General features: G+C 71.7%; 53 protein-coding genes and 1 riboswitch (1 of these 54 only partly in view). Of the genes, 31 read left to right on the top strand and 22 right to left on the bottom strand.

The annotated features are described in order from the left end of the window. From ACTOQ3_RS18920 to ACTOQ3_RS18910, 3 genes are all read right to left on the bottom strand, one after another. A protein-coding gene (locus tag ACTOQ3_RS18920; protein ID WP_440084692.1) for a DUF418 domain-containing protein crosses the window boundary here: on the bottom strand, nt 1–568 show its 5' portion. Its footprint begins 503 nt before the window's first position; the window shows 568 of its 1,071 coding nt (coding positions 1–568); the start codon lies at nt 566–568; its stop codon lies off the left edge, out of view. 125 nt (nt 569–693) lie between these two features. Next, nucleotides 694–2,106, bottom strand: a complete 1,413-nt coding sequence (locus ACTOQ3_RS18915) for an extracellular solute-binding protein (RefSeq protein ID WP_440084691.1) — start codon at nt 2,104–2,106, stop codon at nt 694–696. 48 nt (nt 2,107–2,154) lie between these two features. Then, nucleotides 2,155–4,149 (bottom strand): substrate-binding domain-containing protein, encoded by a 1,995-nt coding sequence (locus ACTOQ3_RS18910; RefSeq protein ID WP_440084690.1) that lies wholly within the window; start codon nt 4,147–4,149, stop codon nt 2,155–2,157. Nucleotides 4,150–4,361: 212 nt separating this feature from the next. Here ACTOQ3_RS18910 and ACTOQ3_RS18905 point away from each other — a divergent pair, with 212 nt between their 5' ends. From ACTOQ3_RS18905 to ACTOQ3_RS18895, 3 genes are all read left to right on the top strand, one after another. Then, nucleotides 4,362–5,558, top strand: coding sequence for a pyridoxal phosphate-dependent aminotransferase (locus ACTOQ3_RS18905; protein ID WP_440084689.1), 1,197 nt, complete (start codon nt 4,362–4,364; stop codon nt 5,556–5,558). A gap of 10 nt (nt 5,559–5,568) precedes the next feature. Continuing rightward, a riboswitch (ZMP/ZTP riboswitch) is annotated at nt 5,569–5,651 on the top strand. Between the two features lie 14 nt (nt 5,652–5,665). Further along, a complete protein-coding gene (locus ACTOQ3_RS18900; RefSeq protein WP_440084688.1) occupies nt 5,666–6,589 on the top strand; it encodes a bifunctional 5,10-methylenetetrahydrofolate dehydrogenase/5,10-methenyltetrahydrofolate cyclohydrolase in 924 nt (307 codons plus the stop codon). 220 nt (nt 6,590–6,809) lie between these two features. Further along, nucleotides 6,810–7,313, top strand: a complete 504-nt coding sequence (locus ACTOQ3_RS18895; protein ID WP_344749122.1) for an RICIN domain-containing protein — start codon at nt 6,810–6,812, stop codon at nt 7,311–7,313. Nucleotides 7,314–7,518: 205 nt separating this feature from the next. On the opposite strand, the gene ACTOQ3_RS18890 is transcribed toward ACTOQ3_RS18895, so the two are convergent. After that, the gene (locus tag ACTOQ3_RS18890) at nt 7,519–9,138 is read right to left on the bottom strand and encodes an MDR family MFS transporter (RefSeq protein WP_440084687.1); all 1,620 of its coding nucleotides are present in this window, start codon (nt 9,136–9,138) and stop codon (nt 7,519–7,521) included. 81 nt (nt 9,139–9,219) lie between these two features. Here ACTOQ3_RS18890 and ACTOQ3_RS18885 point away from each other — a divergent pair, with 81 nt between their 5' ends. The 5 genes from ACTOQ3_RS18885 to ACTOQ3_RS18865 all read left to right on the top strand — a co-directional run bounded on the left by ACTOQ3_RS18885 (nt 9,220) and on the right by ACTOQ3_RS18865 (nt 13,554). Next, nucleotides 9,220–9,780 (top strand): TetR/AcrR family transcriptional regulator, encoded by a 561-nt coding sequence (locus ACTOQ3_RS18885; protein ID WP_440084686.1) that lies wholly within the window; start codon nt 9,220–9,222, stop codon nt 9,778–9,780. A gap of 130 nt (nt 9,781–9,910) precedes the next feature. Next, nucleotides 9,911–10,639 carry a thioesterase II family protein gene (locus ACTOQ3_RS18880; RefSeq protein WP_440084685.1) on the top strand — a complete coding sequence of 243 codons (729 nt, stop codon included), beginning with the start codon at nt 9,911–9,913 and terminating at the stop codon, nt 10,637–10,639. Nucleotides 10,640–10,835: 196 nt separating this feature from the next. Next, on the top strand, nt 10,836–11,744 hold the full coding sequence (locus tag ACTOQ3_RS18875) for a carbamate kinase (RefSeq protein ID WP_440084684.1): 909 nt from the start codon (nt 10,836–10,838) through the stop codon (nt 11,742–11,744). Nucleotides 11,745–11,771: 27 nt separating this feature from the next. Then, on the top strand, nt 11,772–12,863 hold the full coding sequence (locus ACTOQ3_RS18870) for a ring-opening amidohydrolase (RefSeq protein WP_435290259.1): 1,092 nt from the start codon (nt 11,772–11,774) through the stop codon (nt 12,861–12,863). A gap of 127 nt (nt 12,864–12,990) precedes the next feature. Beyond that, nucleotides 12,991–13,554, top strand: a complete 564-nt coding sequence (locus ACTOQ3_RS18865) for an SseB family protein (protein WP_440084683.1) — start codon at nt 12,991–12,993, stop codon at nt 13,552–13,554. On the opposite strand, the gene ACTOQ3_RS18860 is transcribed toward ACTOQ3_RS18865, so the two are convergent. Continuing rightward, nucleotides 13,475–14,494 (bottom strand): hypothetical protein, encoded by a 1,020-nt coding sequence (locus ACTOQ3_RS18860; protein WP_440084682.1) that lies wholly within the window; start codon nt 14,492–14,494, stop codon nt 13,475–13,477. The two genes, ACTOQ3_RS18865 and ACTOQ3_RS18860, sit on opposite strands and share 80 nt — an antisense overlap. Further along, nucleotides 14,473–15,465 carry a hypothetical protein gene (locus tag ACTOQ3_RS18855; protein WP_440084681.1) on the bottom strand — a complete coding sequence of 331 codons (993 nt, stop codon included), beginning with the start codon at nt 15,463–15,465 and terminating at the stop codon, nt 14,473–14,475. The genes ACTOQ3_RS18860 and ACTOQ3_RS18855 overlap by 22 nt, the downstream gene beginning before the upstream one ends. Before the next feature lie 146 nt (nt 15,466–15,611). On the opposite strand from ACTOQ3_RS18855, the gene ACTOQ3_RS18850 reads away from it, so the two are divergent. From ACTOQ3_RS18850 to aroQ, 5 genes are all read left to right on the top strand, one after another. After that, nucleotides 15,612–16,364 (top strand): prepilin peptidase, encoded by a 753-nt coding sequence (locus ACTOQ3_RS18850; RefSeq protein WP_440084680.1) that lies wholly within the window; start codon nt 15,612–15,614, stop codon nt 16,362–16,364. A 136-nt stretch (nt 16,365–16,500) separates the two neighbouring features. Beyond that, nucleotides 16,501–17,679: a chorismate synthase gene (aroC, locus tag ACTOQ3_RS18845; RefSeq protein ID WP_440084679.1), complete on the top strand. Its 1,179-nt coding sequence runs from the start codon at nt 16,501–16,503 to the stop codon at nt 17,677–17,679. Nucleotides 17,680–17,743: 64 nt separating this feature from the next. Next, nucleotides 17,744–18,247, top strand: coding sequence for a shikimate kinase (locus ACTOQ3_RS18840; protein ID WP_440084678.1), 504 nt, complete (start codon nt 17,744–17,746; stop codon nt 18,245–18,247). Beyond that, nucleotides 18,244–19,320: a 3-dehydroquinate synthase gene (gene aroB / locus ACTOQ3_RS18835; RefSeq protein WP_440084677.1), complete on the top strand. Its 1,077-nt coding sequence runs from the start codon at nt 18,244–18,246 to the stop codon at nt 19,318–19,320. Before ACTOQ3_RS18840 ends, aroB begins: the two co-directional genes overlap by 4 nt. Before the next feature lie 189 nt (nt 19,321–19,509). Further along, entirely contained in the window at nt 19,510–19,944 is a 435-nt protein-coding gene (gene aroQ, locus ACTOQ3_RS18830; protein ID WP_440084860.1) for a type II 3-dehydroquinate dehydratase, read from the top strand. 114 nt (nt 19,945–20,058) lie between these two features. Here aroQ and ACTOQ3_RS18825 read toward each other — a convergent pair whose 3' ends face one another. Continuing rightward, on the bottom strand, nt 20,059–22,179 hold the full coding sequence (locus ACTOQ3_RS18825) for an ATP-dependent DNA helicase (protein WP_440084676.1): 2,121 nt from the start codon (nt 22,177–22,179) through the stop codon (nt 20,059–20,061). Between the two features lie 265 nt (nt 22,180–22,444). Between ACTOQ3_RS18825 and ACTOQ3_RS18820 the strand changes: the two genes are divergently transcribed. From ACTOQ3_RS18820 to ACTOQ3_RS18800, 5 genes are all read left to right on the top strand, one after another. Continuing rightward, entirely contained in the window at nt 22,445–23,905 is a 1,461-nt protein-coding gene (locus tag ACTOQ3_RS18820) for a hypothetical protein (protein WP_440084675.1), read from the top strand. A 178-nt stretch (nt 23,906–24,083) separates the two neighbouring features. Then, a complete protein-coding gene (locus tag ACTOQ3_RS18815) occupies nt 24,084–25,667 on the top strand; it encodes a Na+/H+ antiporter (protein ID WP_440084674.1) in 1,584 nt (527 codons plus the stop codon). A 97-nt stretch (nt 25,668–25,764) separates the two neighbouring features. Then, entirely contained in the window at nt 25,765–26,514 is a 750-nt protein-coding gene (locus ACTOQ3_RS18810; protein ID WP_440084673.1) for a hypothetical protein, read from the top strand. A 56-nt stretch (nt 26,515–26,570) separates the two neighbouring features. Further along, entirely contained in the window at nt 26,571–27,227 is a 657-nt protein-coding gene (locus ACTOQ3_RS18805) for a dihydrofolate reductase family protein (protein ID WP_440084672.1), read from the top strand. A gap of 55 nt (nt 27,228–27,282) precedes the next feature. Further along, nucleotides 27,283–28,005 carry a hypothetical protein gene (locus tag ACTOQ3_RS18800; protein WP_440084671.1) on the top strand — a complete coding sequence of 241 codons (723 nt, stop codon included), beginning with the start codon at nt 27,283–27,285 and terminating at the stop codon, nt 28,003–28,005. Between the two features lie 26 nt (nt 28,006–28,031). Here ACTOQ3_RS18800 and ACTOQ3_RS18795 read toward each other — a convergent pair whose 3' ends face one another. After that, a complete protein-coding gene (locus ACTOQ3_RS18795) occupies nt 28,032–28,289 on the bottom strand; it encodes a ubiquitin carboxyl-terminal hydrolase 14 (RefSeq protein ID WP_362680756.1) in 258 nt (85 codons plus the stop codon). Between the two features lie 200 nt (nt 28,290–28,489). On the opposite strand from ACTOQ3_RS18795, the gene ACTOQ3_RS18790 reads away from it, so the two are divergent. From ACTOQ3_RS18790 to ACTOQ3_RS18775, 4 genes are all read left to right on the top strand, one after another. Further along, the gene (locus ACTOQ3_RS18790; RefSeq protein ID WP_440084670.1) at nt 28,490–28,891 is read left to right on the top strand and encodes a hypothetical protein; all 402 of its coding nucleotides are present in this window, start codon (nt 28,490–28,492) and stop codon (nt 28,889–28,891) included. Between the two features lie 159 nt (nt 28,892–29,050). After that, nucleotides 29,051–29,392, top strand: a complete 342-nt coding sequence (locus tag ACTOQ3_RS18785) for a YidH family protein (RefSeq protein WP_440084669.1) — start codon at nt 29,051–29,053, stop codon at nt 29,390–29,392. Nucleotides 29,393–29,399: 7 nt separating this feature from the next. After that, on the top strand, nt 29,400–29,732 hold the full coding sequence (locus ACTOQ3_RS18780) for a DUF202 domain-containing protein (protein WP_440084668.1): 333 nt from the start codon (nt 29,400–29,402) through the stop codon (nt 29,730–29,732). A 23-nt stretch (nt 29,733–29,755) separates the two neighbouring features. Then, the gene (locus tag ACTOQ3_RS18775; protein WP_440084667.1) at nt 29,756–30,487 is read left to right on the top strand and encodes a hypothetical protein; all 732 of its coding nucleotides are present in this window, start codon (nt 29,756–29,758) and stop codon (nt 30,485–30,487) included. A gap of 69 nt (nt 30,488–30,556) precedes the next feature. Here the strand turns inward: ACTOQ3_RS18775 and ACTOQ3_RS18770 are convergent, their stop codons facing one another. Continuing rightward, nucleotides 30,557–31,678, bottom strand: coding sequence for a ferritin-like domain-containing protein (locus ACTOQ3_RS18770; RefSeq protein ID WP_440084666.1), 1,122 nt, complete (start codon nt 31,676–31,678; stop codon nt 30,557–30,559). 93 nt (nt 31,679–31,771) lie between these two features. Here ACTOQ3_RS18770 and ACTOQ3_RS18765 point away from each other — a divergent pair, with 93 nt between their 5' ends. After that, the gene (locus ACTOQ3_RS18765) at nt 31,772–32,404 is read left to right on the top strand and encodes a TetR/AcrR family transcriptional regulator C-terminal domain-containing protein (RefSeq protein WP_440084665.1); all 633 of its coding nucleotides are present in this window, start codon (nt 31,772–31,774) and stop codon (nt 32,402–32,404) included. A 110-nt stretch (nt 32,405–32,514) separates the two neighbouring features. On the opposite strand, the gene ACTOQ3_RS18760 is transcribed toward ACTOQ3_RS18765, so the two are convergent. Continuing rightward, a complete protein-coding gene (locus ACTOQ3_RS18760; protein ID WP_440084664.1) occupies nt 32,515–33,009 on the bottom strand; it encodes a transglycosylase SLT domain-containing protein in 495 nt (164 codons plus the stop codon). 339 nt (nt 33,010–33,348) lie between these two features. Next, on the bottom strand, nt 33,349–33,738 hold the full coding sequence (locus ACTOQ3_RS18755; RefSeq protein WP_440084663.1) for a transglycosylase SLT domain-containing protein: 390 nt from the start codon (nt 33,736–33,738) through the stop codon (nt 33,349–33,351). Between the two features lie 220 nt (nt 33,739–33,958). Between ACTOQ3_RS18755 and ACTOQ3_RS18750 the strand changes: the two genes are divergently transcribed. Next, nucleotides 33,959–34,444 (top strand): glutathione peroxidase, encoded by a 486-nt coding sequence (locus ACTOQ3_RS18750; RefSeq protein ID WP_440084662.1) that lies wholly within the window; start codon nt 33,959–33,961, stop codon nt 34,442–34,444. Here the strand turns inward: ACTOQ3_RS18750 and ACTOQ3_RS18745 are convergent. Beyond that, a complete protein-coding gene (locus ACTOQ3_RS18745) occupies nt 34,416–35,414 on the bottom strand; it encodes a LacI family DNA-binding transcriptional regulator (protein ID WP_362680727.1) in 999 nt (332 codons plus the stop codon). The genes ACTOQ3_RS18750 and ACTOQ3_RS18745 overlap by 29 nt on opposite strands. A 177-nt stretch (nt 35,415–35,591) precedes the next feature. Here ACTOQ3_RS18745 and ACTOQ3_RS18740 point away from each other — a divergent pair, with 177 nt between their 5' ends. Continuing rightward, a complete protein-coding gene (locus tag ACTOQ3_RS18740) occupies nt 35,592–36,812 on the top strand; it encodes an ABC transporter ATP-binding protein (RefSeq protein ID WP_362680724.1) in 1,221 nt (406 codons plus the stop codon). Nucleotides 36,813–36,932: 120 nt separating this feature from the next. Here ACTOQ3_RS18740 and ACTOQ3_RS18735 read toward each other — a convergent pair whose 3' ends face one another. Then, complete coding sequence (locus tag ACTOQ3_RS18735; RefSeq protein ID WP_440084661.1) at nt 36,933–37,685, bottom strand: SDR family NAD(P)-dependent oxidoreductase; 753 nt, start codon at nt 37,683–37,685, stop codon at nt 36,933–36,935. 180 nt (nt 37,686–37,865) lie between these two features. Here ACTOQ3_RS18735 and ACTOQ3_RS18730 point away from each other — a divergent pair, with 180 nt between their 5' ends. The 5 genes from ACTOQ3_RS18730 to ACTOQ3_RS18710 all read left to right on the top strand — a co-directional run bounded on the left by ACTOQ3_RS18730 (nt 37,866) and on the right by ACTOQ3_RS18710 (nt 43,603). Beyond that, nucleotides 37,866–38,267 carry a DUF6223 family protein gene (locus ACTOQ3_RS18730; RefSeq protein ID WP_440084660.1) on the top strand — a complete coding sequence of 134 codons (402 nt, stop codon included), beginning with the start codon at nt 37,866–37,868 and terminating at the stop codon, nt 38,265–38,267. A 338-nt stretch (nt 38,268–38,605) separates the two neighbouring features. Then, nucleotides 38,606–39,814 (top strand): PQQ-dependent sugar dehydrogenase, encoded by a 1,209-nt coding sequence (locus ACTOQ3_RS18725; RefSeq protein ID WP_440084659.1) that lies wholly within the window; start codon nt 38,606–38,608, stop codon nt 39,812–39,814. A 288-nt stretch (nt 39,815–40,102) separates the two neighbouring features. Next, nucleotides 40,103–40,927, top strand: coding sequence for an LPXTG cell wall anchor domain-containing protein (locus ACTOQ3_RS18720; protein ID WP_440084658.1), 825 nt, complete (start codon nt 40,103–40,105; stop codon nt 40,925–40,927). A 49-nt stretch (nt 40,928–40,976) separates the two neighbouring features. Further along, a complete protein-coding gene (locus ACTOQ3_RS18715) occupies nt 40,977–42,761 on the top strand; it encodes a DUF4012 domain-containing protein (RefSeq protein WP_440084657.1) in 1,785 nt (594 codons plus the stop codon). 110 nt (nt 42,762–42,871) lie between these two features. Further along, nucleotides 42,872–43,603: an arsenate reductase/protein-tyrosine-phosphatase family protein gene (locus tag ACTOQ3_RS18710; RefSeq protein ID WP_440084656.1), complete on the top strand. Its 732-nt coding sequence runs from the start codon at nt 42,872–42,874 to the stop codon at nt 43,601–43,603. On the opposite strand, the gene ACTOQ3_RS18705 is transcribed toward ACTOQ3_RS18710, so the two are convergent. The 8 genes from ACTOQ3_RS18705 to ACTOQ3_RS18670 all read right to left on the bottom strand — a co-directional run bounded on the left by ACTOQ3_RS18705 (nt 43,581) and on the right by ACTOQ3_RS18670 (nt 52,941). Continuing rightward, nucleotides 43,581–44,966, bottom strand: a complete 1,386-nt coding sequence (locus ACTOQ3_RS18705) for a polysaccharide biosynthesis tyrosine autokinase (protein WP_440084655.1) — start codon at nt 44,964–44,966, stop codon at nt 43,581–43,583. The genes ACTOQ3_RS18710 and ACTOQ3_RS18705 overlap by 23 nt on opposite strands. Nucleotide 44,967: 1 nt before the next feature. Further along, complete coding sequence (locus tag ACTOQ3_RS18700) at nt 44,968–46,005, bottom strand: MraY family glycosyltransferase (protein ID WP_440084654.1); 1,038 nt, start codon at nt 46,003–46,005, stop codon at nt 44,968–44,970. After that, nucleotides 46,002–46,991: an NAD-dependent epimerase/dehydratase family protein gene (locus tag ACTOQ3_RS18695; protein ID WP_440084653.1), complete on the bottom strand. Its 990-nt coding sequence runs from the start codon at nt 46,989–46,991 to the stop codon at nt 46,002–46,004. Before ACTOQ3_RS18695 ends, ACTOQ3_RS18700 begins: the two co-directional genes overlap by 4 nt. A gap of 57 nt (nt 46,992–47,048) precedes the next feature. Beyond that, nucleotides 47,049–48,011 carry an NAD-dependent epimerase/dehydratase family protein gene (locus ACTOQ3_RS18690; RefSeq protein WP_440084652.1) on the bottom strand — a complete coding sequence of 321 codons (963 nt, stop codon included), beginning with the start codon at nt 48,009–48,011 and terminating at the stop codon, nt 47,049–47,051. Next, a complete protein-coding gene (locus ACTOQ3_RS18685) occupies nt 48,008–49,189 on the bottom strand; it encodes a glycosyltransferase (protein WP_440084651.1) in 1,182 nt (393 codons plus the stop codon). Before ACTOQ3_RS18685 ends, ACTOQ3_RS18690 begins: the two co-directional genes overlap by 4 nt. A gap of 225 nt (nt 49,190–49,414) precedes the next feature. Further along, nucleotides 49,415–50,734, bottom strand: a complete 1,320-nt coding sequence (locus ACTOQ3_RS18680) for a hypothetical protein (protein ID WP_440084650.1) — start codon at nt 50,732–50,734, stop codon at nt 49,415–49,417. A gap of 3 nt (nt 50,735–50,737) precedes the next feature. Then, entirely contained in the window at nt 50,738–51,802 is a 1,065-nt protein-coding gene (locus ACTOQ3_RS18675; RefSeq protein WP_440084649.1) for a glycosyltransferase, read from the bottom strand. A 20-nt stretch (nt 51,803–51,822) separates the two neighbouring features. After that, nucleotides 51,823–52,941: a glycosyltransferase family 4 protein gene (locus tag ACTOQ3_RS18670; protein ID WP_440084648.1), complete on the bottom strand. Its 1,119-nt coding sequence runs from the start codon at nt 52,939–52,941 to the stop codon at nt 51,823–51,825. 559 nt (nt 52,942–53,500) lie between these two features. Between ACTOQ3_RS18670 and ACTOQ3_RS18665 the strand changes: the two genes are divergently transcribed. Next, the gene (locus tag ACTOQ3_RS18665) at nt 53,501–54,697 is read left to right on the top strand and encodes a hypothetical protein (protein WP_440084647.1); all 1,197 of its coding nucleotides are present in this window, start codon (nt 53,501–53,503) and stop codon (nt 54,695–54,697) included. A gap of 21 nt (nt 54,698–54,718) precedes the next feature. On the opposite strand, the gene ACTOQ3_RS18660 is transcribed toward ACTOQ3_RS18665, so the two are convergent. Next, nucleotides 54,719–56,265 (bottom strand): hypothetical protein (locus ACTOQ3_RS18660; RefSeq protein WP_440084646.1); only part of this gene is annotated, 1,547 nt, incomplete at its 5' end.

Genomic DNA, 56,265 nt, shown 5'->3' with positions numbered 1-56,265 from the left:
GAACGAGGATGATCCCGCCGCCCTGGTACACCGCCCACGCGGTGAGGGCGACGCCCAGCACCGCCACCGCGGGCCGGGGGAGGAACGAGGCGGGCAGCAGGACCAACGCCCCGAAGATCGCGTAAGGCAGGAGCACCTCGCCCGAGTTGAAGAGCTGGTGGACCGCGCCGAGGGCGGCGAGCACCGCCAGCCTGCGCAGCAGCACGGCCCAGGGGTGTTCGGTCCGGTCGGCCGCCGACCTCAGGAAGAGGACGAAGCTCAGCCCGAACAGGAACGAGAAGATCGGGTAGAACCTGCTCTGCAGCAGGTTGTCGAGCGCCCAGTCGACCGCGTTGCGATCGGACTCGCCCAGGTGGTCACGCGTGTGCTGCCAGGTGTTGACCACCATGATCCCGCACACCGCGAAGCCGCGGAGCGCGTCGAGCGCGTGGAGCCGGGCCGGCCCTGCCGGCCCTGCCGGTCCCGCCGGTTCGATCGGTCGGGCCGGTCCGCTCGGGTCGGCCGGGTCGGGCGGTCCACTCGGGTCGGCCGGGTCGGGCGGGCCGGTCGGTTGGGTCGGTCGGGTCACAGGAAATAGACGTACCACCCCATAATCCATCACGCATAGACGACCCCGGCTATTGACCGGCGCCCGGACGGCCGGAGTGGCGGGCAGCGGCATCCGGCGGACCGGCGGCGTCGCTCCCGGCCGGGTCAGCCGCCGGCCAGCGCTTTTCTCAGCTTGGGGGCGAGGCCGGCCGTGAACGTCCCCGCGTCCTCGCAGCCCTTGCGCCCGAGCGACCAGCAGCCGAGCAGCTCGTGGACCTCCGTGCGGAAGACCCGGCTGAACTGGCTGTAGTACGGGGAGGGCGGGCGGGCCCTGGCCTGTGTCAGCGCGCGCAGCAGCGTGTCGGGCCGCACGCTCTCGGACTCGGGCTCGGCGGCGGGGGAGGGGGTGGGGCCGGGCGGGGTCGCCGCGGGCGACGGGCCGCCGCAGCCGCTCTCCGGCTGTGCGTAGAGCGCGGAGACCCTGGCCGGGGCGAACCCGCCGCAGTGGTAGAGCAGCCTGGCCGCCTCCCCGCCGGTCAGCGCCGCCACCAGTTGCTGCGCGGCGTCGCGCCGGACGGTGTGCCGGGAGACGGCGAGGTACTGGCCGCCGAGGACTCCCTGCCAGGGCAGCGGTGCCGCGCGGAAGGCGACCCCTCCCGACTTCGACTCCCCGGAGAGCACCTCGTGGGCGGAGGGCCAGTGCCGCAGGAACAGCGCGTGCCTCTTGCGGAAGGCGGTCAGTGACTCCGTCTCCGTGCTGCCGAGGGTCTCCCCGGAGATCACGCCGGCCCGCACCGTCTCGATGAGCCGTCCGACGGCCTCCACGCCCTCCTTCTGGGTGATCACCACGCGGCCGTTCGCGTCGACCACGTCCCCGCCGTTGGCCCAGATCGCCTCCAGGGCGTTGACCGTGAGCCCCTCGTAGGAGGCGAACTGTCCGGTGAGTCCGAGGACGGTGGAGCCGGGGCCGGCGCGGCGCGCCTTCGCGAGGCCGGTCATGTCCCGCCAGTCCTTCGGCTCCCGCAGGTCGTCGAGGTGGTAGAGGAGTCCCACGTCGGTGTTGAACGGCACCGCGTACTGGACGCCGTCCCAGGCGCCCGCGGACCAGATCTGGGAGAGGAAGTCGTTGGTCCCGCCGTGCTCGGAGGTGTCGATCGGGCGCAGGTAGCCCCCCTCGGCGAACTCGGGGATCCACTGGATGTCGAGGTTGTACACGTCGTAGTGCCCGGCCTTCGACTGGGCGGCCGAGATCATCGCGCTGCGCTGCTCGTCCGCGACCGAGGAGATCGCCACGAAGCACGCCCGGGGCCTGCCGCCGACGCCGTTCCAGACGGCCTGGAGCGCCCGCTCACGGGCCCCTCCCGAGACGTCGGCGCCGCTGGCGATGCGCAGGACGCAGTCGTCCCTGGGCGGGCCGGGGGGCGGGGTGGGCGCGGCGCTCGCCCCCAGGGAGGGCAGAAGGACGAGCAGCAGGAGGAGAAGGATCACCCCGTGGCCGACCGGCTCCGCCCCGGAGGGCGTGCCCCGCCCGCCCGTCCCACCCGAGGCGGACGTGGTGGACGGCGAGGGGCGGCTCATCGGATACCTCCAGTGTGGAGACCTCGGGCCTCGGCCCCGGGGAGGACGTCAATCGGTGACCGTCCGGAGTTCGGTGAACGCGTCGTCCAGCTTCTGGTCGGGGTCGGTGCTCGCGTCGTAGCAGGACATCAGGCCCTCGTCCCTGAGCTTCGGCAGCGGGGACGTGGCGCAGCCGTGCAGGTCGAAGGAGAGCATCAGCAGGCGGACACCGTCGTGTTCCCTGATGTCCCGGCCGGTCAGCCCGTGAGGGCTCCCCCCGTCGGTGAGTACGAGCACGGCCTTCCGCTCCCCGGGGTCACCGATCCTCGCCATCTGGCCGAGCGCGTCCCTGATGATGGGGCGCATCGGGGGATCGCGGTGCGAGCTGTCCCGGTAGGCCTTCTGGACGGCGGTGAGCCTGTCGGCGAGAGCCCTTCCCTCGTCGGCGACGGGCGCGAGGGGGACACCGCGGCCGTCGTCGTCGTCAGGGAAGAACGTCATGATCCCCGTGGTCAGCTCACCGCGCCTGGACGTGACGGCGAGCTGGGCCACCTGGATCGCCGCCTCCAGGCGTGACCTGCCGTCGTTCACCCTGTTGCCCGCCATCGATCCGGAGACGTCGACCACGACGAGCACGTGGTCGGCGAGCGGGGTCGCCAGCTTGTACAGCAGTTTGGAGATGTCCGGCTTCCAGTTCGCCGCCACCGGCGCGCCCGGCCTCAGCCAGGGTGCCTTCGCCGGCAGCCTCCCGACGTTCAGGCGGCCCTCGGCGTCACGGAATCCGTAGCGGGGGAGGGCCTCCCGCAGGAAGTCGCAGAACTCCTCGACCGTCCGCTCGACGGCGGGGGGCCGCCTCAGGTCCGGCCACCGCTTGGAGACGCAGGCGTACCGCATGGCGTGGCCGCCCCTCGGGTAGACGGCGGTCAGCCGCGGCGGCCTCTCCCCGGCGCTCCCCGGCGCGGCGGCGGCACCCGGCGAGCCCGCGCCGGGGACGGCGCAGCCGCCCGACGCGGGGAGCGCGGGGTCGGCGCCCGACAGGGAGACGTTGAGCTCGTGGAACTGCTGCTCGGTCAGGACCATCGCGGACGTGTCGAGGGAGCCCGCGTACCGGCACATCACGTCGCGGACGTCGTCGCCCGGCCGTACCTTCGTGGACAGCCCCTCCGCGCGGCCGGGGGCGGCGGCCGTGGCCATCAGGCCGACGTTGGAGGCCAGCGGGTGGGTGCGCACGACCTGCCGGGCGCCCGGCCTGCCTCGCAGCAGGTCGGCCCAGTCGCGGTCTCCCGGTTTCCTGTTGGCCTCGGTGAGCTCCTCGGCGAGCTCCTCCGGCGCGGCGATGACCAGGGGCGAGGTCGCGACGACCGTCCGCGCGCCGAACGCCGACATGCCGTCCGCGCCCCTGTCCAGGTAGTCGATCTCCTGCGGGGAGTCGGCGATCCACCCGTCGGGCCGGGCGCCCGGGGGTCGCGGGGCCGTCCGCCCGGTCGCCGGCTGGACGGGGAACGTCCAGTCGCCCAGCCGGTCCCGCACCTCGTCGGCGCGCAGCCCGCTGACGTTGATGTTCATCTGACGGCAGCCCCACCAGTCGGTCTTCCCCGCCATGAACTCCCCGGCCGCCCGCTGGATGGCCGGGGAGGTCTCGGCGGACGCCAGGAGCGTGACCTCGTCGGGGATCCGGCAGGTGACCCACGGCTCGTCCTTGGGAACGACGGCCAGGGTGACGACGACGGTGACCAGGACACCGGCGGAGAGCAGCCACCAGGCGTCTTGGCGCACCCACTGGGAGAACGTCCCGAGAAGGCCGTACAGCCGTTCCGGAATCGCGCGGCGCAGCCAGGCGGTGCTCTTCAGCAGGTGGCCGGGGAAGATGGTCAGCGCCGTCAGCGCGAGAATCCCGCAGACCAGGAGCACCTTCGAGACCGTGGAAATGGAGAGGGCGAGAAGCACCAGCAGTGTCTGGACGAGGGCGTTGGAGAAACCGGTCACCATCTGCCACGCGCGTTCCGTCGAGCCGGTGGTGTCCGTCGAAGGCGAGGTCTCCGCGGTCTTCTCGCTGTTCACCATCTGTCAGTCGTCTCCGCCGGTGGTTTCCCGAGACTTCGCGTTCACCCTACGTCGGACCATCACCACCGAGAGAGGGTTTCGGTGATCCACGGAACGGGGGTTCGCCGAACACATGCCGTCCCGGCATCTCCCCGGTGGCGCGGCGGCGCGAGCGGTGATCGGACGGCTTGCCACCGGGAGCCGCCGGCTGGGGCGGGACTACGCTGGAGCGCGTGAGCGATCCTCTGGTGGCGCGGATGCGCGAGTTCGGCACGACCATCTTCGCCGAGATGTCGGCGCTGGCTCTACGGACCGGTTCGATCAACCTCGGGCAGGGCTTCCCCGACACCGACGGGCCCGCCGCGATGCTGGAGCGCGCGGTGTCGGCGATCCGCGAGGGCGCCAACCAGTACCCGCCGGGGCCGGGGGTGCCCGAGCTGCGCCGGGCCGTCTCCGAGCACCGCAAGGACCACTACGGGCTCGACTACGACCCCGACGGCGAGATCCTCGTCACCGTCGGCGCGACCGAGGCCGTCGCCGCGACGATCCTCGCGCTGTGCGAGCCCGGCGACGAGGTGATCGTCTTCGAGCCGTACTACGACTCCTACGCCGCCGCCGTCGCCCTCGCCGGGGCCGTGCTCCGCCCGGTCACCCTGCGCCCGGTCGAGGGCCGCTTCACCTTCGACCCCGCCGAGTTGCGCGCCGCCGCCGGACCGCGCACCCGGGCCGTCCTGGTCAACTCCCCGCACAATCCCACCGGTACGGTCTTCACCCGCGCCGAGCTGGACGAGATCGCCCGCCTGTGCCTGGAGCGCGACCTGGTGGCCGTCACCGACGAGGTCTACGAACACCTCACCTTCGGCGGTGTCGAGCACGTGCCGGTGGCCACCCTGCCGGACATGCGCGAACGCACCGTGATGATCTCCTCCGCGGGCAAGACCTTCTCGGTCACCGGCTGGAAGACGGGCTGGATCTGCGCGCCGCCCGAGCTCGTCAGGGCCGTGCAGACCGTCAAGCAGTTCCTCACCTTCACCGCCGCCGCGCCCTGGCAGCTCGCCGTCGCCCACGGCCTGCGCCACGAGCTCGACTGGGTCTCCTCCCTGCGGGCGGCCCTGGAGGCCAAGCGCGACCGCCTGACGGCGGGGTTGTCCGCGGCGGGCTTCGAGGTCTACCGCCCCGCGGGCACCTACTTCGTGCAGACCGACATCCGGCCCCTGGGCTTCACCGACGGTCTCGCCCTGACCCGCGAGCTGCCGTCCCTGGCGGGCGTGGTCGCCATCCCGACCCAGGTCTTCTACGCCCGCCCCGAACGCGGCAGGCACTTCGTCCGCTTCGCCTTCTGCAAGCGGGACGAGGTCATCGACGAGGCCGTGAGCCGCCTGGCCGGTCTCGGCGCGGCGGCGGGGGCGGTTCGACCCGGCGGGGGGTGATCGGGCATCCTGGGGATGACGCGACTGGCGGCTAGGGGATGGCATCAACCATCGGGGAGCTCGTCGTGGGAGTCGACCGCCTGGGCGCCCACGCCGAGAGGACACGCATGTCCCAGTTCGCAGCGAACGGCCCGGAGTCCGAGAGCGCGCCGTCCGCCCGGCTTCTCCCGGGCGGCCCGGTGGCCGAGAGGATCCTCGCCGACGTGGCCTCGCGGGTGGCCGCCCTGACCCGCGAGGGCGTCACCCCGAGCCTGGCGACGGTCCTGGTCGGTGACGACGACGCCAGCGCCGGATACATCCGCATCAAGCAGCGGCAGGCCGCCGAGCTCGGCTTCGCCTCGCCGCACGAGCACCTGCCCGCGAGTGCCACCCAGGCCGACCTGCACGCGGTCATCACCGCCTTCAACGACGACCCGGCGGTGCACGGGCTGCTCGTGCAGCACCCCGTCCCCAAGCACCTCGACTACGACCGGGCCCTGCAGGTCATGGATCCGGACAAGGACGTCGACGGCATGCACCCGCTCAACATCGGGCGGCTGGCGCTGGAGCTCCCCGGCCCGCTGCCGTGCACGCCCGCCGGGATCGAGGCGCTGCTCGCGTACTACGACATCCCGGTGGCGGGCCGGGAGGTGGTCGTCCTCGGCCGCGGGGCCACCCTCGGCCGCCCCCTGTCGATCCTCCTCGCGCAGAAGCGCCCGACGGCGAACGCCGCGGTCACCGTCGTCCACACCGGGGTGGGCGACTGGCCCCGCTACACGCGGCGCGCCGACGTCCTGGTCGCCGCCGCGGGGGTGCCGGGGATCGTCCAGCCCGAGCACGTCAAGCCCGGCGCCGTCGTCATCGGGGGCGGGGTGCGCTACGAGGGCAGGCGCCTGCTGCCCGACGTCGACGAGTCCTGCGCCCGGGTGGCCGGGGCCATCACCCCCAGGGTCGGCGGGGTCGGGCCCACCACGGTCGCGATGCTGTTCCGCAACGCGATCACGGCGGCCGAGCGCGCCACGGGATCCCCCGCGGGGGAGGGGCCCAGGTAGCCCGCCCGGAGGACGCCCGCGCCCCGCGAAACGCCGGTCGCCGTGTCGCCGACCCGGAATCGATCTCTCTGCGTGTACCTTCTGCTGCGGAGAGTGATGGCCGGGCGTGCTCGCGGGAGCGGTACGCGCGGTGCGGGGTGGATCGGGCTGGGCGGTTTCCTCCCGGTGGCGTGCGCCGCTCTCCACACTGCCGTGATTCGCAGGAAGGAGAGCATCGACGATGCGACGGAGATTCAGGGTGCTGGCGTCGGCGGCGGCGGTCGCGCTCGGTTGCGCGGGGTTCGTCCCCGGCGCGGCGACCGCCTCGGGTTCGGAGTCCGCGGCCTGGGGTCCCATTCGCAGCCACCAGAACTGGCGCTGTCTGGACGCCGACCTCGGCACCATCGGCCCGAACGGGACGAAGGTGCAACTGTGGGGCTGCAACGGCTGGGACAACCAGTCGTGGAGCTACGACGTGTCCAGTCACACGATCCACAGCAAGGAGAACGGCCGCTGTCTGGACGCCGACCTCGGCACCATCAACGCGAACGGGACCAAGGTGCAGCTCTGGGACTGCAACGGCTGGGCCAACCAGAAATGGATCTACGACGCGACGAGTCGCACGATCTACAGCATGTACAACGGGCGCTGCCTGGACGCGGACCTGGGGACCATCAACGCGAACGGGACCAAAGTACAGCTGTGGAACTGCAACGGCTGGGCCAACCAGAAGTGGACGCTCTGACGGCCGCCGCCCGCGGGTGGCGGTACGGGCCGTATCCGCCGTCTTCCCGCGCCGGGGCCTGACCCCCGGACGGGGAAGGGGGGCGATCCTCGCGGCGCCGCCGGGAGGATCGCCCCCGTCCAGGGGCGGGCGGTTCGGGTGAGGCGGGCGTGAGAGGGCCCGGGGCCGGCCGGAGAGCGGGCCGGCCCCGAGCGGCGCGGGGGTGTCACCGCCTTCCCGCGACGGTCGGCGGGGAGGCCGGATCGGTCGTGGCGACCGGCGGGGAGGCCGGGCCGGCGGTGGCCGCCGGGGTGGCGGTCCGCGCCGAGCGCAGGGGGATCTCCTTGAGCATCAGGGCGGCAACCGAGGCCAGGACGGCGATCGGGACGCCGACCACGAAGACCGCGCTCATCGCCCGGGTGAAGGCCTCCAGGATGACCTCCAGGACCGGCGCGGGAAGATTGTGGATGGCCTCGGGGGAGCCGAGGCCGGGGACCGCGCCGCCGCTCAGTGGCAGGTGTGCCGCCTTCGCCAGGGAGATCAGTTCCGCGGTGAGCCGGTTGGACAGGATCGCGCCGAAGGCCGCGACGCCCACCGCGCCGCCGAGGGAGCGGAAGAACGACACCCCGGAGGTCGCCGAGGCGAGGTTCGCGCGGGTCACCGCGTTCTGGGCGGCCAGGATCAGGATCTGCATGGAGGCGCCGAGCCCGATGCCGAGCACCGCGTTGTCGAGGCCGACGATCACCAGCGAGCTGTCGACGTGCAGACGGGAGAGCAGGAACAGGCCGACCGCGACCAGCAGCATGCCCACGACGGGGAAGATCTTCCATCGGCCCGTCCGGCTGACGAACCGGCCGGTCAGGATCGAGGAGGTGAGCAGGCCGAGTACCAGGGGCAGGGTCATCAGGCCCGAACCGGTGGGACTCATGCCCTTGACGATCTGCAGATACTGCGGCAGGAACATCAGCGCGCCGAACATCGCCGCGCCGACCAGCAGGGAGGCGACGGACGTGAGCACGAAGGTGTGGTTGCGGAACAGGTGCGGGGGCAGGATCGGGTCGGCGGCACCGCGCTCGGCGACGACGGCGAGGCCGAACATCACCAGGCTGAGTGCGCCCAGGCCGTAGGTCCACGCGGAGTTCCAGCCGAACTCCTTGCCCCCGAGGGAGAGCAGCAGCATCAGCGCGGTGGTGCCGCCGGTGATGAAGGTCGCGCCCCACCAGTCGATCTTCGTGTCGCGGCGGACGAGCGGCAGCTTCAGCACCTTCTGGATGACGACGAACGCGACCACGGCCAGCGGCACGCAGATCCAGAAGGTCCATCGCCAGGACATGTTGTCCACGATGAACCCGCCGAGCAGCGGGCCGGTCACCGTCGAGACGCCGAAGACCGCGCCGATGTAGCCGGAGTAACGCCCGCGCTCGCGGGGCTCGACCACGTCGCCGAGGATGATCTGCGGCAGCGCGGCGAGGCCGCCGGCGCCGATGCCCTGCGCCGCCCTGGCCGCGATGAGCTGGCCCATGTCCTGGGAGAAGCCGGCGGCGACGGAGGACAGCAGGAAGACGACCAGCGCGACCTGGAACATGAGCTTGCGGCCGTAGAGGTCGGAGAGCTTGCCCCAGATCGGGGTGGAGGCGGTCATGGTCAGCAGGGTCGCGCTGGCCACCCAGGCGAGCTGGTCCTGACCGCCGAGCGTGCCGACGATGGTCGGCAGCGCGGTTCCCACCACGGAGGTCGAGATCATCGACGTCAGCATGGCGAGCATCAGTCCGGCCAGGATCTCCAGCACCTGTCTGTGGGTGAAACCCGGTGCGGCCTCGGCCTGGATCTGTTGTTCGGTCGGCATGAACCTTCCCCCAATACATGTACGGTACATATGAAGTTAGTAGACGCTTGTTTACTCGTCAAATCTGGAAGGATCCCGTAGGTGGACGAGACACGGCAGCGCGACAGGGAGGGCACCAGGCGGCGCATCCTCGACGCCGCCCGCCGGCTGTTCGCCGACCTCGGGTACGACCAGGTGACGATGCGGGCGATCGCCGCGGAGGCGGATGCCAACATCGCGCTGATCAACCGCTACTTCGGCAGCAAGCGGGAGCTGTTCGCCGAGGTGCTCGCGATGCAGGGGCGCTTCCCCGGCGTCCTGGAGGGGCCCGAGGAGGAGTTGCCCCGCCGCCTGGCCGAGTACGTCGCCGACCGGCTCCGCTCCGACCAGGGGAGCGTGGTGCTCGCCGCGCTCATCCGGTCGTCCAGCTCCCCGGAGATCCACGAGATCATCCGCGACCGGGTCAGCTCGGCGATCCTGGAACCCCTGTCGGCGCGGCTCTCCGGTCCCGACGCGGCCTTCCGGGCGACGGTCGCCACCGCGCTCGTCACCGGCACCGGCACGATGCGCCAGCTCTACGGTCCCGACGCCGCCGCGGTCCCCGACCACGAGGCCGTGGTCGCCCGCCTCACCGCCGTCTTCGAGGCCTGCCTCGGGATATGAGGCGCGGGGCCCGTCCCGGCGCCATCCGCGATCATCCGGTCTCCCGCGGCATGCGAACATGGTGGACCCCGGGCCCGTCGCGGAGATCGCGGCGCTTTCAGAGAGGACACGCGGTGAGCGGGAACGTCGAATGAGCTGGTTGCGCTGCGCCTTCCCCCGTCCGGGGGCGACCACGAGGCTGTTCTGCTTCACGCACGCGGGAGGGTCGGCCACCGCCTACCGCGCGTGGTCCGAGCTGCTGCCCGCGTCCGTCGAGCTGCACGCGACGCAGCTGCCCGGCAGGGCCGACCGGTTCGACGAGCCGCCGCCGGACGACATGGACACGCTGGCCGACGAGGTGACCGGGTCGATGCTGCCGCTGCTGGACAGGCGTTTCGCGCTGTTCGGGCACAGCATGGGGGCGACGCTCGCCTACGAGGTCACGCGTCGCCTCGAAACCAGGGGAATCGCCCCGGCACGGCTGTTCGTGTCCGGCGCGAGAGCGCCGCACGATCCCCGCGACAGGCCTCCGGTCTCGGAGTACGACGACGACCGCTTCGTGGCCGAGCTGACGAAGCTCGGCGGCACCGAGGTGGAGATCCTGTCCCACCGGGCGATGCGCGAGATCGTCCTGCCCTACGTCCGCGCGGACTTCCGCCTGGTCGAGGCCTACCGCCACCGTCCCGGACCTCCGCTGCTCACCCCGATCTCCGCCTTCGTCAGCGACGCCGACCCGGTGGTCACCCCGGTCCAGGCCAAGTCGTGGGAGGCACGTACGAGCTCCGACTTCTCCCTGACGGTCTTCCCCGGCGACCACTTCTACCTGCAGCCGCAGCGTGCGCCGGTGGTCGAGACGATGGTCCGGACGCTCCTGGGGTGAGCGGCCGTCCCGCACGGGGGCAGGGGAACGTCCCGGTACGGGCTCCGGATGGTGGGAGCCGTACCGGCTCCGGGTCATGCCCGCCGCCGCGAGGCCGGCGGAAACCAGCCGGTTGGCTGGTTGTGCCGAAGGAAGGGTGCCCCTTGGGCAATGAGTGCCCATGAGGTGGGGCGAGGAGGCCGTTAGCGTCGGCCAGGTGGGTGAACGAGTACTGATCGCGCTCGGCGGCAACGCGATGACCGGGCCCGACGGCGGCGCCTCGCCGGGCGACCAGCACCGCGCGGTCGAGCAGGCCGTGCGCCACGTCGTCGCGCTCATCGAGGACGGCCACCAGGTGACCCTCACCCACGGCAACGGCCCCCAGGTCGGCAACCTGATCCTGAAGAACCAGCTCGCCGCCCACGTCGTGCCCCCGGTGCCGCTCGACTGGTGCGGGGCGCAGACGCAGGCCACCATCGGCACCCTCATCCTCAACGCGCTCGACGGCCGCGCCGCGGTCGTGGTCACCCGTACGCTCGTCGACCCCGCCGATCCGGCCTTCCAGGACCCCGTGAAGCCGATCGGCCGCTACTTCAGCGAGGCGGAGGCGCGCCGCTTCGAGGGCCTCGGCCAGACCTGGCGCCGGTTCGAGCGCGGCTGGCGCCGCGTGGTGGCCTCCCCCGAACCGCTGGAGATCCTCGACGCGCCCGCGGTGGCCGCGCTGGTGGCCGCGGGGTTCACCGTCGTGGCCGCGGGCGGCGGCGGCGTGCCCGTGACCCGAGACGACGAGGGGCGGCTGGCCGGGGTCGAGGCCGTGATCGACAAGGACCTGGCCGCCGCCGTGCTCGCCCGGGCCGTGCGGGCCACGGTCCTGGTCATCGCGACCGACGTCCCCCAGGCCGTCGTCGGGTTCGGTACGCCCCGGGCCCGGCCCCTGGGCCACGTCACCGCGGCCGAGCTGCGCGTGCTGCACGCCGCAGGGCACTTCGCCGGGGGCAGCATGGGCCCGAAGGTCGAGGCCGCGCTGCGCTTCGTCGAGCAGGGCGGCGACCGGTCGGTGATCACCTCCCTCGAGGACATGGGAGCGGCGTTCACCGGGGAGACCGGCACCGTGGTGCGAAAGTGAACATGACGCGATCGAAAGGCGGCAGGGATGCCCGAACCCATTGAAGTGCGCAAGGTCCCCATCGAGAGCGTGACCGACGCCTCCGGGCTCGCCCGGCTCATCGACGACGGGGTGATCGAGGCGCACCGGGTGCTCGCGGTGATCGGCAAGACCGAGGGCAACGGCGGGGTGAACGACTACACCCGCATCCTGGCCGACACGGCCTTCCGCGGGGTGCTCGCGGCCAAGGGGCACCCGTCCCCCGAGAGCGTGCCGCTGGTGTGGTCGGGCGGGACCGACGGCGTGCTCAGCCCGCACGCCACGATCTTCGCCACCACCGCGAACGCCGAGCCGGGCGACGAGCCGAGGGTGAGCGTCGGCATCGCGATGAGCGACGTGATCCTGCCCGAGGACATCGGCCGCCCCGCGATGGTGGAGAAGGTCGCCGCCGGAGTCCGCGAGGCCATGAAGCTCGCCGGGATCGACGACCCCGCCGACGTCCACTACGTCCAGACCAAGACCCCGCTGCTCACGCTGTCCACGATCAACGACGCCAAGTCGCGCGGCAAGGACGTGGTGATCGAGGACACCGGCCCGTCGATGGACATCTCCAACTCCACCACCGCGCTCGGCGTCGCCGTCGCCCTCGGCGAGATCGAGATGCCCGCCGCCGACCAGATCCACCGCGACCTGTCGCTGTACTCCTCCGTCGCGTCGTGCTCCTCGGGCGTCGAGCTGGACCGGGCCCAGATCGTGGTCGTCGGCAACGTACGGGGGATCGGCGGCCGGTACCGGATCGGCCACTCGGTGATGAAGGACGCGCTGGACGCCGACGGCATCTGGGAGGCCATCCGCTCGAGTGGCATCGAGCTGCCCGAGCGCCCCCACCCGTCCGACCTGGGCGACCGGCTCGTCAACGTCTTCATGAAGTGCGAGGCCGACCCGTCGGGCAGCGTGCGGGGCCGCCGCAACATCATGCTCGACGACTCCGACGTGCACTGGCACCGCCAGATCAAGGCCACCGTGGGCGGCGTCGCGGCCAGCGTCACCGGAGACCCGGCCGTGTTCGTCTCGGTCGCGGCGGTCCACCAGGGACCGAGCGGCGGGGGGCCGGTGGCCGCCATCGCCGACCTCGGCTGACGGACCGGCACGCTCTTCGGCCCGTGCCCACCCCGGCACGCGTTCCCGACGGACCGGGCACGGGCCGGGGCGCGTGCCGGGCGGGGCGTTCGTCCTCCCGTCCCGGCCGCGGGTAGGCTCCCGGTTCGTGCCGAGCATTCCGCAGCCCCTGGTCCCCGGCGACGACGGTGCCGCCGACGCCGCCGTGACATCCGCGCTCGCGGCCTTCGCCGCGGGAAAGGCGCAGGCCGGCGAGGTCGTCGCCGCGCTGAGCGGGGCCCGGCTGCTCGTGCCGGTGGTCGCCCTGCTGAAGGAGTCGGAGATCGGCGAGCACGGGCTGCGGCAGGAGAAGGAGAGCGAGATGGCTCTCCCCAAGCTCGTCGGCGCGGACGGCCGCGAGGCGGTGCTCGCCTTCACCGGGATGGAGCCGCTGCGGCGCTGGCGCCCCGACGCCAGGCCCATCCAGGCCACGATCCTCCAGGTCTGCCAGGCGGCGGTGCACGAGGGCACCGCGGCCGTGGTGATGGACGTCGCGGGCCCGGTGCCCTTCGTGATCGAGGGCGGTCTCCTGCGGGCGCTCGCCGCGGTCGAGTCGGGCACCCTCGACCGGCTGGGGACCGAGGCCCCCGACGTCACCGTGGCGCGGATCGAAGAGATCGACGAGCCTCCCAGGCGTCGGCGGTTCGGTTGGCCGCCGCGTGGACGAGGTTGACCGTCAGGATCGCCGGGGCGATCACGGCGACGAACCCGCCGAAGTCGCGCTCGAAGACCAGGGCGAGGATCACCGCCGTCACCCCGTTCTGCTGGGCCAGCCCCAGGTGCACCCGGTCGACCATCGGCAGGCCGTGGGTGAGCACCAGCGCGGCGACCATCTGCGCGGCGTACGCGGCCAGCCCGAGCAGCACGCCCATGCCCATGTTCGTCCCGCCGACGAGCAGCAGGCCCATCAGGAACGCCGACAGCGCGAACGCCACGCTCACCGCCCGTCCCAGCCAGCGCGCGTCGGGCAGGCGCAGGTAGAGCCCGGCGGTCGCTATGCCGAGCATGAGGGAGGTCCACGCGGCCGACACGACCGCCCCGGCCGCCGTCACGTACGTCAGCACCGGCGGGGCGTTCCTGATCAGTCGCCACAGCAGGTAGACCGCGCCGGCGAACAGCACGTTCAGCCCCAGGTCGGCGAAGTACGAGGCCGACAGCCCGCCGCCCCCCGAGCCGCTCACCAGCGCCGCCGCGTAGACGGCCAGGATGATCGTCACCGGGTCGTCGAAGGAGGACCACGCGCCGAGGATCGTCTTCGCCTGGTTCGACAGCCGGTCGTCCCGCATCACCCCGGCGACCGACAGCGGGTCGATCTGGGCGACCACCACCGCCATGATCAACGCCCGGGGGTCGCCGGAGACGAGGTAGACGACCCCGGCGATGAACGCCGCCTTCAGCAGCACCCCGACGGTGACCGCGAGCACGATCAGCCGGGAGTGCTCCCTGGCCTCGGCGCGGTCGATCCCGTGCGTGCTGCCGTACAGGCCGATCGCGAGCAGCAGGCTGCTGAGCAGCACGTACGCGCCCGAGTGTTCCAGATTGCGCAGGCCGCCCAGGTCGGCGGCGAGCCAGCCGAGGCCGACGACGACGATCAAGAGCCCGATTCGGGCCACCGCTCACTCCTCGGGATGGATCGCAGGTGCCCCTGGGGCTTCGGGACGCGTTCTCGCTGGTTGATCGGGGGCAGGGTGAGGTGCCCGCGGATGGTGTCCACGAGCCTGGCCATCTTGTCGTCGGAGGCCTCGACCTTGCGCTGGTCCAGGGTCACCCCGATCAGGTAGCGGTTCTCGTCGATCCAGTAGAAGAACATGGCCCCGCGCTCCACGTCGAGGACAGTGCGGATGAGGACGCCCCCCTCCAGCCTGCGCAGCTGCCGGTTGAGCCGCTGGGTGAGCCAGTTGAGCTGGTTGCCCGCCCTGAGATAGATCTTCCTGCGTTCCTCCTGGTCGGTCTCGTGGAAGAAGTGGGCCAGGTCGCCGTCCTCCAGCACGTCGGTGTAGAAGCAGCACCTCTGGTCGGCGAAGTAGGCCACGAAGTGCAGGTCGTCCTGGTCGACCATGGCCACGCAGCTGGTCAGCGCCTTCTCCACCGAGGGGCCGATGCCCGGCATGGTGCGGATCAGGATCTCCGACTCGCCGATCACCCTGCGCTTGGTGGCGGTGGGCAGCGGGCCCATCCCGGCCTCCAGATAGGGCAGGTAGAGGCCCCGGCGGTACTGGACGAGCAGGTAGACGCCGGTGGCGACGGCGAACGCGCTCACCCCCGCGGTGACCAGCCCGTGCAGCTCGCCGGGCACCCCGCCCCGCCAGAGCACCGGGCCGAACGCCGCCACGAACCCCAGCACCGCCTCGCCCGCCGCGGTGACCGTCAGCGCGACCACCAGCAGCACCGGCAGCCGCGCCCTGATCCGGCCGAGCACGGTGGCGATGAGGGCGAGCGTCACGATCACCGCGATCACGGTGACCGCGCGGGCCACGTCGTACTCCTCGCCCTCGATGTACCACGCGAGGAGTTCGAGCAGCACCGGCAGGAGGACGAGTGACGCGATGATCGCGGGAATCTTGCTGAAGCGATCCGTGTCCACGCGGTCCGGCCCTCCGGGGGTAGGGAGGCCTCCAGCCTCCGTGATCATCGCGGTGCCCGTCAATGACCTCCGAGGTCACTTCGACGCCCGGGCCCAAGTGGCCGGATCCCCGGCGCGGGAGGGGTTCGCGGATTATGGTCGGCTCTATGAGCCCCCCGGTGCCCCTTCTGGTCCTCCCCCCGCTGGCGGCCCTGGCGGGGCTGGCGATCGGGTTCGGGACGCGGCGCGTGGTGGCCCGCCACTCGGCGACCGAGAGAGCCGAGGGGACTGAGAGGTCCGAGGGGGGACGGTACGGCCCCTGGCCCGCGGCCGGGGCGGTGGAGGGGGTGACCGCGGCGGTGCTGGCCGCCCTCGCGCTGCGGGCGCTGTGGCCGGACGCGGCGGGAACGGCCACGTGGCCGGGAGCATCGCCGGGGGTGGAGACCACGCCGACCGGCAGGGCGGGGGAGCTGCTCGCCTTCGGCTGGCTGGCGGTGGTCGCCGTCGCCCTCTCCTTCGTCGACGCCGCCGTCCACCGGCTGCCCGACCGGCTCACCCTCGCCGCCTACCTGGGGACCGCCGCCCCGCTGGCCGTACCGGCCCTCGCCGACGGCCGCCTCGGGGACCTGCTCGGCGCCGGGCTGGGCGGTCTCGCCCTGGCGGGCTTCTACCTGGTGCTGTTCCTGGTCAACCCGGCGGGGATGGGGCTGGGCGACGTCAAGTTCGCGGCGAGCCTGGGCACCGCCCTCGGCTGGCTGGGCTGGGACACCCTGGTCGCCGGGGCCTTCCTCGGCCTCCTGGCCGGCGGGCTCTACGGGGCCGCGCTGATGGTCGCGCGCCGCGCGGGCCGCAAGAGCGAGATCCCCTTCGGCCCCTTCATGGCCGTCGGCGCCCTCGCCGCCGTCCTCACCGCCCTCTGACCGGACCGCCCTCGTGACCGTCCGCCCCCCGGACCGCCCGCCCCGGTTCCGCCCTCCGGCGTGACGATCACCGGCGGATGTCTCAACCGGTGAACGGAGGCCATTCCAGTGGGCGACACGTGGAAGACTTGTCACCATGTTGCGCTGGTTGACCGCCGGAGAGTCCCACGGCCCCGAGCTCGTCGCGATCCTGGAAGGCCTGCCCGCCGGGGTGGAGGTGACCACGGCACAGCTGGACGAGGCGCTGCGCCGTCGCCGCCTCGGCTACGGCCGCGGCGCGCGGATGAAGTTCGAGCAGGACGTCGTGACCATCGCGGGCGGGGTCCGCCACGGCCGGACGCTCGGCAGCCCCGTGGCCATCCGGGTGGGCAACACCGAGTGGCCCAAGTGGGAGACGGTCATGGCCGCCGACCCCGTCGACCCGGCCTTGCTGGAGGGCCAGGCGCGCAACGCGCCGCGCTCCCGCCCCCGTCCCGGCCACGCCGACCTCGCCGGGATGCAGAAGTACGGCTTCGACGACGCCCGCCCGGTGCTCGACCGGGCCAGCGCCCGCGAGACCGCCGCCCGCGTCGCGCTCGGCCAGGTGGCGCGGAGCTTCCTCAAGCAGGCCCTCGGCGTCGACATCGTCAGCCACGTCGTCTCGATCGGCGCGGCCGTCAGCACCCGGGGCGTCGTCCCCGGCCCCGGCGACCTGGAGGCGGTCGACGCCGACCCGGTGCGCTGCGCCGACCCCGCCGGCAGCGCGGCCATGGTCGCCGAGATCGACAAGGCGCACAAGGACGGCGACACCCTGGGCGGCGTCGTCGAGGTGATCGCCTACGGCCTGCCGCCGGGCCTGGGCAGCTACACCCACTGGGACCGCCGCCTCGACGCCCGCCTCGCGGCCGGCCTGATGGGCATCCAGGCGATCAAGGGCGTCGGCGTCGGTGACGGGTTCGAGACGGCCCGCCGCCCCGGTTCCCTCGCCCACGACGAGATCGAGAACACCGCCGACGGCGTACGCCGGATGACCAACCGGGCCGGCGGCGTTGAGGGCGGCATGACCAACGGCGAGCCGCTGCGCGTCAGCGCGGCGATGAAGCCGATCTCCACCGTCCCCCGGGCGCTGGCCACCGTCGACGTGCTGACCGGCGAGGCCGCCAAGGCCCACCACGAGCGCTCCGACGTGTGCGCGGTCCCGGCGGCCGCGATCGTCGCCGAGGCGATGGTCGCGCTGATCCTGGCCGACGCGGCGATCGAGAAGTTCGGCGGCGACTCCGTCGAGGAGGTCGCCCGCAACCTGTCCGGCTACCTCTCCTCGTTGGTGATCAAGTGAGCGGGCGTCCGGGCGAGGGCGTTCCCGGTTTCCCGGTGAGCGGTCCGGCGTCGAAGGAGAGCAGATGAGTCCCCGAGCAGTGCTGATCGGTCCTCCGGGATCGGGCAAGTCGACCGTCGGGCAGCTCCTGGCCGAGCGGCTCGGAGTCGCCTTCCGCGACACCGACGCCGACGTGGAACGCACGGCGGGCAAGCCGGTGAGCGACGTCTTCATCGAGGACGGCGAGGAGCGCTTCCGCGAGCTGGAGGCCGACGCCGTACGGCTGGCGCTGGCCGAGCACGACGGCGTGCTCTCCCTGGGCGGCGGCGCGATCCTCGCCGAGGCCACCCGCGAGCTGCTGGCCGGCCGGCCGGTGGTCTACCTGGAGGTCGGCCTCTCCAACGCCGTCCAGCGGGTGGGCCTGGCCTCGGCGCGGCCGCTGCTCGTACTGAACCCGCGCAGCCAGCTGAAGAAGCTGATGGACGCCCGGCGGCCCGTCTACGAGGGGCTGGCCACGATCGTCGTGTCGACCGACGACCGCGATCCCGGCCAGATCGTCGACGAGATCGTGGAGGGCCTGAAGCCGTGACGATCTCCAGGATCGAGGTCCCCGGCGAGAGCCCGTACGACGTGGTGGTCGGCACCGGGGTGCTCGGCGAGCTGCCCGGCCTGCTCGGCGCGGGGGTGAGCACCGTCGCGGTGATCCACCCGGAGAGCCTGCCGGAGATCGCCCGCCCGGTCTGCGGCGCGATCGAGGCGGCCGGGTACGAGGTCGTCGCACTGCCGGTGCCCGACGCCGAGCGCGCCAAGACCGTCGAGGTGGCCGCGGGGCTGTGGTCCGCCTTCGGCCGCGCGGGCGTCACCCGCTCCGACGCCGTGGTCGGCGTCGGCGGGGGAGCCACCACCGACCTGGCGGGGTTCGCCGCCGCCACCTGGCTGCGCGGCGTCAAGGTCGTGCAGGTGCCGACCACCCTGCTCGGCATGGTCGACGCGGCGGTGGGCGGCAAGACCGGCATCAACACCCCCGAGGGCAAGAACCTGGTCGGGTCCTTCCACCCGCCCGCCGGGGTGCTCTGTGACCTGGCGACGCTGGTCTCGGTGCCCCGCGACGACTACGTGGGCGGCCTCGCGGAGATCGTCAAGGGTGGTTTCATCGCCGACCCGCGGATCCTCACGCTCATCGAGGACGACCCGGAGGGCGCCAGGCTCCCCGAGGGGCGGCACACCCGGGAGCTGATCGAGCGAAAGATCCAGATCAAGGCCGACGTCGTCGGAGCCGACCTGCGCGAGGGCGGCCTGCGGGAGATCCTCAACTACGGCCACACGCTGGCGCACGCCATCGAGCGCGTCGAGGGATACCGGATGCGCCACGGCGAGGCCGTCGCGATCGGCATGGTCTACGCCGCCGAGTTGTCCCGCCTGGACGGCAGGATCGGCGCCGACCTCGTGGAGCGGACCAGGTCCATCCTGACCTCGGTCGGGCTGCCCACCGCCTACCGCCGCGAGGCCTGGCCGGAACTGCGCGACCACATGCGCCTCGACAAGAAGAGCCGCGGCGCCAAGCTGCGCTTCGTCCTCCTGGACGACCTGGCGAAGGTGTCCCCGCTGGTCGACCCGCCGGAGGAGCTCCTCGAGGCCGCCTACCACGAGGTCGCCCGGTGAGCCTCGCGTCCCCGGGCCCGTACGCCTCCGGGAGGGCGGGCGTGCCCGGTGGCCCGGGAGCGTCCGCGCGGCGGGAGCCGGGTCCGGGGCGTCGGCGAGGCGCGGCGGAGCCGTGCCGGGTGGCGCGCCGGGTGAGTGACGTCGGCCGCGCGGCAGGCGCGCGGCCATCAAGGAGCGGTGAGTGACCCGATGAGACCCGTCTACGTGCTCAACGGCCCCAACCTGGGGCGGCTCGGCACCCGCGAGCCGGACGTCTACGGCGCGGAGACCTTCGCGGACCTGGCCGCGCTCTGCCGGGACACCGGCAGGGATCTCGGCCTGTCGGTCGACGTCCGGCAGACCGACGACGAGGCCGAGATGCTGGGCTGGCTGCACGAGGCGGCCGACGGCCGGATCCCCGTGGTGCTGAACCCGGCGGCGTTCACCCACTACTCCTACGCGCTGCGCGACGCCATCGCCCAGCGCACCGCGCCCCTGGTCGAGGTGCACATCAGCAACCCGGCCGCCCGCGAGGAGTTCCGGCACAACTCGGTGGTCGCCGCCGTGGCGACCGGCACCATCGCGGGCTTCGGCCTGAGGTCGTACGTGCTGGCCCTGCACGCCATCGCCGAGACCGCCTCCTGAGCCCACGCCCCCGAGACGCCCCGGGACCCGCGCCGGGCCGCGGACCCGGTTCGTACGAGCCCCGCGCGGGGCACCTCGGCATGGCGTCCCGCGCGGGGCCACCGGCCGGCGGCCTCAGGAGTCGCTGAGGCGCTTGAGGGCGCTGCGGACCTTCGCCGGGTCGTTGGTGGGCCAGAAGGGCGGCAGGGAGTCACGCAGGAACCCGGCGTAGCGGGCCGTCGCCAGCCGGGGGTCGAGCACCGCGACCACACCCTTGTCGTGCTGGCTGCGCAGCAGGCGGCCCGCGCCCTGGGCGAGGAGCAGCGCGGCGTGGGTGGCGGCGACCGACATGAACCCGTTGCCGCCCTTGGCGGCGACGTGGCGCTGGCGGGCGGAGCTGAGCGGGTCGTCCGGGCGGGGGAAGGGGATGCGGTCGATGATGACCAGGCGCAGCGAGGGGCCGGGGACGTCGACGCCCTGCCAGAGCGACAGCGTGCCGAACAGGCAGGTCGGCTCGTCCTCGGCGAACTGCTTGACCAGCAGCATCGTGGAGTCGTCACCCTGGCAGAGCAGCGGAACGCTCAGCCGGTCGCGCAACGCCTCGGTGGCCGCCTTGGCGGCGCGCATCGAGGAGAACAGGCCGAGGGTGCGGCCCCCCGCGGCCTCGATCAGCTCGGTGATCTCCTCGAGGTAGGCCTCGGGCAGGCCGTCGCGGCCCGGCTGGGGCAGGTGCTTGGCGACGTAGAGGATGCCGCTGCGCGGATGGTCGAAGGGGGAGCCGACGTCGATGCCGGCCCACCCGGCCCTGCCCTTACCGCCCTTACCGCCCTTGCCGCCCTTACCGCTCTTGCCGTCCTTCCCTTCTTTGCCCTTCCCCTCTTTTGTCTCCGCCTCCTCCTCCGCGCTCTCCGCGGCGCCCTTGCCGCCGCCCAGGCCCCACTGGCGGGCCAGGCCGTCGAAGGCGCCGCCCAGGGCGAGCGTGGCCGAGGTCAGGATGACCGTGCGGTCGCCGAAGAGCTTGTCGCGGAGCATGCCCGCCACCGTCAGCGGCGCCACCCGCAGCAGGGGCGGGCGCCGGTCGGTGCCCGCCTCCAGCCAGACGACCTCGGCGCGGTCGACCTCCTCGGCGTGGCCGAAGGCGTCGAGCATGCGCTGCGCGGTGTCGTGGACCTCGTCCAGCGAGGTGAAGGCCGCCCTGCGCAGCCCGGCCCCCTCCGGGTCGTCCTTGTCGCCGTTGCGCGGGCCGAGGGCCGTGATGCACGCCCACGCCGCGTCGCGGATCAGGGCGAGCGTCATCCCGAGCACCTGGGGAAGCTCGTCGAGGCGCCCGGCGGGAGCGGCGGCCAGCAGGGCCTTGAGGTCCTCGCCGCTCTCCATGAGCCGGTCGGCGAGGTGCTGCTCGATGAGCTTGCCGACCCGTCGCGCGGCCACCGTGACCATCGTCTCCGACAGCTCGCCGCTGACCACGGAGGTGACGCGGTCGACCAGCTCGTGGGCCTCGTCGACCACGACGACCTCGTGCTCGGGCAGGAGCGGGAAGTCCTCCATCGCGTCGATCGCGAGCAGCGCGTGGTTGGTCACGACCACGTCGGACTCGCCGGCACGGGCGCGGGCCAGCTCGGCGAAGCACTCCGTGCCGCTCGGGCAGCGGGTGGCCCCCAGGCACTCCCTGGCGCTGACCGAGAACTGCCGCCAGGCCTGCTCGTTGACGCCGGGGACGAGCTCGTCGCGGTCGCCGGTCTCGGTCTCGTTCGCCCACTCCTGGATGCGCTGGACCATCCGGCCCGTCGCGTTGACCTCCCGGGGGTCGAAGAGCTGGTCCTGCTCCTCGTCGGGCCACCCCGCGCTCGCCTTGTAGCGGCACAGGTAGTTGCGGCGGCCCTTGAGGATCGCGAACGTCGGCTCGTGCGGCAGCTGCGGGGCGAGCGCCTTGGCGAGGCGCGGCAGGTCGCGGTCGACGAGCTGGCGCTGGAGGGCGATGGTGGCGGTGGAGACGACCACGGCGCCCTTGGAGGTCATCGCGTGCCTGATCGAGGGGATCAGGTAGGCGAGCGACTTGCCGGTGCCCGTACCCGCCTGCACGGCCAGGTGGTCGCCCGACTCGATCGCGTGCTGCACCGCCCTCACCATGGTGATCTGGCCGGGGCGTTCGACCCCGCCCACCGCCTCGACGGCGGTGCTCAGCAAATCCTCAACCGGGGGAATATCCACCTTTGAGGAGACGTCTTCGGATGGGGCGATGGAGTCGGTCGGCACGACAGCCAACCGTACCCGTTCGGCCCGACAGTCGCGGCTGCTCCGGCGAGTCGCGGCGTGGACGCATACCCGTATTCCGGAACCCGGGGTTCACCTCGCATGGCAAACTGGCTGGATCACCCGGCTCATCAATCCTCGTAAGGTCAAGGGAAGGTCTACCGTTCTGGTGCCGCTGGGGCGGAAGATAGGGATGGAAAGACCGGTTCGGTAGGGTTTCCCGAGGTCGAGTGGACGAATAAAGGCTGGTTAAAGCACTATGTCCTCCATGTCGGAAGTTGTCCCGTTGCCGTCGTTCGGCGAGGTGTTCTTTGACGAGCGTGGCCAGGAGCGGGTGCTCCGGGTCACCTGGCACGAAGGCACGCTGGTGCTGAGCCTGTGGCGCGGCGAGATGTGCACCGCGAGTTTCCGCATGCCCATGAGCGATGTGGGGCGCCTGGTCGACACCCTTGACGAGGGCTTCGTCGAGGCCGGTGGGCAGTACCCCGACGAGGTGGGCGAGCCCGTGCACGCCGAGCAGCCCCCGCAGGACGAGCCGCAGGCCTACGGCGAGTATCCCGGCACCGGCCAGTACGCCCGGCCCCGGCCCGAGGACTACGCCCAGCCGCAGCATTATCCCGACCCGGCGGGCCATGTCCCCTCGGCCCCCTCGGTCCCCTCGCCGCTGGACGAACCCCGCCAGGTCGCCGCCCTCGGCCCGAACGACGTGCTCGTCGCGCGGGGCGTGGTGCCGCCGCCCATGGACCGGCCCGACCGGCCCGACCGGCCTCAGGACCGGATGCCCCCCGGGTACGGCTCCTCCGACGCCGTGCCGCGCGAGAACATGATCGTGAACGACTCCCTGCCCTACGGGCAGCCGCAGCCCGTCGAGCCGCTCGGCGCGGGCCCCGCCCCCGGCGTCCCCGGTGAGCCCGCCTACCAGCTGTCCGGCGACCGCTACCCGCCCGCGCAGCCCCCGTACGGCGCCCAGCAGCCGGACCCGTACGCCGCGCCCGTCCAGCCCGACCCCTACGCCGCCCCGCCCGTCCAGCAGCGGCCCGACCCCTACGCCGGGCCCGCCGACCGGTTCGGCGCCCAGCAGCCGGACCCGTACGGCGTGCCGCCCCAGCCCCGGCCCGTCGACCCGTTCGCGCCCCCGGAGGGCCGGCAGAAGCCGGCCGCCCCGTTCACGCCCCGCCCCGACCAGTTCTTCGGCCAGTTCGCCGACTCCGCCCAGCGGCCGGAGCCCGACTCCTACGGGCAGGGCCAGCAGAACTCGACCGACCCCTTCGGGTTCGCCGCCCAGCAGCAGGCCGCCTACGGGAACGCGCAGGCCGACCAGTACGGCGGCGGCTACCCGCCCCCCTCGCAGCCCGACCCGTACGCGTTCGGCGCCCAGCAGCCCCACCAGTCCCACCAGGCCCACCAGGCCGGTCACCCGGCCGACCTGCGCGACCTGTACGGCTCGCCGCCCGCCTACCCGCAGCAGGACGTCGACCCGTCCGACCCGCTGGGCCTGCTCGGCCAGGCCGCGCCCGACCAGAGACTGCCCCGCCCCTACGTCCAGGAAACGCCGCACTCCACCGGCGAGAGGCTCCGCCCCGAGCAACGCTACGACGAGCAGCGCTACGACGAGCGGTACGACGACCGCCGCCGCGACGAGCGCCAGTACGACGACGGGCGCCAGTACGAGGGCGGGCGCCGCGAGGGGCGTCGCCGCGACGACCGGGACGAGCACCGCGACTGGTGATCTCCCTCCGGGACCCGGCGCCGCCGCGCCCCGGTCGCGAGCTTGCCGCCGGAGGGGATACCGTGTGGCGTCCGCCGGGTCCGTGGTCCGGCGCCGTGTGGCGGTTTCGGCCGCCCCGGGCGGTTCGCGAGGCGCGCCGGGACGCATAGGCTGATCGATCCCTATCGGGCGGGGTGGCGTGGACGAGTCGACGGTGCTGCAGATGCTGGCCGTGTCGGTCGTCGCGATCGCGGTGGCCGCGGTGGCCAGGCGCAAAGGATGGCCGGCGCCGCTGTTGCTGGTGCTCGCCGGGGTGGTGCTGTCGCCGTTCGTCCCCACCTACGAGCTCGACCCCCAGCTGGTCCTGCTGGTCTTCCTGCCCCCGCTGCTCTACTCGGCGGCGATCGACAGCTCCTACCTGAGGCTCAACGACTTCCGCAGGCCGGTCGCGCTGCTCTCGGTCGGCCTGGTGCTGTTCACCACGCTGGTCATCGGGTGGGTCACCCACCTGCTCCTGCCCCAGCTGCCGCTCGCCGCCGCGTTCGCGCTGGGCGCGATCGTGGCCCCGCCCGACGCGGTCGCCGCCGTCGCCGTGGCCCGCAGGCTCGGGCTGCCCCGCAAGGTGGTCACCATCCTGGTGGGGGAGAGCCTGTTCAACGACGCCACCGCGCTCACCGCCTACCGGGTGGCCATCGCCGCCGCGGTCGGGCAGGGCATCACCTGGCAGCACGCCGCCCTCGACTTCGCCCGCTCCGCGGCGGGCGGCGTGGTGATGGGCCTGGCGCTCGCCTGGGTCCTGGCCTGGGTGCTGGTCCGGCTGCGCGACGCGCTCGTCGAGAACACCGTCATGCTGCTCATCCCGTTCGCCGTCTACCTGGCGGCCGAGAGCGTGCACGTCTCCGGCGTGATCGTCGTGGTGATCGTCGGCCTCTACATCGGCCACCGCATGCCCAGGGCGGGCTTCGGCACCCGGCTGCTGTCCGACGCGGTCTGGCGGGTCCTCGACTTCTTCCTGGAGACGATCGTCTTCGCGCTGATCGGCCTGCAGATGTGGCCGATCATGAGGGGACTGGAGTGGGGCGACGGGTGGAAACTCGCCGGGATGGCGCTCGCCGTCTTCGCCGCCGCGGTGATCGCCAGGGTGGTCTGGGTCGTGCCCAGCATCTACCTGCCCCGGATGCTGTCGAAGAAGATCCGCAGGACCGAGACCCACGCGCCGACCTGGCAGAACGTGACCATCGTGAGCTGGGCGGGCATGCGCGGCGTGGTCTCCCTGGCCGCGGCCTTCGCCATCCCGGAGACCTTCCCCGGCCGTGACCTGCTCCTCTTCCTCACCTTCTCGGTGGTGATCGGCACCCTCCTCGTCCAGGGCCTGACGTTCCCGGCGTTGATCCGCAGGCTGAGGATCTCCAACGCGCAGGAGATCTACACCGACAACCTGGCGGAGGCGGCCGCGCAGCAGGCGGCCGCCGCGGCCTCGCTGGCCCGGCTGGACGAGCTGGTGGCGGAGGGTGTCGACGAGCTCCACCGGGAGGTCGTCGACCAGCTCAGGTCCCGCGCCGAGCGCCGTACCCTCACCGCCTGGGAGCGCCTGGGCGGCGGTACGGGGCCGGAGGGGGAGGAGACGCCGAGCAGCGTCTACCGGCGGCTCCGCCAGGAGATGCTGACGGTCGAGCGCGACGTGTTCGTCCGCCTCCGCGACGAGCGGCGCATCGACGACGAGGTGCTTCGCCGGGTCCTCCACGAGATCGACTTCGAAGAGGCCACCCTGGAACGCGGCTAGCCCCGTTTTCCGCACGTCGAAGTGATTGAAGATCGCGGGTTGCTCTCCTCCGGCATTTCGATCCTCGTTGTCCGTTTCTCTATGCTCCAGGGGAGGCTTGAGCGGATTGGAGGCCGAGGAGGCCATGGCCTTGCGGTTCGAGCATCGCGACACCGAGATCGGCGCGAGCGTCGTCGACCGCGTGTGGCGCACCCGTAGCGACGCCGAGGACACGATGACGTCCGCGGCGCGCACCTGCTGGCATCTGATCCTCTCGCGGAGGCGGGGATGCCTGCTCGCCAGCCTGCGCGGGCCGGAGACGAGGGCGACCATCGCGCCGGTTCCGCCGGACACCGAGTTCCTCGGGGTCCGGTTCGCGCTCGGCACGGTTCTTCGGCCGCATCCTGTGGGCTCGATCATCGACGGGAACGTGCCGTTCCCGGTGACGGACTCGGGCAGGGTGGTCATCGGCGGCGATGACTGGGAGGCGCCGACGTACGAGAACGTCGAGCACTTCGTCCGGCGACTGCAGGACGCGGGGCTGCTGGTGCGATCGCGCCTCGGGGAGGAGGAGCGCGAGCATCCCGGGGCCGACCCGACTATGCGTACCCTTCAGCGTCGCTACCGCGCGGCCACCGGACTGTCGCGGACCGCCGTGACGCAGATCGACCGCGCGAACGCCGCGGCCACGATGCTGCGCGACGGCCACGGCTGGCGCGCGGTCGTGGAGACGCTCGGGTACTTCGACCAGGCCCACCTCGCACACGCGCTGCGTCGCTACGTCGGGCGCACCGCGCGCGAGCTGCAGGCGGGCGAGCATGCCACGATGTCGTTCCTGTACAAGACCCACTCTGTACCTGGCAGCTAGCGTCTGCATGCCGGCCGGCCCTGGCCGGTGTCCGACCCGGACCCCGGAGGGGAACCGTGCTGCTCAGCGTCAACATCTTCGTCAGCCTCGACGGCGTCATGCAAGGACCCGGAGCCCCCGACGAGGACCGCTCCAACGGCTTCGACCGCGGCGGGTGGCTCGTCCCGCACGCCTCGGCGCACACCAACGAGGTCGTCGAGAGCTGGTTCCGTGAGGCCGGCGCGTTCCTGTTCGGCCGTACCGGCTTCGGTCTGCTCGGCGGGTACTGGCCGAAGGTCACCGAACCCGACAACCTGATCGCCACCAAGCTCAACACGCTGCCGAAATATGTCGTCAGTTCGACGCTGACCGACGAGGAAGCCGGCTGGAGTCCCACGACGGTCCTGCGCGGTGACGTGGTCGACGAGGTACGCCGCCTCAAGGGGCTTCCCGGCAAGGAGCTCCAGGTTCACGGGAGCTGGATGCTGGTGCAGACCCTGCACCGGGCAGGGCTCGTCGACGTCTACCGGCTACTCCAGTACCCGGTCGTCGTCGGGACGGGGAAGCGCCTGTTCCCGGACGGATCGATGCCCGCGACGTTCACGACCGTCGAAGAGAGCTCGCGGCTGCCCGGCGGCGTCGTCTCGCTGACGCTCGAACCCGTGAGCCTCGGCGCGATCTCCGCAGGCGAGTACGCCGTGGACGAGGGACGCTCGGTGACGGTCCTCGACTGACTGCGAGAGGGCGGCGGCGCCAGCCGCCCGGTGGTCGGCGACGATCACCGGCGGGATGCGGGATGTCGCGGAGCTGACTCAGGGGCAGGTTGTCGAGGTGCCGGTGGCCAACCGGCTGACCTCACCCGCGCCGCTGGTGCACGTGCGGGAGTGGGCGCGTGGCCTGGGCAGCCGCCACCATCCCACCCAGCAGGCCGTCGCCGACCGGATCACCGCGATCGGCCGGGCCCGCCGGGCGGCCGCTTACCTGACCGCGCGGACCGGCACCGACCCGGCCACCGGCAAACCCGCGCTGGCCCGGCACTTCGACCAGCAAGCGCTGGACGCCGAAGCCGCTGCCGACGGCTGGTACGCCCTGCTGACCGACCTCGCCCCTCATCAGGCCGACGCCGAACAGGTGCTGCGCCATCACAAAGGCCAAGAGGCCGTCGAACGCCGCTACCAGGCCTTCAAGGGCCCGCTGGCCGTCACCAGCCTGTGTCTCGAGAGCAACCGCCGCATCAGCGCGCTGATCACCGTCATCTGCCTGGCCCCGCTCATCTTCTGCCTGATCGAACGCCAGGTCCGCCGGGCTCCGGCCGCCCGCGGCGCGACCAAGGTCGACGGCTTGTACGCCGGACGGCCCGCCGTTCCCACCGGCAAGCTCGTCCTGAACGCGCCGGCCGGCATCCGGCTGATCCCGGGCACCGGCCAATCACCGCCGACCATCCCGCAACCCACCGACCTCCGACTCCATCTCCTGGACCCCCTCGACATCGATCCACGAGACCTCCGCTGAAGATCACTCAGGTGCGGAAAACGGGACTAGCCGATGACGTTGTCCACGTAGCACCAGCGCCAGTCCTCGCCCGGTTCGAAGGAGGCGACGACCGGGTGGCCGTCCTCCGCGAAGTGGGCGGTGGCGTGCTTGCTGGGCGACGAGTCGCAGCAGCCGATGTGCCCGCAGGCCAGGCACCTGCGCAGGTGGACCCAGCGGCCGCCCGTCGCCAGGCACTCCTCGCACCCCTGCGGAGTACGCGCGGGCGTGTCCTGGGCCTCCACGATGTGCTCACAGGTTGTCATGGTCTCCCCCTTATGTGACTACTGAGGATCGTACGACCATCGCGGCGTCCCGATTCCGCCACCTCCCGCGTTCCGGTTTCGCGATCTTCCCGCGTCCCGGTGCCGCCGTCTTCCCGGCGTTCCGGCCCGCCGGCGGATCCGCGGGTAACGAGCCGGTACGGCGGCGCCTGCCGTGGCGGCCCGTTGGGTAGGGTCTGGGCATGCGACCCCTTCCGCGACGAATTCCCGTCCTCGCCGCCTCTGCGCTGGCCGCCGCCCTCATCACCACCGGCTGCTCCGAGCTTCAGGAGGTGAGCCAGGGCATCGACAAGGCGCAGCAGTGCGTGCAGGCCGCGGGCATCGTCACCGAGACCGCCGCCAAGGTCTCCGGGCTGATCAACGACCCCGCCGCGATGGAGCAGGCGCTGAACGAGGGCGGCGCCAAGCTGGGCGACCTGGCCGACAAGGCGGCCAACACCTCGCTGAAGGAGGCCGCCGAGGGCGTCTCCGGCACCCTGGAGGGCTTCAACGTCACCGACGCCAACAGCGCCGTCGACGCCGCCCAGAAGGTGGCCACCGACTCGGTGCAGTGGGTCCAGAAGCTGACCAACGCCTGCGGGTAGCCTCCGCCGCCCCGGTGCGGCACGCCCGCCCCGCCGGAGGTGAGGGTGCCGCCCGGCGGGGCCGGCCGCAGGTGCCCGCGGGCACCTGCGGAAATCCCGGGTTCTCTAGGGGAAATGTGGTTGAAATACCGTCATTCCTATGAAGCCCCAGGACAGTTCATGAACTCTCCGGACCATGAGCCGGATCCCCGGTTCACCCTTGCCAACGAACGCACGTACCTGACCTGGTTGAGCACGTCGCTCGCGCTGAGCGCGGGCGGCGTGGCCATGGCCGCCGTCTCCGCCGACGTCTTCGTCCCGTGGATGCGCACCGTGCTCGCGGTGGTCCTGGTGTCGCTGTCCGCCCTGGCGGCCGCGATGGCCTACCCCCGCTGGCGCCGCGTCCAGCGCGCCCTGCGCAGCTCCGCCCCGCTCCCGCCCCCCGCCCTCGCACCCCTGTTCGGGTACGGCGTGGCGGCGGTCGCCGTGCTCGCCCTGATCCTCATCCTGCTGTCCCGGTGAGCCCTCGGTGAACAGGCTGTGGGACGCGGGTCTGCAGAGCGAGCGGACCCGCCTCGCCTGGGTCCGCACCACCGCCATGCTGGCCGTCACCAGCCTGGCCGGTGCGGGGGTCGCCCTGCGGGCCGGCACGCCCGCGGTGGCCATCGTCCCCTTCGCCCCGGCCGTGTTCTGCGCCGTCCTGCTGCTGACCCACACGGGCGTCCGCTACCGGAGCACCCAGGAGGCCCTGCACGGGAGCCGTCCCCTCGACAACCGGGCCGACGCCCTCATCGCCTGGCTCGGTACCCTCGCCGCCGTGGCCGGAGCCTTCGCCTTCGTGCTGGGAAGGTTCGGAAGGTAAAAAATGCGGCAAGATATCGCAGCATGTCACGCTTCGATGATCTGCCCGGCTACGCGGCGTCGATCGCTTCGCTGATCGACGCGGTCAATCTCGGCGTTCACATCGCGAGCAGGCCCCTCAGCCGGGAGCTCGCCGAGCGGTCCGGCCTCCAGACGGACCTGCTGGTCGATCTCCGATTCGTGCTCCCCGCCAGGCCGCTCACCGCCGAGGGGCTGGCCGCCCTCTACCGCTACAACCCCGTCGACCGGTCGGAGATCGACGTACAGATCGCCCAGGGCACCCTCGTGGACGACGGTGGCGCGCTGCGCGCCACCGCGGCCGCGCTCTCCTTCGTCGCCTCCCTGTACGAGGTGCACGCGGCGGTGACCGGCGAGCTGTGGGCCGCCCAGGCCGACCGGCTGCCCGAGCTGGCGGATCTCGCCGGCAGGCTCCTGGCGGCCGGTGCCGCCGGTGGCGGCGGTGGCGGTGCGGCCTTCGCCCAGGCCTCGCCGCCCCACGAGCCGGTGGGGACCCCGCCGGGCGTGCTGCTGTTCAACCGGCTGGCCGTGTTGCGCTACCACCGCGCCGACGCGCACGCCGGCGCCTGGATGCGGGAGGGCCTCACCGCGGCCGAGATCATCGCCCTGCCCCCGGGGCCGGCCCGCGACCGGATCGAGGCGGAGACGAACCGCCGCGCCGCGCGGCCGTACGAGAGCCTGACCACCCGTGACCGGCAGGCTCTCCTGCTGGGTCTGAGCGCCCTCGACCTGCCCTGAGACCCTCGGGCGCCGAGGAGCCCGGTCCTTGGGACGGTTCCGGGGACGCGGGTCCCGGGGCGGATCAGGTCAGGACCGCGGCTCCTCGCCGAGGGAGACGGTCTCGGCGACCTCCGCGTGGCGTTCGGCCTCCTCGGCGGCGAACCGCTCGGCGTCGAGCCTCTCGGCGATGTCCTCGTCCTGCCGCATCAGCCTGTCCAGGCTCTGACCGGCCATGTCCAGCACGCCCATGTCGGCGTAGGCCTGCTGCAGGCGGGGGCTCCACAGCCCGATGTCCTTGACGCAGGGGACGATGCGGCTGAAAAGCAGAGAGCGAAAAATCCTGAGATATTCGGACTTGTCGACGCACTCCATGGCCTCGTTGACCTCGGCCTTGGTCAGCCCCAGGTTCTCCCATGTCTCCCGGCCGCGCAGCCGGTCGCGCATCAGGTAGCAGCCCTCGATGACGAAGTCCTCGCGCTCGCGCAGCTCGGACTCGCCGAGCTGGGCGTAGTAGTCGCGCAGCGCCATCCGGCCGAAGGCGACGTGCCGGGCCTCGTCCTGCATCACGTAGGCGAGGATCTGCTTGGGCAGCGGCTTGGTGGTGATGTCGCGCATCACGCCGAAGGCGGCCAGGGCGAGACCCTCGATGAGCACCTGCATGCCGAGATAGGGCATGTCCCAGCGGGAGTCGCTCAGGGTGTTGTCGAGCAGCGACTTCAGGTGCGGGTTGATGGGGTAGGCCAGGCCCACCTTCTCCTGGAGGAACCGCGCGTAGGTCTCGGCGTGTCGCGCCTCGTCCATGGTCTGGGTGGCGGCGTAGAACTTGGAGTCGAGGTCGGGGACGGACTCCACGATCCGCGCCGAGCAGATCATCGCGCCCTGCTCGCCGTGCAGGAACTGGGAGAACTGCCAGGAGGCGTTGTGCAGGCGCACCTCCTTGCGCTGCCTGTCGTCCATCCGCTCCCAGAGCGGGGTGCCGAAGATCGCGATGGTCTCGTCGGGGACGCCGAGCACGTTGTACGGATCGACCTCCAGGTCCCAGTCGATGCGCTTGACCGAGTCCCACTGCTTGTCCTTGCCCTTCTGGTAGAGGGCGAGCATGCGGTCCCTGCCGTCGTCGTACTCCCAGGTGAAACGGGCGGCCCCGGCCGCCTCGACGTCCCAGGTGGAGAGCTCGGCGGGAATGGTGTAGAGATCGTGCGTCGACATGCGGCCTCCAGAGACGTACACCGTACGTATCCATCGAGGTTGTCACGTACGCTGTACGTACGTCAATGGAACCGATGAGGGGACCACGGCCACATGCCTGTCCAGCCACTGTCCCGGCCGCGCATCGTCGCCTCGGCCATCGCGCTGATCGAGCGGGAGGGCGCCGACGCGGTCTCGATGCGCGCGATCGCCGCCGATCTGGGCGTGGGCGTGATGTCCCTCTACAACCACGTGCCGAACAAGGAGGCGCTGCTGGACGCGGTGGCCGAGACCGTCCTGTCGCAGATCGAGTTCACCGACGACCCGGACGCCGAGTGGACCGACCGGGTGCGCATGCAGGCGCTCGCCTTCCGGCAGATCGCGAGCCACTACCCGCGCTGCACGATGGTGGTGGTCAGCCGCCAGCTCCGCTCCACCGCCGGGCTGCTCCCCGTGGAGCGGGCGCTGGACACGCTGCGCGAGGCGGGGTTCGGCGGTGACGAGGCGGTGCGCGCCCTGCGCGTGTTCATCGCCTACATCGTGGGCTCGCTGCTGCGGGAGGTCGGGGTGACCCCGACGTTCGCCCCGGTGCACCGCTCGGACGTCAGGGTCGACGAGGTCGATCCCGTGCTGTTCCCCCAGGTCGGCGAGCTGGCTCCGATACTCGACGAGTGCGACCACGAGGCCGAGTTCGCCTTCGGGCTGGAGATGCTCATCCAGGCGATGGCGGTGCGCCTCAACCGCTGACGGCCGCCGGCGCGGCCGGGCGGCCCGGAGACCCGGAGGGTGACGCCCGGGGCCCTGGGGCCCCGGGCGTCAGGAGAGTGTTCCCTTCCCCTGGACACTCTCCGTACGGGTCAGTACCAGTTGCTCGACCGGAAGTGACCCCACGCGCCGCACGGTGACCCGTAGCGGCTCTTGATGTATCTCAGACCCCAGTGGATCTGCGTGCTCGGGTTGTATCGCCAGTCCCTGCCGCTGCCGCCCATCTTCGAGCCGGGCAGCGCCTGCGGGATGCCGTACGCACCCGACGAGCGGTTGTACGCGCGGTGGTTCCAGTTGCTCTCCCTGGTCCAGAGACTGTCCAGGCAGCGGAACTGGCGGTGCGGCCACGCTCGGCGGGACACGAGACGATAGGCGATCGTCTTGTTCCTGCCCTTGGCGGTCCTCGCGACCGCTTTCACCCTTGGCTTCACCTGGGTGGCCCAGGTGAGGCGGTACACCGTCCTCGCCGCCCCTTTCCTGGACGTCTCGGAGGTGCTTTCAGCCTGCCCCGTCGTCGGTGGACCGACCATCGCCGAGGCGGTGAGCACGGTCATGACGGTGTTGCGCAGAACGCGGTAGCTGTTCACGTGGATCCTTGTCCTCGGGCCGCGTGCGGAAGGCACGGGAGGGCACGTGGTGCCCTCCGGCGTCCGACGATCCGGCGTCCGTGGCTCGGACGGGGAACGTCCGCGCGGTCTCTCCGGCCTGTTTCCGGCATGAGACGCCGCGGCGATCTCTCTAGGCCGCTTTCTATTACGCGAGAGCGCGCCGAGCGGCGGATGGGACACGCGAAGGAAAGGTGTTTGCCCGATCTTCGGGATTTACGGGTGATTCGGAGAAGGGGCGGTTACGACCGGCGAATCACCCATGCTGGGAGACGGTGTGAAAATCACCCTGCCATGGGGTTTCAATTCACCGTTCCCTGATCAGTACCAGCCCCGCGTCGTGAAGTGCGTCCACGCCCGGCACGGCGAGCCGTAGCGCTGCTTGATGTAGCCGAGCCCCCACCTGATCTGCGTCCTGGGGTTGGTGCGCCAGTCGCGTCCGGCGCTGGCCATCTTGCCGCCGGGCAGCGCCTGCGGGATGCCGTACGCGCCCGACGAGCGGTTGTACGCGCGGTGGTTCCAGTTGCTCTCCCTGGTCCAGAGCCTGCTGAGGCAGGCGAACTGGCTGTTGTTCCAGCCGTGTGCGGACACCATGGGCCTGGCGACGGCCTGGTTGCCCGGTCTTGCCGAGGACGCCTGAGCGACCGTGGTGGTGCCGAGGGCGAGCACCGAGGTGATCACCAGCACACCGGTACGGCGGAGCGTCGACATGGGACTCCCTGTGCTTCGGGGACGGGGGACGGCCGACACGATGCCCGGCCATCCGGCGGCGGGCCAGTCGACAGCGCCTGTCAGGGGTCCTGTCAAAGATCGGTAAGAAGATGATCAGAGCCTTGGTGAGGCGGGCGTCGTCTCACCTGTGGTGTCGGTCACATTTCACTTGGTGGACGTCATAACTCTCAAATGTGACAACGGGATTAGGCTGTGGATCATGGGAATCCGTGATATCGCCATTGATACTCTTTCCGGCGCGCCCACCACCCTGGCCGAGCTGGCCGGGGACCGGGCCGTCCTCGTCGTGAACGTCGCCTCCAGGTGCGGCCTCACCCCTCAGTACGCGGGGCTCGTCGACCTCCAGCGGACCTACGGCGAGCGGGGCTTCACCGTCGTCGGCGTGCCGTGCAACCAGTTCTACGGTCAGGAGCCGGGCACCGCCGAGGAGATCCAGGAGTTCTGCTCCACCACCTACGGCGTCGACTTCCCGCTGCTGGCCAAGGCCGAGGTCAACGGCGACGACAGGCATCCCCTCTACGAGGCGCTGACCGCCACCCCCGACGCCGGGGGTGAGGCCGGTGACGTCAAGTGGAACTTCGAGAAGTTCCTCGTCGCGCGGGACGGGGAGGTGCTGGCCAGGTTCCGGCCGACCGTCCAGCCCGACGACCCCGCCCTCATCGCGGCGATCGAGAAGTCCCTTTAGGCGCGCAGCTGCCCCTGACGATCAGTTCCGTGGGCAGCAGCACGCCTCGCGGCCTCCTGGCGCCGCCGCGCAGCACCAGCTCGGCGGCGCGGTAGCCGATGTCCCTGGCCGGCTGGGCGATCACCGTCAGCGGCGGTGAGCACAGCTCGGCCCAGGGCACGTCGTCGAACATGATCAGGGACAGGTCCCGGGGGATGCGCAGGTCCAGCTCCCGCGCCGCCAGCACGGCCGCCTCGCCCAGCAGGTTGCCCCCGGCCAGCACGGCGGTCAGGTCCGGCCGGTGCTGGAAGAGCCCGGCGGCGGCGGCGTACGCGGAGTCGCGGCTGCCCCGGGCGACGACGATCAGCTCCTCGTCGACGAGGGGCCCCAGCGCCTGCCTGAAGACCGACAGGCGCTGCTCCTGCCCCGGGCCGCCCAGATAGGCGACGCGCCGGTGTCCCAGCCCCGTGAGGTAGTCGACCGCGGTCCTGACCCCCGCGCGGTCGTCGGCCACCACCGCGGGGATGTCGTCGCGCCCGGCCGCGAGCCGGTGCGCGAACACCGTGACCACCCCGGCCCGCAGGGTCGGCGCCCAGCTGTCGCCGTCGCCCGAGGGGACCGCGATCACCCGGTCCACGCCCTGCTCCAGCAGCGTGCCGATCAGCTCGGCCTCGGACTCGGGATCGTCGCCGGTCGCGCCCACGATCACCGGCTCGCCCGCCGAGCGCGCGCAGGCGAGCACGCCGTCGGCCACCCGGCCGTAGAAGGTGTCGGTGATGTCGGGCAGCAGCAGCCCGATCCCGCCCGAGCGCCGCTGGCGCAGGTTGCGCCCGAGCGCGCTGGGCCGGTAGTCGAGCTGGGCGGCGACGGTCAGCACCCGCTCCCTGGTCTCCGGGCTGGCCGACCCGCCCGACAAAACCCGGGACACCGTGGCGACCCCCACCCCGGCCGCCCCGGCGACGTCCTTGATCGTCGTACGACGCATGTTCATGGAAACGATTCCATCATGATTTCCAGGTTCGATCCAGTGTGAAGCGGCAACAGCGGTCCTGCTGACAGGCCAGAACCGGGCAGACTCTTGACATGGATGTCCGTTTCCGATGAGATGCATGAAAACGTATCCAATATCGGGTGAACGCGGGGTTGGCCCGAGGCGACAAGGACTTTCATGGCATCCATTGTTCTCAGCAAAGTCGACAAGATCTACGCGGGCGGCGTCAAAGCCGTGAACGGCCTCGACCTTGAGATCAAGGACGGGGAGTTCATGGTGCTGGTCGGGCCGTCCGGATGTGGCAAGTCCACCGCCCTGCGGATGATCGCCGGGCTTGAGGACATCAGCGGCGGCGAGATCTCCATCGGCGACCGGGTGGTCAACCACCTGCCCCCGAAGGACCGCGACATCGCCATGGTCTTCCAGAACTACGCGCTCTACCCGCACATGACCGTCGAGGAGAACCTCGCCTTCGGTCTGAAGCTCCGCAAGATGCCCAAGGCGGAGATCGCCAAGCGCGTCGGCGAGGCCGCCAAGATGCTCGGCCTGGACCAGTACCTCAAGCGCAAGCCCGCCGCCCTCTCCGGTGGCCAGCGCCAGCGTGTCGCCATGGGCCGCGCGATCGTGCGCGAGCCGCAGGCCTTCCTCATGGACGAGCCGCTGTCCAACCTGGACGCCAAGCTCCGCGTCTCCATGCGGGCCTCCCTCAACACCCTGCACGAGCGCCTGGGCGTGACGACCGTCTACGTCACCCACGACCAGGTCGAGGCCATGACCCTCGGCGACCGCGTCTGCGTGCTGCGCGACGGCCTGCTCCAGCAGGTCGACACCCCGCAGAACCTCTTCGACAAGCCGGTCAACCTGTTCGTCGCGGGCTTCATGGGCTCCCCGTCGATGAACTTCGTCAACGCCGAGCTGGTGCGCGGTGACGGCGGCGCCGCCGTCGCCTTCGCGGGCTTCAAGCTGCCGGTGCCGGCCGAGACCCTCGCCGAGAAGCGCGGCCTCGACCAGTACTTCGGCAAGAAGATCATCCTGGGTATCCGCCCCTCCGACTTCGACGACTCGATCGCCGCCAACGGCTCCTCCTCCGGCTGGGTCCGCCTGCCGGTCCGCGCCGAGGTCACCGAGGAGCTGGGCTCCGAGATCAACGTGCTGTTCCTGATCGACGCCCCGCCGGTCCAGCACCAGGACACCGTGGCCGCCGCCGCCGACGACGGCGAGGAGGACGCGACCCTGCCGCTGGTGGGCGACAAGTCGCTGTGGACCGCCCGGGTCAACTCCCGCAGCCACGTCCGTCCCGGCCAGAACATCGAGCTGATCGTCGACACCCACAACCTGCACTTCTTCGACCCGGTCTCGGGTCTGGCGATCGGTCACGAGGCCAACGCCCGCGTCTGATCCCGAGCGGGCCGTCGCGGGCGGAAAGGCCCGTCCCGACGACCACCGCAGGCCGGAAGGGCCCGCGCCACGACCCCCTCCCGTGGCGCGGGCCCTTTTCGTCTTCGCCGGCGGCCTCGCTCAGCGGCGGGCGAGGCGGCGCGAGAAGCGGCCGATCGGGCCGAGGGGGAGCAGCCTGCCGACCCTGACGATCACCTTGTAGCGCAGATCGGGGATGCTCACCCGCACGCCCCGGGCCAGATCGCGCATCGCCTCGCGGACGACGTTGTCCGCCGACAGCCAGAAGAACTCGGGGATGCCCGACTTGTCCATCGAGGCGCGCTCGTGGAACTCGGTGTGCACGAACCCCGGGCACAGGGCCATGACCCGCACGCGGCTGTCGGCCATCTCGACGGCCGTGGACTCGCTGAAGCTGACCACCCACGCCTTGGACGCGCTGTAGGAGCCCCTGGGGAAGAACGCCGCCACCGACGCGACATTGATCACCGCGCCCCGGTCGCGGGCCCTCATCCCCGGCAGCGCGGCCAGCGTCAGCCGCAGCACCGCCTCGCAGTGCAGCTTGAGCATCCGCAGCTCCTCCTCCGCGGGCACGTCGAGGAAGTGCCCCCGGTGGCCGAAGCCCGCGTTGTTGACCAGCAGGTCGACTCCCTCCCCGAGCCGCCGCTCCACCGCCTCCAGGCCCTCGTCGGTCACCAGGTCGGCGGCGAGCACCTCGCTGCTCACCCCGTATCGCAGGCGCAGTTCCTCGGAGACGGAGACGAGACGCTTCTCGTCGCGGGCGACCAGGACGAGTGAGAATCCGTCGGCGGCCAGGCGGCGGGCGAAGGCGGCACCGATGCCGGCCGTCGCCCCCGTGATCAGTGCGGTTGGCATGCCAGCAGTCTAGGGACGACGCCGTGGACCGGACGTACGGGCCTACCGCGGATGCAGCAGGTTTTCGCGGCTCGTGCGGCGTCCGCGGTAGGGAGAGGTGTCTCCGTCAGCAGGATGACCGGCGACGGGTTCGGCGGACATAGTTCTGGCGTCCGGTCGCAGGAAGCGAAGGAGAACTTCATGTCCGTCCTGTTGGTGCTCGCCGTACAGACGGCCTCGCCGGTCTGTACGACGTCGGCGGAATGCGCGGGCCAGGGTGTCGATGCTTTCCTCGGGACCCCGCAGCGAATCTGGGCCAGCGTGGCCGCGCTGGTGGCACTGGGCGGCGTGGTCATCGGCCGGCTCGCGCTGCGCTCCGTGCGTCGTGTCGGCAACGGCGGAAGGAGGGGAGCCGTCGTGGCCCTGGTAGCGGGGTCGATCGGCGGGCTCAACGGCGCGGTGAATCTGGCTGTCGCCGACGGTGGTCTCGGCACCGGCAACGGAGTGTTCGGGGGAGCCGTGGCCCTGGTGCTCGGGCTGGTCGGTGCGGTCCTCGGCGGGCTGGCTCTGACCCGCTCCCACCGCACCGAGCCGAGCGGCTGACCGCAGCGGATGCAAGCGCGCGATCGAGGCCCCGATGACCGTACACGCCTCGACCACCGCACGGCGATCGCTCCTCGTGATCTTGCATGTACGTACGGGCAGACAGCCGTACCTCAACATCGGCTCGGGCCAGGAAGGCGATCACTGAGGCCGGGTACGCGCCGACCGGGCTCGCCACCCAGCGGACAAGCCGGGGAGGAGACCGAAGAGAATGGACGTACGCGGACGGGGGAGGGCGGGGGCGTGCGGGAGTCGCCCGGCGCGGCCGGAACCTTCGCGGCGCCCGGCGCGTACAAGTGATCGCCTGAGCAGGCGACGAACACAGGAGGCTGAGAACCGTGCCGATCTCCCGCCGGACAGGACGCCGGACAGGATGGGGCCTGGCCCTGCTGAGCGCGGCGCTGGTCGCCTGCTCTTCCACCGGGGCCACCGAGACCCCCGGCTCCGCCGACTCCGGATCCGCCCCTCCCGCGGCCTCGCCCGCGGAACCCACCGGGCGGGCGGGGACGGAGGCCGCGCCGAAGGTCCGCTTCACCGAGTTCGCCCGGCTCGACATGCCGGTGGCGATGGCCCTGCGCGAGGACGATCCGACGCTCTACATCGCCGAGCAGACGGGACGGCTGCGCGCGGTGAAGGACGGGAAGGTCGCCGAGGCGCCCGTCGTCGACCTCTCCCGGGAGATCAGCACCGGCAACGAGCAGGGACTGCTCGGGGTGGCCTTCCACCCGGACGGGAACTTCCTCTACCTGAACTGGACCGACCGCGAAGGACACACCCACCTCACCGAATGGGCCTTCTCCGGCGGAAGGGCGACCGGCCGCAGGGACGTGCTGACCCAGCGGCAGCCGTACGCCAACCACAACGGCGGGCAGCTCGCCTTCGGGCCCGACGGGCACCTCTACATCGCCCTCGGCGACGGCGGCAGCGGGGGAGACCCGCAGGGCAACGGCCAGAACCTGGACACCTGGCTCGGCAAGATCCTCAGGATCGACCCGCGCGGCACCCCGTACAAGGTCCCCCGCGACAATCCCTTCGTCGGCAGGCAGGGCGCCAAGCCGGAGATCTGGTCGTACGGCCTGCGCAACCCCTGGCGGTTCACCTTCGACGCGAGGACCGGCGACATGTGGATCGGCGACGTCGGCCAGAACGCCTGGGAGGAGGTCGATTTCGAGCCGAAGGGCGAGGGGGGCCGCAACTACGGCTGGAACCTGAAGGAGGGCACCCACCCCTTCGAGGGCGGCGGCGACGGCGGCGACGGCGGAGACACGGTGGATCCCGTCATCGAGTACCCGCTGGGCGAGGGCGGCAACTGCTCGGTCATCGCCGGATACGTCTACCGGGGCGAGAAGATCCCCGGCCTGGAGGGGCGGTTCGTCTACGGCGACTTCTGCGCGGGCTGGGTCAAGGCCGCGCCCCCCGGCGGGAAGGGGCGGGGCGACGACCTCGGCACGGTGGAACAGCTGTCGTCCTTCGGCCAGGACCACGACGGCGAACTGTACGCGCTCAGCCTGTCGGGGCCCGTCTACCGGGTCGAGGCCGCGCCGTGACTCCTTTCCTCCACGTTGGCGCGGCCGGGCGAGTCCCAATATCTGGAGAATGGTTGACGATCGTTCGGTAAGGGGGGGAACAGCCTGCGGGTTATCGCGGGGCGGGCGAATATAACAGGCTCTGGGGACATGTCGCTTCTGCTTCAGCGTCTTGTTCTGTGGCCTGAACCATCGCTATGGGAGCCCTAAATGGCTAGAAAATACATGATGTGTTTCCTGCTCGCGGTAATGACCGGGGGCGGCCTGATAATCGGTCCCGCAGGGGCGGCGACCGCGGAGAGCGGGCTTTTGCCGCTTGAGACCCTCCAGGGCGCGCCCTACCCGCCGTACATCATTCTCCTCACCGCGGCGGAGGACCTCGCCGACGAGGCCGACGCGATCGGCAGGCGGGCGGACGACCTCGCCGCGCAGGCGGCGGATGTCGCCGAGTCCTGCGCGGAGGCTCGGGGGGAGACCTGCATTGAGATCAACAACAGGAACGACAACCGCAACCAGCTGAGGAACACCGACAGGGACAGGATAGGCGGGGTCGTCGTCCAGCCCACCTCCACCGCTCTGCGGGTCAACCCGGCCGCCGCGAGGCTTGCCCTCGGCGCCTCGGCGGGGGGAGCCGTCTCCGGGAGCACCGGCACGGCCGGACCCATCACCGCCGAGGCCAGGCGCATCGTCGCCGAGGCCAGGCGCATCGGCCCGGAGGCCGGGCGCATCGCCGGTGAGGCGGAGGGCATCGTCGGCCTCGCCGCGGGAGTCAATCCCAAGGCCGAGCAGGTGGCCTCCGGAGCCGTGGGGAGGGCGGAGGCCGCGAAGAAGAAGGCCTCCGAGGCGAGGAGGATCGCCCTCCAGGTCGCCCGGACGCCTCTCGGGGAGAATGCCCGGACGCCCCGCGGGGAGAATGTCGTCGAGGACGACGACTGCAGGGGCGATGACTGCGGGAACGGGTCCGTCGGCGACGACTGCGGTGACGGGGGACGTTCGTGCGAGGCCGGCGGGGAGAGTCTTCCGTTCACCGGAGTGCCCGCGACGGCGTCCGCCGGGCTGGGAGCCGGCCTGCTGGTCGCGGGAGCCGGTGCGCTGTGGCTGGTGCGGCGCCGCCGATCCACCGGTGCGAAGTAGGCGATGGGGAGGGAGAGCCCGCCGTGACGTCGGGCCGTCCCTTCCACCGGTGCGAAACGGGCCGTCCGGATGGAGGGCCCGCCGGATCGTCCTGTGGGCCTCGGCCGCCCTGGTGATCGCCGGAGTCTGGGAGGCTCACCTGGGCCTGCGGGTGCGTGACCATCTGGTGGCGGCCGGAGGCGCGCTGACGCGGCTGGGCTCGCTGGTGAGCGCCGGTGCCCCCGTCCAGGTGGCGGGTGCCCCCGCCCAGGTGGCGGGGGCGCTCGCGGACGCCCGGTCGCACGCGGTCGAGGCGCGGCGGCTCACCGGGGGCCCCGGCTGGTGGGTGATCTCCCACCTTCCGTTCGCGGGAGACGCCGCGACGACCGTGCGCGGCCTCGCCTGGGCCGCCGACGAGCTGACCGGTGTGCTCACCGACGTGCAGGGGGCGGCCGCGCCGTTCATGACGGCCGCCGCCCCCTCCCGAGGCACCGTGCGGGGGCGACTGGCCGCCCTTGACGCGGCGGCACCGGTCCTGGCGAGCGCGGTCACCCGCCTCGCGCGGGCGGACTCACTTCTGCGTGCCACCCCGGCCGACAGCGGGCTGGACACGCTCGACGAGGCGAGGGACACCGCGCTGGGCGAGATGACCCGGCTGCGCGACCTGCTGCGCACCGCCGCCGACGCCGCCGCGCTCCTGCCCCCGATGTTCGGCGGCGACGGTCCCCGCCGCTACTTCCTGGCCTTCCAGAACAACGCCGAGGCGAGGGGCACCGGGGGCCTCGTGGGCGCCTTCGGCATCCTGAAGGCCGGCCGGGGCCGAATCTCCGTCGAGCGGCTGTCCGCCGACACCGGTCTGTTCACGAGCCCCGTCCCCGTCGCCGACCACGGCCGGGACTTCCTCAGGCGCTATGGGCCGGGGGCGACCAGAATGCTGTCCGTCTCCAACCTCTCCCCGCACTTTCCGTACGCCGCCGCCACCTGGACCCGGTTGTGGGAGAGGCGGACCGGCACGCGGCTCGACGGCGCCGTGGCCACCGACCCTGCCGGGCTGGCCCACCTGTTGCGGCTGATCGGCCCGGTCACCCTTTCCGGCGGGGAGAAGGTGACCTCGGCGAACATCGTCGATCTCACCGAGCGGGCGGCCTACGCCCGTTACCACGATCCGGTGGCGCGCAAGCGGTTCCTCATCGAGGTCGCCGGCGCCGTCGGGGAGGCGCTGCCCGGGTCCCTCGCCGACCCCGCCGGGCTGCTGCCCGTACTGGGCCGCATGGTCGGCGAGCGGCGGATCCAGGTCTGGAGCCGTCACGAGGCCGAGCAGCGGCTCCTGGCCCGCGCCCCGATCGGCGGCGTGCTGCCCTCGCGGCCGGGACCGTTCGCGGGGCTGGTGGTCAACAACTCGGCCGGAGGCAAGCTCGACTACTACCTGGAGCGTTCCCTGGCCTACGAGCTGGGCGCCTGCCGGGACGGCCTGCGTCCCTCGACCGTGCGGATCCGGCTCGTCAACGACGTCCCGGCGGAGGTCCTGCCCTCCTACGTCACCGGCCGGCTCGACCTCCCCCGGCGGTGGCACGCTCCCGGGTCCAACCTGCTGTGGGTGTCGCTGTACGGCGGGCTCGGCGGGCGGATGACCGCGGCCAGGCTGGACGGGGAGCGGGCGGCCGTCGTCAGGGGGACGGAGCGCTCCCATCCCGTCTACTCGGTCATGCTGGAACTCGCTCCCGGGCAGTCGAGGTCCCTGGAGTTCGACTTCGTCGAGCCCGCCTCGGACGCGGCCCCGCTGGTCCCCGTGCAGCCGCTCGTCCGGCCCCAGCGGACCCACGTCACCGAGGACCCGCGCGGTTGCGGCCCCTGACGGGAACAGGCGTCTTCCGCCGCACGCCCTGTCGCGTGCGCCTGCATGAAAAGGGCAAAGAGCGGTGTGCCGCGGGCGACGGCGTACAGGAGCCGATCTACCCTCTCGGAATGAGAGCCTCACCGGAGAACACCGGGATCGCGCGGAACCCCACGACCCGGGGAGACTCCGGTGTCACCGGGAACGGGAAGGTCGAGATCGTCCCGGCCGGGCACGAGTACTGCGGCCCGCGCTGCTGGAGGGACGTCTGGAAGGCGCCGGTGCCCCAGGAGGGCGTTCGCTTCCGCATCCTGTTCGTCTGTACGGGCAACATCTGCCGCTCCCCGCTCGCCGAGCGGCTGACCCGCTCGGCGCTCGGGCCGTGCCCGGCGGTCCAGGTGATCAGCGCGGGCACACACGCCCAGCCCGGACTGGAGATGACCGGGCACGCCCGGCGGACGCTGGTCCGGCTCGGCGGGGACCCCGAGGGCTTCGGCTCCCGGCTCCTCGTCCCCGAGCTGGTGGCCGACGCGGACCTGATACTCACGGCCACCAGCCGGCATCGGGCGGAATCGGTGGCACTGCATCTCGCGGCGGCCACCCGGGCCTTCACCATCTCCGAGTTCGGCACGCTGACGCGGGCCGTGCCGCCCGGGAGAGTCACCCGGCATCGCGATCCCGCGCATCGGGCCCGCGCCCTGGTCGACGAGGCGCGGGCGCTGCGCGGGCTGGTGCGGGTGGACGAGCTCGACATCGCCGACCCCTACCGGGGTTCCCGGCTGGCCCACCGGGCGGCCGGGCGGAGCATCGCCGGCGCGCTCGCCGTCCCGCTCGGGTTGCTCACACACTCACAGGATGCTTGACCTCGGGCTTGGGCTCCTTGGCGTCGTAGCCGTAGCCGTAGCTGTACCCGAAGTACGTGTTGTCCTTGAGCGGGAAGAAGTTCAGGACGGTTCCCACCACGCGGGCGTTGACCGACGCCAGCAGCTCCGTGGCACGCGCCATGTGCTCCCGCCGGGTCTTGCCGTGACGGGTGACGAGGAGAACGCCGTCGCAGAGCGCGCCGAGCGTCGCGGCGTCGGTCACCGGCAGCAGCGGCGGCGCGTCGACGATCACCATGTCGTACGTCTCGGCCAGCTGGGCCAGTACCTCGCGCATCCCGCCGGAGCCGAGCAGCTCGCTCGGGTTCGGCGGGATCTGCCCGCTCGGCAGGACCGACATGCCCGGCTCGCCCCAGACCTGGATGACCTCCTTCAGCTGGGCCCTGCCGATCAGCACGTCCGTCAGGCCCGTCGTCCCCTCGATGCCGAGGTAGTTGGGAATGGTCGGGCGGCGCAGGTCGCCGTCCACCAGGACGACCCGCCATCCGGCCTGGGCCAGGGTTATCGCCAGGTTGGTCGAGACCGAGGACTTCCCCTCGCTCGGCAGGCAGCTGGTGACCACGAGCGACTTCGGCTGCCGGTCGACGCCGATGAACTGCAGGTTGGTGCGGAGCGTGCGGAACGCCTCGGACCTGGACGACCGGCCCTGGTTGCGCACGATCAGCGGATGGCGCCGCGCGTCCCGCTCGTAGCCGATGATGCCCAGGGTCGAGCTGCCCGACGCCTGCTGCAGTGCCTCCGTCGACTTGACGGTGGTGTCCAGGCGGTCGCGGACGACGATGACGGCCATGGCCAGGACCAGGGCGATCAACAGGGCCATCACCAGGTTGACCACCGGCCTGGGACTGACCGGTGCCTCGGGCGTCTCCGCCCGGTCCACCAGCGTGACCTTCACGACGGGTCGGCTGGAGGGGGTGGGCCGCTCGATCTGGTCGATGAGCTCGGTGAAGCGCTCGCCCAGGGCGTTGGCCAGGCCGGCGGCCCGGGAGGGGTCGGGATCGCCGACCGTGGCGCGCAGCAGCACGGTGCCGGGGACGGCCTCCGCGGTGATGTTCGCCTGCACGCGCTCCACGTCGTCCTCCCCGGTGATCTGGGCGACCACCCGCCGGCTGGAGAGAAGGGTCGCGTACGAGTGCACCCGCTGCGCCGACAGCATCCCCGCCTGGTAGGCGGTGGACAGGCTTCCCTCCCTGTCGTGGCCCGAGACCAGCATGGAGATCGTCGCGACGTACTTCGGCGGCGTGCCGGCCGTGACGGCGGCCGACGTGCCCACCGCCAGGACCAGCGCCAGGAGGATGAGCGGCCAGTTCCTGCGCGCGAGCCGCGTGTAGTAGAGGAGTTCCATGTCAGTGCCGCCTTTCGCGGATCTTCGGGAGGGGTGCGGGGGAGGGGGCCGGCGCGCGCCCGCTCACGCCTCGCAGCAGGCAGGTGAGGGCGACGGCGATCACGCAGGCCGCGGCCGTCGCGGCGAGCGGGGAGACCCGGCCCAGGGCCATCGCCAGGCAGAGGGCGCCGGAGATCGCCGCGATCGCGCCGAGCGCCGCCGCGACCGCGCGGGTTCCCAGGCCGGTCCGGCGCAGCCGGTGGGACAGGTGGTCGGTGCCGCCCTGCAACGGTGGGCGGCCCGCCAGCATGCGGGAGACGAAGACCACGCAGGTGTCGAGGGTCGCCAGGAAGGTCGGCAGGAACAGTCCGGCGACCGCCGCGTCCGGAGGGCGTCCGGCGGAGAGGACGGCCGCCGAGCAGGCCAGCGTGAATCCGATGAACAGCGACCCCGAGTCGCCCATGAACACCCTCGCGGGCGCCCAGTTGTACGGCAGGAAACCCAGGCACGCGCAGGTGAGCGCGCACAGGAGCAGCGCGAGCGCGATGTGGCCCCGCGCCAGGGCGGTGGCCGCCAGGAGGGCCGCGGTGACGGCGGTGACGGTTCCCAGCGCGCCGTCCATGTTGTCCAGCAGGTTGAAGGAGTTCGTCATCACGACGATCCACGCCACCGTGAGGACGCCGTCCAGCCACGTCCCGGTCATGGTCGCCTGGACACCGGAGAGCACCACCCCGATCGCCACCAAGGTCTCCACGGCCAGCCTGGTGACCGCGGGCAGCGGGGCGATGTCGTCGATCAGCCCGAGGACGGACACCGCGGCCGCGGCGAGGACGATCGCGGTGATCTGCAGGTCGGCGAGGCCGAGGGCGATCAAGGAGGGCACGACGGTGCCCGTCACGATCGCGATGCCGCCGATGTACGGGGTCGGGCGGGCGTGCACCTTGTGCCCGCCGGGGGTGTCGGTGAGGTTCCAGCGGATCGCCAGACGCCTCAGCGGTACGACGGTCGTGGCGCTGAGCGCGCAGGCCGCTCCCGAGACGAGGGCGACGGTCCCGCTCACGGGATGGACGCCGCCGGCTCCCCGGAGGCCTCCCTGATGATCTCGGTGAGGATCTCGTCGAGGCTCCGCCGCGGGACCCAGCCGGTGAGCGCGCTGAGCTTCGCGGTGTCGGGAACCCTGCGGGTCATGTCCTCGAACCCCTGCTCGTAGGCCTCGGAGTAGGGGATGAGGTCGATCCCGGAGGTGGACCCGGTGAACTCGACGATGAGCTTCGCCAGCTCCATGATGCTCACCTCGTCGCCGGAACCGATGTTGAAGGTCTCGCCGATCGCCGCGTCCTCGTCGAGCAGTTTGAGCAGCGCGTCGACGACGTCCGCGACGTGCGCGAAGCAGCGGGTCTGGGTCCCGTCGCCGAACACGGTCAGCGGGACGGCCGACAGTGCCTGCCGGACGAGGCTCGGGATGACCATGCCGTAGCTCGGGCTCTGCCGCGGGCCCACCGTGTTGAACAGCCGGACGATGATCGTCGGCAGGCCGCGCTCCTTGTGGTAGGCGTTGGCGAGGATCTCGTCGACGGCCTTCGCGGTGCTGTAGGCCCAGCGGACCACGGCGGGACTGCCGAGGATGCGGTCGGCGTCCTCGCGCAGCGCGCCCGAGGAGTTCTTGCCGTAGATCTCGCTCGTGCTCGTGATCAGGATCTTCTTCCGGTACCGGTGTGCGGCCTCGATGACGATCTCCGAACCCCGGATGTTGGTCGTCAGGGACCGCAGTGGCTGCTCGACGATCAGCTTGACGCCGACCGCGGCCGCCAGGTGGACGACGACGTCGCACCGGTGGACCAGCTCGTCGACCATGAGCTCGTCCAGGACCGAACCGTGCACGAAGCGCAGGTTCGGGTGCGGCCTGAGGTTCTCCAGGCGTCCCGTCGAGAGGTTGTCCAGGACGACGACGGAGTCGTCGCGGGCGAGCAGGGCGTCGGTCAGGTGCGAGCCGATGAATCCGCTGCCGCCCGTTATCAGATATTTGGTAGGTGGTGTCTTGCTCACGGGCTTCTCCTCATCATGTGCTTGGAGAGATCTCTGTCTTCGGCGGGAGACGGCTGCTCACGCCTGCACGCCGGCCACCTCGACGTTCGCGGCCTGCGTCCTCTCGAACCAGGCCACCGTCGTGCGGAGCCCGTCCTCCAGGGAGACGGGGCGCGCCCCGGGGAACAGCTCGCGCAGCAGGCGTGCGGAGGCCTGTGACTCCCGGACGTCGCCCCTGCGCGGCGGCAGGGAGACCGGCTCCACCACCCGGCCGAGGATCTCGGAGATGATCTCCATCAGGTCCCGCAGGGAGACACGGGTGCCGAAGGCCAGGTTCACCGGTTTCGTGCTCGTCACCCGGCGGGCGGCCGCGTCGGCGAGGATCCCGGTCACCGACTCCACGTAGGTGAAGTCCCGCGCCTGGCCGCCGTCGCCGTGCAGCGGAACCGGCTCGCCCCGCAGCGCCGCGGAGACGAACGCCGGGATCACCGCCGCGTACGCGTGCCCGGCGCTCTGCAGCGGGCCGTAGACGTTGAAGAAGCGGAACGGCAGGACCGGCAGGCCGTAACTGTGCGCGTAGGCCAGCGCGTAGGCCTCCGCGGCGAGCTTGCCGGCCCCGTACGGGCTGAGCGGCCTGGTGGGCAGGTCCTCGTGCTTGCGGGGTTCGGGACGGTCGCCGTACACCGAGGAGGAGGAGGCGAGGATCACGTGCGGCCCGCTCGCGCGGCACGCCTCCAGCACGTACAGGGTGCCGGTCGCGTTGACGGCGTGCGAGGCGAGCGGGTCGGCCAGCGACCGGGGCACCGACGGCCTGGCGGCGAGGTGGATCACGTGCGTGGCGCCGGCCACCAGGTCCGTCAGCAGGTCCCGGTCCAGGATGCTGCCGATCACGACGTCGGCCTCGACGCCGTCGAGGTTGGCGAGATCCCCGCTGCTCAGGTCGTCCAGCACCGTGATGTGTCCGACGTCGGGCCTGGCCGCCAGGGCCCGGCACATGTGCGCGCCGATGAACCCGGCACCGCCTGTCACCAGTACTCTCATCGACTGTTTTCCTCCGTAACGAGATGGCGGTTGGACGTCTCGCGCAGCGACCGGTAGAGGCGCTCCGTGTCCGAGACGAGGCGGTCCACGCTGAACGCGTAAGTGGTCCAGTCGCGGGCTGCCTCGCCCATCCGGCGGGCGAAGTCCGGGTCGGACAGCAGGCGGACGGTGTGCGCCGCCAGTTTGTCCGGGTCTGTCGTCGACAGCAGGCCGGTGTGCCCGTCCCGGACGACCTCGGAGACGCTCCCCACGCGTGTGGAGACGACAGGGGTGCCCGCCATTCCCGCCTCGATGAGCGTGAGGGGGGTGCCCTCGTTGTCGGAGGTCAGCAGGACCACGTCGGCGGCGGCGTAGACCGTCTCGACGTCCTTGCGCCACCCGAGCAGATGGAAGGAGTCGTGGATGGGCGCGATGTCCCGCTCGACCTGCTGCCCGAGCTCGCCGCCGCCGCACATGACGAAGTGGCATCCGGGGATCCGCCCGAGCACGGTACCGGCCACGGCGAGGAACCGGTCGGGCCGTTTCACCTGGGTGAGGCGGCCCACGTACGCCACGACGGGCGCGTCCTGCGGCAGGCCCAGCTCGGCGCGGGCCGCCTCGCGGCCGGGGACCGGCCCCAGGCCGACTCCGGGCGGGATCACCACGTACTGCCCGGGGCGGCCGATACCGGCCCTGAGCAGGTCGTCCCTGACCTGGAAGCCCACCGTCACCAGCCGATCCGACATCGAGGCCAGTAACCGTTCCGACTGGATGTAGAGCCGGCGCTTGGCCGGGGAGAAGTAGCCGTGCAGGAGGTGCCCGTGGAAGACGTGCACCTGGGTCGAGCCGATGCCGGCCAGCCGGGCGGCCACGCGGCCCAGGGCACCCGCCTTGGCCGTGCGGGTGTGCACGATGTGCGGGCGGAACGCCCGCATGGCGCTGATCAGCCAGAAGAGCGCGCGGTAGTCGTCGCCCGGCCGGATCGCCCGGCCGAGGCCCGGGACCCGGTGAACCCGCGTCTCCACGTCGCGCAGCCGGAGGTGATCACTCTCGTGATCGTCGACGTAGCCGGTGTAGAGGCGATGGTCGAACTCCTCCGGGTTCAGCCGCTCGCGCAGTCCTAGAACCTGGGTGGCCGGGCCGCCGACGTTCATCCGCGCGATGATCTCCATGACACGAATCCGGTTAGCCGGTTTCATTACGGGCTCCTCAGCGATGGCCTGGTCACGTCGGAGAAGGTAACCCGCTGCTTGATCCGTTTACCGGCACCGTCACGCCGGTAGCGAGATGTTTTCCCTTTTCCCTACCTGGATGTGATCTAAGTTGGTCGCCTGTTATAGGGCTCTTGCCCCGTCACGGAGCGTGCTGTGTGGAAGACGGATCGATGCCGCAGTCGAATGAGTCCTCCCTGCGGCATCCGTACTTCATCGGGCGCCGCCGATGATTCGCCGCGCCGAGGCGATCCAGACGCCCGCGCCGAGAACGGCCAGGGCCAGTGTCCCCCAGGCGAAGGAGAGAGAGGCTCCGCCGGCGCCCGGGACCACCCGGCAGGCGAGCAGGAGCGTGCCGAGCAGGAGGACGACCTCGGCCGAGAGATAGCCGAGCCGCCAGCCCGCCTGGCCGACGGCCAGGGCGAGGGCGTTGGACCAGCACACCAGTGCCTTCACACACGCCGCCGCGGTGAGCACCATGGCCACCGCCGCGAGGGCGGTGTACTCGGGCCCGTAGACGAGGCGGAGGGCGTCGTCGGTGAACGGCAGCGCGACGACGAGTGTCACCGTCCCTGTCACGGCGAGGACGCGGGTGGCACGCGCGATGTCCCGCCTGATGAGCGTCCCCTGCCCCCCCTCGGCGACGGCCTGGGCGAGCCGGGGGTACAGCATCGAGGCGACGGGCATGGTGAGGGCCCCGTAGAGACGCCCCGGAGCCGATGCGATCTTGATGATGGTCACGAGGGTGGGGCCGCCGAGGACCCCGGCGACCGTGAGGACCCCGGAGTCGGCCAGCTCGGCCACCGACGTCCCGCTGGAAGCCTTGACGGTGAAGGCGACCAGGCCGGCCGGGAGCGGGACTCGTCCCCGCGCCGGTCCCAGCTCGGTGAACAGCGCGCGGATGCCGAACACGGCGAAGACCACCGCGGTGATCAGCGCGCCCACCACCTGGCCGACCAGGTAGACGACGGGGCCGCCGGCGAGCAGTCCGCCGGACGACAGCCCGAAGGACAGGATCGCGCACCGCACGCGGAGCGATCCGTAGGCGCGCAGCCGGTCTACCAGCGCGAAGGCGGCGCCGGCGGTGCCGTGCGGGGCCATGGCTCCGCGCGCGGCGATCGCGAGAGCGAGCATGAGCGCGAGCTCGCCGGTGACCAGCCCCGCCGACCGGGCCGCCAGTACCGCCGCGAGACCGGCGCCCGTCGCAGCCAGGCCGATCGCCACGTCCCATCGGAACAGGCGCAGGAAGAGCGTGGAGCCCTGCCCGGTCCGCCGTTGCTCGAGGGGGACGAACCGCTGGGCGGCGTTCTCCAGGCGGGGGTCGCACAGCAAGAGGGAGACGGTCGCCACGGACTGCGCGAAGATGACCTGCCCGGCGCTCCCGGCCCCGGCCAGCCGAACCAGGACGATCACGCTGAGGGAGGAGACGATCGCCTCAACGAGGCCGGCGGCGGAGAGCGACGTGAACGTCCGCAGATGGCGCCCGCCGGGTCGGCGTATCCGGTGGACCACATGTCCGAGTACGTTGACCATGACCTACGGGCAGACCTCGTCGTAGAGTCTGTCGAACCAGCGTGCGGCCTCGCCGATGTCCACCAGCCCGGCGCTGTCCCGCGCGCCCTGCCGCAGACGTGCGTAGGTCTCGGGGCGCATCGCCCGCAGGATGCCCTCCGCGAGGGCTCCGGCGTCACCGGGTCTGGTGAGCAGGCCGTTGTGGTCGCTGCTGACCAGGTCGGGCACGCCCCCGACCGCGGTCGACACCACGGGAACGCCCGCGGCGAGGGCCTCCATGACGACGACGGGCAGCCCTTCGTACAGGGAGCTGAGCACGAGGAGGTCGGAGGAGGCGATGAGGCGACCGGCGCCGGGTACGTGCCCGAGCAGGCGCACGCGATCCAGGCAGAGGTCGCCGACGCGGCGGGCCACCTGCTCGTACGAGGGGCCGGACCCCGCGAGGAGGAACAGCGCGCGTGGCTCCCGGGCCAGGACGGTCGCCGCGGCCTCGATCAGTAGCCCGTGGTTCTTCTGCGGGTGGAAGTTGGCCACATGCACGATGAGGAAGGCGTCATGGGGAACGTTCCAGTCCCGCCTGGTCTGCTCCGAGAGGAGCGTCCAGCGGCGCTGTTCCGACACCTGGACGCCGTGGACACGGACGGCCAGGCCGCGGGAGCGGCGACCGGTGCGAGCGCGTGCCACCTCGGGGGAGACCGCCACCGTCCGGGTGTCCAGCCACCTCGTCGCTCGATCGAGCAGCGCGGTCGCCGGCCGGTAGCGCACGTTGTGCACGGTGGAGATCAGGACCGGGCGCGGCCTCCACAGCCGCGATATCGGCCGTAGCAGCGACGCGGGGAGCGGAGAGTGGACGTTGAGCACGTCGGGCCGCATCCGCCCGACCATCTGGGCGAGACGGGCCAGGCGGAGGGGAGCCGGGCAGGAGGTCAGGTCGACCACGTGGATGCCGGCCGACCGCAGCCGTCCGGCGAGCTGCTGGGTGGACGCCTTCAGGCACACGACGGTGTAGCGCTTGTCCTTCATGGGCGTGGCGAGCAGCCGCTCGACGAGCAGGACCTCCGCGCCGCCCACGTCCAGAGTCTTGATCACTTCGCAGATGTGTGGCTTCTTCACGACGCGGCCCGGGACGGACCTGGTGTTCCGGCGCCCGTGAACGCCCCGTACAACTCCTCGACGCGTGCGGCCACCAAGGGCCAGTCGAGGCCGGAGGCCGCCTGCCTCCCCCGTTCGGCCAGCTGGAGGGCGGCCGCCTCGTCGTCGAGCACCGAGCGCAGGTGGCACAGCAGCTCCACCGCCGATCCGGTACGGAAGGTCCGGTAGGCGCCGGGGTCCGTGATCGCCGGATCGAGCGAGGCGTCCGACGAGACGATGACGGGGGTGCCCAGGGCGAGGGCCTCCAGGGCGGCGGTGGGGATCCCCTCTCCGACGGTGCGGAGCCTGCGAGAGGAGAGGACGAAGGCCCGGGCGCGGCCGACCAGCGAGTAGACCTGGTCGGCGGGCGTGTGGCCGGCGAACTCGACTCCGGAGTCCGCCCCGGTGAGCCGCTCGAGCCGGGCGCGTTCCGTGCCGTCCCCGACGATGACCAGGCGCGCTCCGGGGTGGGTGACGCGCAGTTCACGGAAGGCCCGGATCGTCAGCGCGTGGTCCTTCACCCGCTCCAGCGAGCCGACGCTGACGATCAGCCCGGCCTCCGCGGGTCCCCGTCGCCGGAACCTGGCCAGGTGTCCGAGGTCCAGGCCGCTGGACATCGTGGTGATCTTTCTGGCGGGTACCCCGGCTGCGAGCAGGTCCTCCGCGGGCCGCCTGCCCAGCGCGATGAAACCGTCGACATACCGGAAGGCCAGCGGCATCATCAGCCGGTGGCGCGCCGTGAGGGCGCCGTGGACCGTGAGGACGACGGGGATCCCCAGCCGCCGTGCGGCGGGACCCAGCACGAGGGCCTCACGGTGGTCGCCGTGCAGATGCATGACGTCCATCCGCCCAGCCCGGGGGAGCGCATGTGCGCATTCGGTGGCGAACGCGAGCACGTCGGACTTCCTGGCGAGGGCCCGGCTGATGCGGGTCGGCGCCGGCGTCACCGTCCTTGCGCCGTCCGGGACCCGCCCCCACCGGTGGGCGACGTGCACTTCGTGGCCGCGGAGGATCTGCTCGCGGCTGAGGCGTTCGATGTGGCGTTCCTTCCCTCCGGGCTCGGGCGGCAGCCGGTAACCGATGCGCAGAATTCTCATGGCGGCCTCTCTCGCAGGAAGTCTCCCCGGCGGCGCGTTTCAACGAGGCGTCGGGACGCGCGTGGTCACTGAAAGACTCGACGGGCCCGTCTCAGGTGTGGGACGTCCTGCGGGTTTGGAAGGCCGAGATTCGTAAAGTGGCGTTCGCGCAGGAAAATCGTAAGAGCAGGACGGCCGATGGTCGCGCCATTCACCCTGCGTGCGGGAGTTTCAGCCATGAATCCCAACAAAGGGATAAAAGCTCTTAAAGGGGTTTAATTAGTATGTCGCATGCCGTATAGGTGCATGATGGGATGGCCTTCTCCGCAGCCGTATTTCTTTGCCCGGATTTGAGGGGTCGGGCGATGGTACACGCCGATGGGAGTCGCGGCCGATCATTACAGTCTGCGGGATGACAGAGACGGCCACGGTCGCTTCGGCCACGTGCCCGCCGCCCCGCCGAGCTCCCGGAGCACGTGATCTCTGCCCTGATCCCCACGTCCAGCACATCTGACAGATTCGTGAGTGATTTCCGGTGGAGTACCTTGTCGTTGCGGCCATCGCGCTGACACTTGTGCTGGTGGTTCATGCGAGCTTCGAAGCGGACGTGGAGTGGAAGGCACTGTGCGTGCTGGTTCCGGCCTTCGCCGCTCGGCTGGTCGTCCACGTTTTCGCGATGCGGTCCGGCGCGATGGCGTACGGCGGCGACAACCTCGCCTACGAGGCCAGAGCCCTGGAGGTCGTCGAGTACTGGCATCATTACGGATTCCAGTTCGTCACCTCGGAGCAGATTCCAGGCCTGTACTCCGCCGCGGTGCCGTGCAACCTCTTCGCGGTGTTCGTCTATCTCTGCGGCGGCCCGGCACCGCTGGCCTGTACGGCGGTGGTGAGCCTCGTCGCATGCGGGCTGCCCATCGTGATGTACAGGTTCGCGCTGCTCATCGGGGCCGACGAGCGATCGGCGTTCCGGCTCCTCGCCGTGACGGCGTTCATCCCGGCCTTCCTCCTTCACACGTCGGACATGTTCAAGGACGGTTTCAACGCCTTTCTCGCCGTCGCCTGCCTCGCCCTGGCGGCCTCGAACGTGCGCCGTTTCGACGTGCGGAAGCTGCTCCTGCTCGGCCCGCTGCTGTGGACGCTCTGGCATATCCGGCCCTACATGGTCTTCATGTGCGGGCTGCCGTTGATCCTCGGCGTCGTCAAGCTCAAGCGAGCGCTGTTCCTGTACGCCCTGGCCTTCCTGGTCACGATGCTGGCGTCCGGCATGATCTTCCCCGGGGTGACGCTGGAAGGTACGCCCATCACCGAGATGCAGGAGCAGCTGGAACGCGGCCAGTCGGAGAACTTCCGCAGGGCGAACGCCCAGGGGGGCTCAGGAGTGCTCTTCGAGGATGGCGGCAGCGCGTGGGGGGCGCTCCTGCCGAAACTGTTCTACACGGTGTTCTCCCCGTTTCCCTGGATGGAGGGGAGCTTCGTGCTGCAGCTGGCCAAGATCGAGACGCTGCTCTGGTACTACCTGCTGTACTGCGCGGTGCGCGGAGCCCGCCTGCTGTGGCGGCGCGACCCGCGGATGCTGCTGATCCTCCTGCTGTTCATCGTGCCGGGCACGATCGTCTACGCGACCACCATGTCCAACGTCGGTCTCATCTTCCGGCAGCGGATCCCGATCGTCATGGTCGTGAGTCTGCTGTCCGCGGTCGCGTGGAGCGGCGTCTCACCGGATCGCCGGCGGTCCGCGCCGGCTTCCCCCGCCCCCGCCACGGGCGTCCCCGTTTAGGGACGCCCGTGGCGGGCGAGGTCAGGCCGGGCCGCCGGGCAGCCGGTACAGGGTGTAGTCGCCGGAACGGAACCGCAGCTCGGCGAAGTCCCCGATGTCCCCGATGTCCCCGATGTCCCCGATCCTCGAATCCGGTGTTGTCCGGCTCTCGTCGGCGAAGAGCCAGCGCACCCCGTGACGCTCGTGCAGGCGCCGGACGGCGTCGGCGGTGGGCGCCTCGAAGACCAGGTCGTTCAGCCGGATCAGCTCGCCGTCCCAGAACGGGGAGTGCTGCGTCGGCAGGCCCGGATGCCAGCGGGCCATGTTCTTCGAGGTGTACGTCCACCCTTCGACAAGAACGCGCCGTTCGGTCAGCGCGGCCACCCAGAAGTGCCGGCTGTCGCACGGATTCTCCAGGCCCCAGCGGCAGTGCGCGTTCGTCGCGACCAGGTCGCCGGGGTCGGAGTGGTCGCGCAACCAGCGCCCGGCGGCGAGGGCGCCCTGCGGTACCGCCGCCGCGACCGACCCGCTCGGACCGCTCCTCTCGGCGCCGTGCACGACCGACAGAACGCGTGCGTGCAGGTCGGCGGGCAGGCCCACGGCGGCGAACGCGACGGTCACCAGGGACCAGGCGCGCAGGCGCCCTCTCGTGACGGACAGGACGACCGCCGCCACCAGAGCGGCGCCGAGGAGGACGGCGTACGGCAGGTAGAGGGCGGCGTCCCGGCGGCCCGCGCCCAGGGGGACCGTGACGCCGCAGAGGACAGGAATCAGGTAGGCGGCGCCCAGTCCCGCACCGGCCGCACACAGCGTCGCCCGGAGCGGCTCGCGCGCCCGCCGCACCAGGACGAGGATCCCGAAGGCCGTGATGGTCGCCAGGTAGGGGTAGGCGGCCCAGAGGAAGAAGAGCTGGCTGCGGCCAGGGTGACCCAGCAGGAGGGCCGCGCCCAGACCCGCCGCGCCCATGCCCAGCATGAGTACCACTGCGGACCGGGCGATCAGCCGGGGCCGGCCCAGCAGCCCGAGGATCCCGCACCAGGTGACGGTCCAGCACAGCAGGAACACCAAGACGACTCCCAGCGTCGCCGACGGCGCCGGATCGACCTGGCCGCCCAGTCCGGTCAGTTCCCGCCACGCCTCCCGCATGAGGGAGAAGGGGGCGAGGTCGAGCGCCTGCCTCGCACCACCGAACAGGACCAGCTGTGCGAAGAGGAGGCATGCCGTCGTCATCCCGAGCGCGATGAGCGTGGGCCCGGATGGCCTGCGCCGCCTGAACGTCTCAACCGTGGCCACCGCCAGCAGCCCCACGCCCAGCAGGGGAACGTACGTGGCCTTGGCCCCTGTCACCGCCATCAAGAAGATCCCCAGCAGGAGCCACCGGCCGACGGTCGACCGCCGGCGCTCCAGAAGGTCGACGAGGAGGAGGACGACGGGGGCGAACAGCAGGGCCCCGAACGTCTGGGTGGGGCTCGACCACATGAGGTCGGGGACGCCTCCCCAGGTGAACGCCCCGTTCGCGCCGAGGTAGAGGCTCGGCGCCGCGACGAAGACCGTACCGCCGACGGCCAGGAGGGCGCCCGCCCACGAGC

Origin of the sequence: Streptosporangium sp. LJ11, assembly GCF_051918945.1 — a bacterium.
Lineage (GTDB): Bacteria > Actinomycetota > Actinomycetes > Streptosporangiales > Streptosporangiaceae > Streptosporangium.
Note: the sequence above shows the minus strand (reverse complement) of the source record. Positions and strands in the feature narration are given on the sequence as shown.

Bases quoted from the DNA above. Each gene is read 5' to 3' on its own strand.
- ACTOQ3_RS18915 (WP_440084691.1), bottom strand. From the start codon at position 2,106: ATGAGCCGCCCCTCGCCGTCCACCACGTCCGCCTCGGGTGGGACGGGC.
- ACTOQ3_RS18910 (WP_440084690.1), bottom strand. From the start codon at position 4,149: ATGGTGAACAGCGAGAAGACCGCGGAGACCTCGCCTTCGACGGACACC.
- ACTOQ3_RS18900 (WP_440084688.1), top strand. From the start codon at position 5,666: ATGTCCCAGTTCGCAGCGAACGGCCCGGAGTCCGAGAGCGCGCCGTCC.
- ACTOQ3_RS18895 (WP_344749122.1), top strand. From the start codon at position 6,810: ATGCGACGGAGATTCAGGGTGCTGGCGTCGGCGGCGGCGGTCGCGCTC.
- ACTOQ3_RS18890 (WP_440084687.1), bottom strand. From the start codon at position 9,138: ATGCCGACCGAACAACAGATCCAGGCCGAGGCCGCACCGGGTTTCACC.
- ACTOQ3_RS18880 (WP_440084685.1), top strand. From the start codon at position 9,911: ATGAGCTGGTTGCGCTGCGCCTTCCCCCGTCCGGGGGCGACCACGAGG.
- ACTOQ3_RS18870 (WP_435290259.1), top strand. From the start codon at position 11,772: ATGCCCGAACCCATTGAAGTGCGCAAGGTCCCCATCGAGAGCGTGACC.
- ACTOQ3_RS18850 (WP_440084680.1), top strand. From the start codon at position 15,612: ATGAGCCCCCCGGTGCCCCTTCTGGTCCTCCCCCCGCTGGCGGCCCTG.
- aroC (WP_440084679.1), top strand. From the start codon at position 16,501: ATGTTGCGCTGGTTGACCGCCGGAGAGTCCCACGGCCCCGAGCTCGTC.
- ACTOQ3_RS18840 (WP_440084678.1), top strand. From the start codon at position 17,744: ATGAGTCCCCGAGCAGTGCTGATCGGTCCTCCGGGATCGGGCAAGTCG.
- aroQ (WP_440084860.1), top strand. From the start codon at position 19,510: ATGAGACCCGTCTACGTGCTCAACGGCCCCAACCTGGGGCGGCTCGGC.
- ACTOQ3_RS18820 (WP_440084675.1), top strand. From the start codon at position 22,445: ATGTCGGAAGTTGTCCCGTTGCCGTCGTTCGGCGAGGTGTTCTTTGAC.
- ACTOQ3_RS18800 (WP_440084671.1), top strand. From the start codon at position 27,283: ATGCGGGATGTCGCGGAGCTGACTCAGGGGCAGGTTGTCGAGGTGCCG.
- ACTOQ3_RS18795 (WP_362680756.1), bottom strand. From the start codon at position 28,289: ATGACAACCTGTGAGCACATCGTGGAGGCCCAGGACACGCCCGCGCGT.
- ACTOQ3_RS18790 (WP_440084670.1), top strand. From the start codon at position 28,490: ATGCGACCCCTTCCGCGACGAATTCCCGTCCTCGCCGCCTCTGCGCTG.
- ACTOQ3_RS18785 (WP_440084669.1), top strand. From the start codon at position 29,051: ATGAACTCTCCGGACCATGAGCCGGATCCCCGGTTCACCCTTGCCAAC.
- ACTOQ3_RS18775 (WP_440084667.1), top strand. From the start codon at position 29,756: ATGTCACGCTTCGATGATCTGCCCGGCTACGCGGCGTCGATCGCTTCG.
- ACTOQ3_RS18770 (WP_440084666.1), bottom strand. From the start codon at position 31,678: ATGTCGACGCACGATCTCTACACCATTCCCGCCGAGCTCTCCACCTGG.
- ACTOQ3_RS18765 (WP_440084665.1), top strand. From the start codon at position 31,772: ATGCCTGTCCAGCCACTGTCCCGGCCGCGCATCGTCGCCTCGGCCATC.
- ACTOQ3_RS18755 (WP_440084663.1), bottom strand. From the start codon at position 33,738: ATGTCGACGCTCCGCCGTACCGGTGTGCTGGTGATCACCTCGGTGCTC.
- ACTOQ3_RS18750 (WP_440084662.1), top strand. From the start codon at position 33,959: ATGGGAATCCGTGATATCGCCATTGATACTCTTTCCGGCGCGCCCACC.
- ACTOQ3_RS18745 (WP_362680727.1), bottom strand. From the start codon at position 35,414: ATGAACATGCGTCGTACGACGATCAAGGACGTCGCCGGGGCGGCCGGG.
- ACTOQ3_RS18740 (WP_362680724.1), top strand. From the start codon at position 35,592: ATGGCATCCATTGTTCTCAGCAAAGTCGACAAGATCTACGCGGGCGGC.
- ACTOQ3_RS18735 (WP_440084661.1), bottom strand. From the start codon at position 37,685: ATGCCAACCGCACTGATCACGGGGGCGACGGCCGGCATCGGTGCCGCC.
- ACTOQ3_RS18730 (WP_440084660.1), top strand. From the start codon at position 37,866: ATGTCCGTCCTGTTGGTGCTCGCCGTACAGACGGCCTCGCCGGTCTGT.
- ACTOQ3_RS18710 (WP_440084656.1), top strand. From the start codon at position 42,872: ATGAGAGCCTCACCGGAGAACACCGGGATCGCGCGGAACCCCACGACC.
- ACTOQ3_RS18705 (WP_440084655.1), bottom strand. From the start codon at position 44,966: ATGGAACTCCTCTACTACACGCGGCTCGCGCGCAGGAACTGGCCGCTC.
- ACTOQ3_RS18690 (WP_440084652.1), bottom strand. From the start codon at position 48,011: ATGAGAGTACTGGTGACAGGCGGTGCCGGGTTCATCGGCGCGCACATG.
- ACTOQ3_RS18685 (WP_440084651.1), bottom strand. From the start codon at position 49,189: ATGAAACCGGCTAACCGGATTCGTGTCATGGAGATCATCGCGCGGATG.
- ACTOQ3_RS18680 (WP_440084650.1), bottom strand. From the start codon at position 50,734: ATGGTCAACGTACTCGGACATGTGGTCCACCGGATACGCCGACCCGGC.
- ACTOQ3_RS18670 (WP_440084648.1), bottom strand. From the start codon at position 52,941: ATGAGAATTCTGCGCATCGGTTACCGGCTGCCGCCCGAGCCCGGAGGG.